This is a genomic window from Streptomyces sp. NPDC017529 (assembly GCF_044329785.1).
GTDB lineage: Bacteria > Actinomycetota > Actinomycetes > Streptomycetales > Streptomycetaceae > Streptomyces.
In genome coordinates, this window is sequence record NZ_JBIRJY010000026.1 from 1 (window position 1) to 57,671 (window position 57,671).

Annotated in this window: 41 protein-coding genes and 1 other RNA gene (1 of these 42 running past the window's edge); 21 read left to right on the forward strand and 21 right to left on the reverse strand. The window is 73.2% G+C overall.

The window, feature by feature from the left end:
• Positions 1 to 236: 236 nt before the first annotated feature.
• Genes ACH4K4_RS34785 through ACH4K4_RS34795 form a run of 3 tightly spaced genes read left to right on the forward strand, consistent with a single transcriptional unit; the run spans position 237 to position 2,784 of the window.
• The gene (locus ACH4K4_RS34785) at positions 237 to 2,114 is read left to right on the forward strand and encodes an asparagine synthase-related protein (protein WP_398173171.1); all 1,878 of its coding nucleotides are present in this window, start codon (positions 237 to 239) and stop codon (positions 2,112 to 2,114) included.
• Positions 2,115 to 2,119: 5 nt separating this feature from the next.
• Positions 2,120 to 2,377, forward strand: a complete 258-nt coding sequence (locus tag ACH4K4_RS34790) for a lasso peptide biosynthesis PqqD family chaperone (RefSeq protein ID WP_398173173.1) — start codon at positions 2,120 to 2,122, stop codon at positions 2,375 to 2,377.
• Positions 2,374 to 2,784 carry a lasso peptide biosynthesis B2 protein gene (locus tag ACH4K4_RS34795; protein ID WP_398173175.1) on the forward strand — a complete coding sequence of 137 codons (411 nt, stop codon included), beginning with the start codon at positions 2,374 to 2,376 and terminating at the stop codon, positions 2,782 to 2,784. The genes ACH4K4_RS34790 and ACH4K4_RS34795 overlap by 4 nt, the downstream gene beginning before the upstream one ends.
• Positions 2,785 to 2,812: 28 nt before the next feature.
• On the opposite strand, the gene ACH4K4_RS34800 is transcribed toward ACH4K4_RS34795, so the two are convergent.
• Entirely contained in the window at positions 2,813 to 3,343 is a 531-nt protein-coding gene (locus ACH4K4_RS34800; RefSeq protein WP_398173177.1) for a DUF4232 domain-containing protein, read from the reverse strand.
• An 89-nt stretch (positions 3,344 to 3,432) separates the two neighbouring features.
• Entirely contained in the window at positions 3,433 to 4,404 is a 972-nt protein-coding gene (locus tag ACH4K4_RS34805) for a LysR family transcriptional regulator (protein ID WP_398173179.1), read from the reverse strand.
• Positions 4,405 to 4,510: 106 nt separating this feature from the next.
• On the opposite strand from ACH4K4_RS34805, the gene ACH4K4_RS34810 reads away from it, so the two are divergent.
• Positions 4,511 to 5,818: an MFS transporter gene (locus tag ACH4K4_RS34810; RefSeq protein WP_398173181.1), complete on the forward strand. Its 1,308-nt coding sequence runs from the start codon at positions 4,511 to 4,513 to the stop codon at positions 5,816 to 5,818.
• Positions 5,819 to 5,914: 96 nt separating this feature from the next.
• On the opposite strand, the gene ssrA is transcribed toward ACH4K4_RS34810, so the two are convergent.
• From ssrA to ftsE, 5 genes are all read right to left on the reverse strand, one after another.
• Positions 5,915 to 6,284, reverse strand: a transfer-messenger RNA (tmRNA) gene (gene ssrA, locus ACH4K4_RS34815).
• 95 nt (positions 6,285 to 6,379) lie between these two features.
• A complete protein-coding gene (smpB, locus tag ACH4K4_RS34820; protein ID WP_125046675.1) occupies positions 6,380 to 6,889 on the reverse strand; it encodes an SsrA-binding protein SmpB in 510 nt (169 codons plus the stop codon).
• 18 nt (positions 6,890 to 6,907) lie between these two features.
• Entirely contained in the window at positions 6,908 to 8,038 is a 1,131-nt protein-coding gene (locus tag ACH4K4_RS34825; RefSeq protein WP_398173183.1) for a S41 family peptidase, read from the reverse strand.
• Between the two features lie 67 nt (positions 8,039 to 8,105).
• Entirely contained in the window at positions 8,106 to 9,017 is a 912-nt protein-coding gene (gene ftsX, locus ACH4K4_RS34830) for a permease-like cell division protein FtsX (RefSeq protein ID WP_360136292.1), read from the reverse strand.
• Positions 9,018 to 9,049: 32 nt separating this feature from the next.
• Complete coding sequence (ftsE, locus tag ACH4K4_RS34835) at positions 9,050 to 9,739, reverse strand: cell division ATP-binding protein FtsE (protein ID WP_360136294.1); 690 nt, start codon at positions 9,737 to 9,739, stop codon at positions 9,050 to 9,052.
• A gap of 295 nt (positions 9,740 to 10,034) precedes the next feature.
• On the opposite strand from ftsE, the gene ACH4K4_RS34840 reads away from it, so the two are divergent.
• On the forward strand, positions 10,035 to 10,223 hold the full coding sequence (locus ACH4K4_RS34840) for a hypothetical protein (protein ID WP_398173185.1): 189 nt from the start codon (positions 10,035 to 10,037) through the stop codon (positions 10,221 to 10,223).
• Positions 10,224 to 10,354: 131 nt separating this feature from the next.
• Here ACH4K4_RS34840 and ACH4K4_RS34845 read toward each other — a convergent pair whose 3' ends face one another.
• The 4 genes from ACH4K4_RS34845 to ACH4K4_RS34860 all read right to left on the reverse strand — a co-directional run bounded on the left by ACH4K4_RS34845 (position 10,355) and on the right by ACH4K4_RS34860 (position 15,999).
• Positions 10,355 to 11,248, reverse strand: coding sequence for a hypothetical protein (locus ACH4K4_RS34845; protein ID WP_398173187.1), 894 nt, complete (start codon positions 11,246 to 11,248; stop codon positions 10,355 to 10,357).
• A gap of 366 nt (positions 11,249 to 11,614) precedes the next feature.
• Positions 11,615 to 12,733 (reverse strand): peptide chain release factor 2, encoded by a 1,119-nt coding sequence (gene prfB, locus ACH4K4_RS34850; RefSeq protein WP_398173189.1) that lies wholly within the window; start codon positions 12,731 to 12,733, stop codon positions 11,615 to 11,617.
• A 71-nt stretch (positions 12,734 to 12,804) separates the two neighbouring features.
• Positions 12,805 to 14,112 (reverse strand): serine/threonine-protein kinase, encoded by a 1,308-nt coding sequence (locus ACH4K4_RS34855; protein WP_398173191.1) that lies wholly within the window; start codon positions 14,110 to 14,112, stop codon positions 12,805 to 12,807.
• 225 nt (positions 14,113 to 14,337) lie between these two features.
• Entirely contained in the window at positions 14,338 to 15,999 is a 1,662-nt protein-coding gene (locus ACH4K4_RS34860) for a serine/threonine-protein kinase (protein ID WP_398173193.1), read from the reverse strand.
• A 479-nt stretch (positions 16,000 to 16,478) separates the two neighbouring features.
• Here ACH4K4_RS34860 and ACH4K4_RS34865 point away from each other — a divergent pair, with 479 nt between their 5' ends.
• The 5 genes from ACH4K4_RS34865 (at position 16,479) to ACH4K4_RS34885 (ending at position 24,843) form a co-directional block, all read left to right on the forward strand.
• On the forward strand, positions 16,479 to 19,799 hold the full coding sequence (locus tag ACH4K4_RS34865) for an FtsK/SpoIIIE domain-containing protein (protein ID WP_398173195.1): 3,321 nt from the start codon (positions 16,479 to 16,481) through the stop codon (positions 19,797 to 19,799).
• Between the two features lie 202 nt (positions 19,800 to 20,001).
• Positions 20,002 to 21,393 carry an ABC transporter substrate-binding protein gene (locus tag ACH4K4_RS34870; RefSeq protein WP_398173197.1) on the forward strand — a complete coding sequence of 464 codons (1,392 nt, stop codon included), beginning with the start codon at positions 20,002 to 20,004 and terminating at the stop codon, positions 21,391 to 21,393.
• 110 nt (positions 21,394 to 21,503) lie between these two features.
• Positions 21,504 to 22,856, forward strand: coding sequence for an ABC transporter permease subunit (locus ACH4K4_RS34875; RefSeq protein ID WP_398173199.1), 1,353 nt, complete (start codon positions 21,504 to 21,506; stop codon positions 22,854 to 22,856).
• A complete protein-coding gene (locus tag ACH4K4_RS34880; protein ID WP_398173201.1) occupies positions 22,853 to 23,734 on the forward strand; it encodes a carbohydrate ABC transporter permease in 882 nt (293 codons plus the stop codon). The genes ACH4K4_RS34875 and ACH4K4_RS34880 overlap by 4 nt, the downstream gene beginning before the upstream one ends.
• Positions 23,735 to 23,886: 152 nt before the next feature.
• Positions 23,887 to 24,843 (forward strand): class I SAM-dependent methyltransferase, encoded by a 957-nt coding sequence (locus ACH4K4_RS34885; protein WP_398173203.1) that lies wholly within the window; start codon positions 23,887 to 23,889, stop codon positions 24,841 to 24,843.
• Between the two features lie 29 nt (positions 24,844 to 24,872).
• Here the strand turns inward: ACH4K4_RS34885 and ACH4K4_RS34890 are convergent, their stop codons facing one another.
• Complete coding sequence (locus ACH4K4_RS34890; protein ID WP_398173205.1) at positions 24,873 to 27,155, reverse strand: CDP-glycerol glycerophosphotransferase family protein; 2,283 nt, start codon at positions 27,153 to 27,155, stop codon at positions 24,873 to 24,875.
• A gap of 203 nt (positions 27,156 to 27,358) precedes the next feature.
• On the opposite strand from ACH4K4_RS34890, the gene ACH4K4_RS34895 reads away from it, so the two are divergent.
• Together ACH4K4_RS34895 and galE are read left to right on the forward strand one after the other, a co-directional pair.
• Positions 27,359 to 29,017: a glycosyltransferase family 2 protein gene (locus ACH4K4_RS34895; protein ID WP_398173207.1), complete on the forward strand. Its 1,659-nt coding sequence runs from the start codon at positions 27,359 to 27,361 to the stop codon at positions 29,015 to 29,017.
• A 61-nt stretch (positions 29,018 to 29,078) separates the two neighbouring features.
• On the forward strand, positions 29,079 to 30,056 hold the full coding sequence (galE, locus tag ACH4K4_RS34900) for a UDP-glucose 4-epimerase GalE (RefSeq protein WP_398173209.1): 978 nt from the start codon (positions 29,079 to 29,081) through the stop codon (positions 30,054 to 30,056).
• Positions 30,057 to 30,107: 51 nt separating this feature from the next.
• Here galE and ACH4K4_RS34905 read toward each other — a convergent pair whose 3' ends face one another.
• Genes ACH4K4_RS34905 through ACH4K4_RS34915 form a run of 3 tightly spaced genes read right to left on the reverse strand, consistent with a single transcriptional unit; the run spans position 30,108 to position 35,323 of the window.
• A complete protein-coding gene (locus ACH4K4_RS34905; RefSeq protein WP_398173211.1) occupies positions 30,108 to 31,160 on the reverse strand; it encodes a glycosyltransferase family 2 protein in 1,053 nt (350 codons plus the stop codon).
• A 58-nt stretch (positions 31,161 to 31,218) separates the two neighbouring features.
• On the reverse strand, positions 31,219 to 32,373 hold the full coding sequence (locus ACH4K4_RS34910; RefSeq protein WP_398173213.1) for a glycosyltransferase family 4 protein: 1,155 nt from the start codon (positions 32,371 to 32,373) through the stop codon (positions 31,219 to 31,221).
• The gene (locus tag ACH4K4_RS34915) at positions 32,360 to 35,323 is read right to left on the reverse strand and encodes a CDP-glycerol glycerophosphotransferase family protein (protein WP_398173215.1); all 2,964 of its coding nucleotides are present in this window, start codon (positions 35,321 to 35,323) and stop codon (positions 32,360 to 32,362) included. Before ACH4K4_RS34915 ends, ACH4K4_RS34910 begins: the two co-directional genes overlap by 14 nt.
• A gap of 285 nt (positions 35,324 to 35,608) precedes the next feature.
• Between ACH4K4_RS34915 and ACH4K4_RS34920 the strand changes: the two genes are divergently transcribed.
• The 3 genes from ACH4K4_RS34920 to ACH4K4_RS34930 all read left to right on the forward strand — a co-directional run bounded on the left by ACH4K4_RS34920 (position 35,609) and on the right by ACH4K4_RS34930 (position 39,732).
• Positions 35,609 to 38,230, forward strand: a complete 2,622-nt coding sequence (locus tag ACH4K4_RS34920) for a YfhO family protein (RefSeq protein WP_398173217.1) — start codon at positions 35,609 to 35,611, stop codon at positions 38,228 to 38,230.
• An 84-nt stretch (positions 38,231 to 38,314) separates the two neighbouring features.
• Positions 38,315 to 39,286, forward strand: coding sequence for a glycosyltransferase family 2 protein (locus ACH4K4_RS34925; protein ID WP_398173219.1), 972 nt, complete (start codon positions 38,315 to 38,317; stop codon positions 39,284 to 39,286).
• Positions 39,283 to 39,732 (forward strand): GtrA family protein, encoded by a 450-nt coding sequence (locus ACH4K4_RS34930; RefSeq protein ID WP_398173221.1) that lies wholly within the window; start codon positions 39,283 to 39,285, stop codon positions 39,730 to 39,732. The genes ACH4K4_RS34925 and ACH4K4_RS34930 overlap by 4 nt, the downstream gene beginning before the upstream one ends.
• Here the strand turns inward: ACH4K4_RS34930 and ACH4K4_RS34935 are convergent.
• Both ACH4K4_RS34935 and ACH4K4_RS34940 read right to left on the reverse strand, forming a co-directional pair.
• Positions 39,702 to 41,945 (reverse strand): PIG-L family deacetylase, encoded by a 2,244-nt coding sequence (locus tag ACH4K4_RS34935; RefSeq protein ID WP_398173223.1) that lies wholly within the window; start codon positions 41,943 to 41,945, stop codon positions 39,702 to 39,704. The genes ACH4K4_RS34930 and ACH4K4_RS34935 overlap by 31 nt on opposite strands.
• Before the next feature lie 104 nt (positions 41,946 to 42,049).
• A complete protein-coding gene (locus ACH4K4_RS34940) occupies positions 42,050 to 42,682 on the reverse strand; it encodes a TetR/AcrR family transcriptional regulator (protein ID WP_398173225.1) in 633 nt (210 codons plus the stop codon).
• Between the two features lie 171 nt (positions 42,683 to 42,853).
• On the opposite strand from ACH4K4_RS34940, the gene ACH4K4_RS34945 reads away from it, so the two are divergent.
• Both ACH4K4_RS34945 and ACH4K4_RS34950 read left to right on the forward strand, forming a co-directional pair.
• On the forward strand, positions 42,854 to 43,786 hold the full coding sequence (locus ACH4K4_RS34945; RefSeq protein ID WP_398173227.1) for an ABC transporter permease: 933 nt from the start codon (positions 42,854 to 42,856) through the stop codon (positions 43,784 to 43,786).
• Positions 43,787 to 43,808: 22 nt separating this feature from the next.
• The gene (locus ACH4K4_RS34950; RefSeq protein WP_398173265.1) at positions 43,809 to 44,510 is read left to right on the forward strand and encodes an ABC transporter ATP-binding protein; all 702 of its coding nucleotides are present in this window, start codon (positions 43,809 to 43,811) and stop codon (positions 44,508 to 44,510) included.
• 78 nt (positions 44,511 to 44,588) lie between these two features.
• Here ACH4K4_RS34950 and ACH4K4_RS34955 read toward each other — a convergent pair whose 3' ends face one another.
• Positions 44,589 to 49,559 (reverse strand): NAD-glutamate dehydrogenase, encoded by a 4,971-nt coding sequence (locus tag ACH4K4_RS34955; protein WP_398173229.1) that lies wholly within the window; start codon positions 49,557 to 49,559, stop codon positions 44,589 to 44,591.
• A gap of 543 nt (positions 49,560 to 50,102) precedes the next feature.
• Here ACH4K4_RS34955 and ACH4K4_RS34960 point away from each other — a divergent pair.
• The gene (locus ACH4K4_RS34960; RefSeq protein WP_398173231.1) at positions 50,103 to 50,669 is read left to right on the forward strand and encodes a DJ-1/PfpI family protein; all 567 of its coding nucleotides are present in this window, start codon (positions 50,103 to 50,105) and stop codon (positions 50,667 to 50,669) included.
• Between the two features lie 37 nt (positions 50,670 to 50,706).
• Here the strand turns inward: ACH4K4_RS34960 and ACH4K4_RS34965 are convergent, their stop codons facing one another.
• A complete protein-coding gene (locus ACH4K4_RS34965; protein WP_398173233.1) occupies positions 50,707 to 51,390 on the reverse strand; it encodes an HAD family hydrolase in 684 nt (227 codons plus the stop codon).
• Positions 51,391 to 51,458: 68 nt separating this feature from the next.
• The gene (locus tag ACH4K4_RS34970) at positions 51,459 to 51,965 is read right to left on the reverse strand and encodes a DUF6912 family protein (protein WP_398173235.1); all 507 of its coding nucleotides are present in this window, start codon (positions 51,963 to 51,965) and stop codon (positions 51,459 to 51,461) included.
• 286 nt (positions 51,966 to 52,251) lie between these two features.
• Here ACH4K4_RS34970 and ACH4K4_RS34975 point away from each other — a divergent pair, with 286 nt between their 5' ends.
• Positions 52,252 to 52,773: an Rv3235 family protein gene (locus tag ACH4K4_RS34975; protein ID WP_398173237.1), complete on the forward strand. Its 522-nt coding sequence runs from the start codon at positions 52,252 to 52,254 to the stop codon at positions 52,771 to 52,773.
• A 90-nt stretch (positions 52,774 to 52,863) separates the two neighbouring features.
• On the opposite strand, the gene secA is transcribed toward ACH4K4_RS34975, so the two are convergent.
• The gene (gene secA / locus ACH4K4_RS34980) at positions 52,864 to 55,698 is read right to left on the reverse strand and encodes a preprotein translocase subunit SecA (RefSeq protein WP_398173239.1); all 2,835 of its coding nucleotides are present in this window, start codon (positions 55,696 to 55,698) and stop codon (positions 52,864 to 52,866) included.
• 345 nt (positions 55,699 to 56,043) lie between these two features.
• Here secA and ACH4K4_RS34985 point away from each other — a divergent pair, with 345 nt between their 5' ends.
• Both ACH4K4_RS34985 and ACH4K4_RS34990 read left to right on the forward strand, forming a co-directional pair.
• Positions 56,044 to 56,628, forward strand: a complete 585-nt coding sequence (locus ACH4K4_RS34985; protein WP_398173241.1) for a GNAT family N-acetyltransferase — start codon at positions 56,044 to 56,046, stop codon at positions 56,626 to 56,628.
• A gap of 71 nt (positions 56,629 to 56,699) precedes the next feature.
• Positions 56,700 to 57,671: the 5' portion of a winged helix-turn-helix domain-containing protein gene (locus ACH4K4_RS34990; RefSeq protein ID WP_398173243.1), read on the forward strand. Its footprint extends 204 nt past the window's final position; only the first 972 of its 1,176 coding nucleotides appear in the window; its start codon is at positions 56,700 to 56,702; its stop codon lies beyond the right edge, outside the window.

Below are 57,671 nucleotides of genomic sequence, written 5' to 3' on the forward strand. Positions count from 1 at the left end.
CCCCGCGCGCCGGCGGCGGCGCCCCCCCCCCCGGGGGGGGGGGGGGGCGGTGCCGCCCCCCCGGGGGGGGGGGCCGGGGCGGGCGGCCCCCCCCCCCCCCCGGCCCGCCCCCGCCCCCACCACCGCACCCGACCCGAACCCGTTCCGCACCGACCCGCATCGCACCCGACCCGCATCGCACCCGACCCGACCATGCGCCGCACGCCCGCACCGCACGCCAGGGGTGGTAAGTCATCGTGGATTTCGTCGTTCTGCCCGACCATCCCGCGACCGACCCGCTGAGCCTGTGCCTGCGGCGCGACCCCACCGTGCGGACGGTGCGGCACCCCTCGGGCCGCCCCTGGATCATGGGGCACTGGGCCGACGACGAGGCCGTCGCGGCCGAAGCGGGCCCCGACCGGCTGCTGTTGCTCGGCACGACCTCGGCCGACCCCGCCACCCTGGCCAGACTGCTGCGCCGGCTGCGCGGCCTGGAGGACCTGGACAGCCGGGTCCGTGAGCTGTCCGGCAGCTTCTTCCTGCTGGCCGCGATGGGCTCCCGGGTCCGCTGCCAGGGCAGCCTGTCGACGATCCGGCAGGTGCACCACGCGGGCATCGGCGGAGTCACCGTCGCGGGCAACCGCCCGCAGGACCTCGCGGCGCTGGCCCGCGAGGCGGCCGCCGTCGGCCTGCCCACCGGCGCCCCCGGCCTCGGCTCCGTGGACGAGGAGAGCCTGGCCCTGCGGCTGCTCTCGCCGTTCGCGCCGTACCCGCTCGCCCAGCGCCCCGCATGGCGCGCGGTGCACGCCGTACCGCCAGGCCACTGCCTGACGCTGACCGCCGGCGGCCGGCACGCCACCACGCGCTGGTGGCGGCCCCCGCCGCCCGACCGCTGGCTGGAGGACGCCGCCGAGACCGTACGGGACGCCCTGACCGAGGCGGTCCGGGTGCGCACCCGCCGCCCCACGCTCAGCGCCGACCTGTCCGGCGGCATGGACTCCACCAGCCTGTGCTTCCTGGCCGCCCGCGACGACACCCGGCTGATCACCACGGCCTGGGTGTGCCGCGACGAGGCCAACGACGACAACGTGTGGAGCGAGCGCGGCGCGGCCCGGCTCCGGGCGGCCGAACACCTGGCGCTCCCCTACGCGGAGGCGCCCACCTGGTACACCCCGCCGCCGCCCGCGCACAGCGACCCGGCGGGCCCGCTCGTCCTCGTCAGGGAGTGCGCCCGGATCGCCCACCAGGCCGGGATCGTGGCCGCCCGCGGCTCCCGGCTCCACCTGGTCGGCGTCGGCGGCGACGAACTGTTCGCGCCCCGCCCCGCGGCGCTGAACTCGCTCGCCCGCATCGACTTCCGCACCGCGGCCCGGCGCGCCTGCGCGGCCCGCCGGCTCGGCCGCTGGACGCTGATGGACACCCTGCGCACGCTGTTCGGCGGCGCCACCTACCCCCAGTGGCTGGAGTCCTGCGCCGACCGGATCGTGCCCGGCGCCCGGTTCGGCGTGAACGGCGCCGACTGGGAGGTCGTGCCGTCCATGCCGACGTGGGCGCACCCCGACGCCGTGGCCACCGTCCGCCGCCTGGTGCGCGAGGCGGCCGGCGAAGAGCCCGAGCCCTTCGCGCCGTTGCGCTCCCAGCACGAGACCCTGCGGGCCGCCGCCCGCGGCGGGGAGATCGTGCGCGGCGCCGACGCGCTCACCTCGCATCTGGGCGTCGCCTTCGAGGCCCCCTTCCTCGACGACAACGTCATCGAGGCGGCGCTCACCGTCCGGCTCGTGGACCAGGCCGCGGTCGGCGCGTACAAGCCGCTGCTCAGCGCCGCCATGCGCGGCATCCTGCCGGACGCGCTCCGCGCCCGCGGCACCAAGGGCGAGCACAGCGCCGAGGTCTACGCGGGCCTGCGCCGCCACCGCAGGGCGCTGACCGCGCTCTGCGACGACTCACGCCTGGCCGGCCTGGGCCTGATCAGGCCCGAGGTGCTGCGCACGGCCCTCACCTCCCTCCAGCCCCACTCCCACGTCCTGCAGCCCCTCGACCCCACCCTGGCGGCCGAGTACTGGCTGCGCGCCCTGCGTCCGACGCAGGCCCCCGTCCCCGCCCGTCCCACCGTTCCCGCAGCGGAAGGAGCCTGAACCCGATGGCGTTCACCCTCGCCCCCCACGTCAGCAGCGTGCGCACCCCCGGAGGCATGGTGCTGCTCAACGCCCGTACGGGCCGCTACTGGCAGATGAACGCCACCGGCGCGTTCGTCCTGGAACACCTCCTGGCGGGCGGCACCTGCGCGTCGGCCGCCGACGAGCTGCGCAGCCGGCACCCCTCGGCGGCCGACCGGGTGGCCGCCGACGCCGTGGCCCTGCTGGAGTCGCTCAAGTCGGCGAAGCTGGTGACCTCGTGAGCTACTCCGTCGCCCTGGGCGAACGCGCGCGGCTCTCCTTCGCCGAGCGCTGCGCCGCCCGTGGCTGCGTCGCCGCGGCCCGCCTCCTGACGGCGTTCTCCCCGCGGGCGCTGTGCCGCGTCCTGGACACCGTACGGCGCGGCGCCCGCCCCGCCACCGAGCCCGAGGCCCTGCGCGCCCGGCACGCCGTCGTCACGGTCAGCGTGCGCTGCGCGGGCAACGGCTGCCTGCAGCGTTCCGTGGCCACCGCGCTGCTGTGCCGGGCGCGCGGCCGGTGGCCGCAGTGGTGCACGGGCGTGCGGACGGAACCGTTTCGCGCGCACGCGTGGGTCGCGGTGGACGGCCGTCCCGTCGGCGAGCCCGACGACACCCGGTTCTACCAGCCGCTGCTGCGCGTCCCCCGGTGAGCCGCCGGGCCCGCGGCGCGCGGGCAGCTCAGCCGGCCGCGGCCCTCGGCGGCCCCATGTGGACGACGTCGTCGCAGACGTCCATGTCGACCTCTTCGCCCTTCTCGTCCCGCACCGGCGCCGCCGTGCCGTGGTCGGCGTCGCGGGGCGCCGCCACCACGGCGTGGCCGCTGCTGACCAGGCAGTCGGCCGGGTAGGGCGCTCCCTTCTCGGCGTCCCGGTAGCGCAGGTCGACCACCACGCCCGCACCGCTGGCCAGGCTCACCGGGCGCCCCCGGCCGTGTCCCACCCCGTCCGCCTGGGGTCCCTTGCCGACGTGCACCCGGAATTCGGGGTAGCCGCGGAAGACGCACTCGTGGCCGCCGGTGTTGACGGCGGAGAGCCTGCCGTCCCTGTGCAGGCTGCCGCTCTTCTTCTCCAGCACCGTGACCTGCCACTTCAGGTCCTTGGTCGCACAGCTGGCCTGCAGTGCGTCGACACGCGGTTCGTCACACGCGACCAGGCCGCCGCTCACGAAGAGCGCGGCCAGGGCCGCCGCGATCAGCGGGCGCTTTCGCACGGAACCCCCAATAGTCCGGCATTGATCCTGTTGCCCGTAGGGATGGATTCCAGCGCTTATAGGTTGCTTATAGGGCAAAGGTTCGGCCATCAGGCGGGCCGCGCCATCACGGCCGCGTCCTCCTCGGGCAGCCACACGGGGCCGTCAGGCCGCCGCAGCCAGCCGCGCTCCGCCGCCAGTTCCCGGCAGGCCGTACGCAACGCGTCCAGGCCCGCGTGGCGCAGACCGCGCCGCCACACCAGGGACACCGGCGACAACGGCACGGGGTCGGTGACCGGCCGCAGCGCCATCCCCGGCACGTCGATGAACTCGACGCTGGCCAGCACCGACCAGCCCTGTTTGCGCACCACGCGCATGAACTCGGCGGAGCCCTCGATCTCCGGGAACGGCGCGGCCATCCGGATGTCCCGCCCGGCGAACAGGCGGGCGGCGAGGTCGGTCCACTCGGCGGTGTGCGGGTTGCCCGCCCCGGCGTAGAGGGTCTCGCCCCCGAGGGCGGCCAGGGGAACGGCCGGGCGGGCCGCCAGCGGATGGGCGGCGTCCAGCAGGACGGCCATCGGCTCGAACCGTACGGGCTGGTGGTCCAGCCGTGCCCGGACGGCCGGGGGCAGTCCGGCGAAGCGGCCGAAGGAGACGTCCAGCCGCCCGGCGGCGAGTTCGGCCGCGGCACCGGTCAGGCCGCTGTGGAAGCGGGCGACGAGTTCGCAGGCGGGGGCCCGGCGGCGGGCCTCCTCCAGGACGGTGTGCGCCGTGCCGACGGGCACGCTGACGTCGACCAGGAGGGGGCGGTCGTCGGGGGTGCGGAAGGCGGCGGTCAACTCGTCGTGGGCGGCCAGCACCCGGCGGGCGTACGGGACGAGCCGGGCGCCGTCCTCGGTGAGGGCGACCCGGCGCGTCGTACGGTCGAACAGGCCGGTGCCCAACTCCCCCTCCAGGCGGCGGATGTCGCGGCTCAGCGCTTGCTGGGCGACGTACAGCCGGGCCGCGGCACGGGTGAAGTGCAGTTCGTCGGCGACCGTGAGGAAGGCGCGGAGCAGGCGCGGGTCGAGGTCTCGGGGCACGCGCACATCGTGCCACCAGGGCGGCGAGCCATTGACAACGAGCGTGCGTGAATGGGCGCGGATCAGGTGTTGGACGGGTAACGGGCCGTGGCGCGACCGTTGTTGCGTGATCCTCTTCCTCGCCTCCCGGCCCGTGACCGCCCCGTCCGCCCCGTCCGTCCCGACCGCCCGGGGCACCCGCCGCCGGCGCCCGCCCGCCCCGCTCCGGCGCGCGCTCGGCCCGTACGGCCGGATCTTCGCCGTCCCCGGCGCCCGCGCCTTCACCGCCGCCAACCTCCTCGCGCGGCTGCCGATGGGCATGTTCAGCGTCAGCGCGATCCTGATGATCGCCGGGTCGCGCGGCTCGTACGCGCTGGCCGGGGCGGTCACCGCGACGGGGCTCGCGGCGACGGCGGTCGCCGGGCCGTGGACGGCGCGGCTGGTCGACCGGTACGGGCAGGCCAGGGTCGCCGTCCCCGCGACGGCGCTCGCCGTCCTCGGGTCGCTGGCCCTGGCGCTGTGCGTCCACCTCGGCGCGCCGTCCTGGACGCTGTTCGCCGCGTACGCCTGCACCGCGACCACGCCCAACACGGGCGGCATGGCACGTGCCCGCTGGGCCCACCTCCTGCGGGACGACCCGCGCGCGCTGCACACCGCCAACTCCTTCGAGCAGGCGGCCGACGAGGTGTGCTTCATGCTCGGACCGGTACTGGCGGCCTTCCTGTGCACCGGGCTCTTCCCGGAGGCGGGCACGCTGACCGGCGCGGTCCTGCTGTTGACCGGTGTGCTGCTGTTCGCCGCCCAGCGCCGTACGGAGCCGCCGGTCGCGCCCGCGTCCGCCCGCCACGGCGCCGGACGGCTGGTGACGTCGCTGCTGCCCCTCCTGCTGACCTTCCTCGCCACCGGCGCGGTCTTCGGCTCGCTGGAGGTCGTCACGATCGGCTTCACGGACGCGCACGGACAGCGCACCGCCGCGGGCGCGCTGCTCGCCCTCCAGGCGGCCGGGTCCTGCGCGGCGGGGCTGCTGTACGGGGTGCTGCGCCCGGCCGGGCCGGCGGGCCGCCGCTTCCTCAAGTGCGTCGCCGCCATGGCCGTGCTGATGTGGCTGCCCCTGGCCGCCGCGGGCGCGGGCGGCGGGGTGCTCCTCGCGGCGGCCCTCCTGTCCGCCGGGATGGCCACGGCGCCGACCATGGTCACCGGCATGGGCCTGATCCAGTCCCGGGTGCCGGCGGCGCGGCTGAACGAGGGCATGACACTGGCCGTCACCGCCCTGCTGACCGGCATCGCGGCGGGCTCGGCAACGGGCGGCTGGGCGGTGCAGCACCTGCCGGAGGGCACCGCGGCGGGCTATGCCGTGCCGGCCTGCGCCGCCGCCCTGGCCCTGGCGGCCGCCGCCACCGCGCGGGCCGTACGGGCCGCCCGGCGGCGGACCTGAGCGGCGGCACGACGAAGGCCCCGCTGCCTGGGCAGCGGGGCCTTCGCCTCACATGGGGTTGACGGGGTCGGTGGCCTGGGCCTCCGGTTCTCCGTCGAGTGGAGATGGCGGGAATCGAACCCGCGTCCAACGGTGCGGAAACAGGGCTTCTCCGAGCGCAGTCCGCTGCGATTTTCTCGGCCCCGGAGATCTCGCGGACAAGTCTCCGACGGGCTCAGTCACTGTTCGATTTCCTCCTAGGACCCGTGACCGGACCTAGAAGTTTAGTTCCCTAGCTGATGCCAGGATCCGGGTCGGGAACAGCCCCGGGCTGACACTTCGCAGGTCGCTACTTAGGCAGCGAGGGCGAAGGAATCGCGCTTGGTGTTGGCGATTATTTTTTGCGACATATGGTTTACGAGATCATTGCCGCTTCCTCGGCTCGCTTCCCCTGCTTCGACATCCGCTGTCGAAACCGATCATCCCCATGTTGTTTTTTCAAGGTGGTGCCTGCACCGGCGTGCGGTGCGTAGCCCATCGTACGTGACCAACGCGCGACGATGCCAGCGTATTCCTGCCCGGTCAGGCCCGCTCGCGCCGCTTGGCCGCCGAGATCGCCCGGTCCGCCTCGCGGCGGTCCTGCTGCTCGCGCAGCGTCTGCCGCTTGTCGTACTCCTTCTTGCCCTTCGCCAGCGCGATCTCGACCTTCGCCCGGCCGTTCTTGAAGTACAGCGACAGCGGCACGATCGTGTGGCTGGTCTCCTGCGACTTGGACTCCAGCTTGTCGATCTCCAGGCGGTGCAGCAGCAGCTTGCGCTTGCGGCGCGCGCTGTGGTTGGTCCACGTGCCCTGGGCGTACTCCGGGATGTGCACGTTGTGCAGCCACGCCTCGCCGCGGTCGATCTGGACGAAGCCGTCCACGAGCGACGCGCGGCCCTGCCGCAGCGACTTGACCTCCGTGCCGGTCAGCACCAGACCGCATTCGTAGGTGTCCAGGATGAGGTAGTCGTGCCGCGCCTTCTTGTGCTGCGCGATGAGCTTGCGGCCCGTCCCGTCGTCCTTCTTGTTGTTCTTCTTGTTCGCCTTAGCCATAGTGCCGCCATTTTCGCACTACGCCCCGCCCCCGAGGCCACTCAATACCGTGCGGGCACGAGCCTGCGCGTCGTCCTCGGCGACCAGGTCGGGCGCGATGCCCCGGTCGTCCACCTCGCGGCCCGACGGGGTGCGGTACCGGCCGACGGTCAGCTCGGCGACCGAGCCGTCCGGCAGCTCGCTGGGCAGCTGCACGGTGCCCTTGCCGAAGGTCGGGGTGCCGACGAGGACCGCGCGGGCGCGGTCCTGGAGCGCCCCCGCCAGCAGTTCACCGGCGCTCATCGTGCCGCCGTCCACGAGCACCACCAGCGGGATCCGCGTGTCGCCGTGGCCCTTCGCGTACAGGGCGCGCTGGCGGCCGCGGTTGTCGTACGTGGCGACCAGGCCGCCGTCCAGGAAGGCGGAGGCGGCGGTGACCGCCTCGCTCACCAGGCCGCCGGAGTTGCCGCGCAGGTCCAGCAGGACGCCGCCGTGCGGGTCGGCCGCGCGCACCGCCCGGCGGACCTCCTCACCCGTACCGGCGGTGAAGGCGCCGACCTTGATGCGGGTCGGCCCGTCCGGTCCCTCGGGGCGGTCGGTGACGACGTTCTGCGTCCGCAGGCGGGCCCGGCGCAAGGTCTCGGTCCACTGCCGGGCGCCGCGCCGCAGTTCCAGCGCGACGGTGCTGCCGGCGCCCGGCCGCCCGTCCGCCGCTGCCGGGGGCGCGCCGTCGTCGCCGCGCAGCCGTGCCACGACCTCGGTGACCGGGCTGCCGCGCGAGGGGCGGCCGTCCACCGCGCGCAGGTCGTCGCCGGCCCGGAGGCCGGCCGCCGCCGCGGGGCTGCCGGGCTGGACCCGGGAGACCAGGACGCGGCCGCCCGCCGCCTGCCGCAGCCACAGGCCGACGCCGACGTACTCGCCGCCCAGTTCCCGCTGGAAGTCCTCGTACTCGCGGGCCGAGAAGGCCGTCGACCAGCGGTCCCCGCTGCGGCTGACGACCTCGTCGGCGGTGGCCGTACGCCCGGGTATCCGCGGTTGTCCCGTCTGGTGTCCGCTCTCCTCCCAGGTACCCGCCGCTGCACCGGTGGCCAGCACACTGACGAAGACCAACGTCAGCGCCGCCCCGCGGCGGCTGCGGCGGGGCCGGGCGAACAAACACGGGCCCGTCATGCCGGTGAGTGTAGGCCAGAAAGAAGCGCCGTACGGGGAGTTGACCGTACGGCGCTCTTGGCATACGTCACACCTTGAGGTACTTGCGGAGCGCGAAGAACGCGGCGAGCGCCGGCATCAACAGGCCGATCAGCAGCACCAGCGGCAGCACCGCCACGACCGAATCCCAGCCAATGAACTTGATGACCAGGATCTTCGTGGCCAGCCAGTTGTTGATCAGGACGTACTTGCCGCCGACGATCAGCACACAGGCGAACACGGCGCCCAGCAGACCGGCGATGGCCGCCTCCAGGATGAACGGCATCTGGATGTAGAAGCTGGAGGCGCCCACCAGCCGCATGATCCCGGTTTCCCGGCGCCGGCTGAACGCCGACACCCGCACGGTGTTGACGATCAGCATCAGCGCCACCACGAGCATCAGCGCCATCACCACCAACGCGGCGATGTTCATGCCGTTGAGGAGGTTGAACAGCGGCTCGATGGTGTCCCGCTGGTCCTGCACCTCCTGCACGCCCGGCCGCTCGGAGAACGCCGATTTGATCACTTCGTACTTCGTCGGGTCCTTGAGCTTGACCCGGAAGGACTCCGGCAGCTGGTCGGGGGTGACCAGGCCCGCCACGGGCGTGTCGCCGAACTGCTCCTTGTAGTGCTTGTACGCCTGGTCGCTGGACTCGTACTGCACGTTCTGCACGATCGGCAGCCGGTCCAACTCGGCCTTTATGTCGTTCTTCTGCTGCTGGGTGGCCGCGCCCTTGGCGCAGTGGGAGCCGGTCTCGGCGTCGTTCTTGTTGCAGAAGAAAATGGAGACGTTGACCTTGTCGTACCAATAGCCCTTCATCGTGCTGACCTGGTCGCGCATCAGCAGCGAGGCGCCGAACAGGCCGAGCGAGAGGGCTACGGAGACGATGACCGCGAAGGTCATCGTGAGATTCCGGCGGAGACCGACGCCGATCTCCGACAGGACGAACTGGGCGCGCATGGCGTCCTTTCAGTGCTGGGGGCCGTACACGCTTAGTGCTGGTAGCCGTACACGCCGCGCGACTGGTCGCGCACGAGCCGGCCCTTTTCGAGTTCCATGACCCGCTTGCGCATCTGGTCGACGATCTGCTGGTCGTGGGTGGCCATGACCACCGTCGTACCGGTCCGGTTGATCCGGTCCAGCAGCTTCATGATGCCGACCGAGGTCTGCGGGTCGAGGTTGCCGGTGGGCTCGTCCGCGATGAGCAGCATCGGGCGGTTGACGAACGCTCGCGCGATGGCGACGCGCTGCTGCTCACCGCCGGACAGCTCGCCCGGCATCCGGTCGTCCTTGCCGCCGAGGCCGACGAGGTCGAGGACCTCGGGGACCGTCTTGCGGATCTGGCCGCGCGGCTTGCCGATGACTTCGAGGGCGAAGGCGACGTTCTGCCCCACGGTCTTGTTGGGGAGCAGCCGGAAATCCTGGAAGACGGTGCCCACCTGGCGCCGCATCTGCGGCACCTTCCAGTTGGACAGCTTCGCGAGATCCTTGCCCAGTACGTGCACGGCGCCATGGCTGGCGCGCTCCTCGCGCAGGAGCAGACGCAGGAAGGTGGACTTGCCGGAGCCCGAGGAGCCCACCAGGAAGACGAACTCGCCGCGCTCGATCTCCAGGGAGACATCCCTGAGGGCGGGGCGGTTCTGCTTCGGGTAGGTCTTGGAGACGTTGTCGAATCGGATCACTGATGCACCACGGTCGACCTGGGTAGCGGCACGGGATGCCCCTGTTGTGGCTCCCGTCGGTGAGCGTGACCCTACGCGAGTCTCGCGCGAAGGCGCAGTCGCCGTTCGGGGTTGGTGCGTTTATTCACGGCATCTACGGGGACAAAACGAGCACATTCCGGCCCAGGGGCGCGGGCAGGCCCGCGGAAAAGGCCGGAAGGCGACCGGGGCGCGCCGTTCCGACGGCGAGCTGGCAAAGTGGTAGGGGGAACCATCGTGGTCCCTTGCGCGTTGCAGCGGTTGAGAAGGAGGTCGCATGACGTACGACCGGCTGGTGTGCGCCAACTGCGCGGCCCCTGTGAACGAGGGCCGCTGCCCCGTGTGCCGCGCGAGCAGGGAACGCATGCAGGAGAACGGGCTGTTCGGCCAGCTGACGCCCGCCGCTCTGGTGGCACTGCTGGTGGCGCTGGTCGCACTGGCGATACTGGTGCACCAGGCCGCGTGAACCATCGGCCGGGTGACGGCGCGAACACGCAGCGTCGCCCCGGCGCGTGAACGAACGGAAGGGCCCGGAGCGCTGGTCGCGCTCCGGGCCCTTCGTCATGCGCCGCCCCGCGTGCGGGGCGGGGCCTGGTGTCAGGCCGCGGCCGCGCCGCCGCCGTTCTTGTTGATCAGGCGCGGCATCAGGCGGAAGCCGATGCCACCGGCGATCATCGTCGCCGCGCCGACGAGCAGGAAGGTGGTGCCGGACGCGCCGGTCTCCGCCAGCTCGCCGCCCTTGGCCTGCTGCTTCGGCTGGCCGGGCGTGTCGACGATCTGCTCGTTGCCCTCGCCCTGCTCGATCGGCTGGCTGCCGGCGTTGTCCGTGCCGGTGCCGGTGCCGTCGCCGCTGCCGCCGGTGGTGCTACCGCCGGTGCTGCCGCCACCCGTGCTGTCGTCGGAGCCGCCGGAGCCACCGGAGCCGCCGGAGCCGCCGCCGGTCTGGCCGCCCGACTGACCGCCGGTCTGGTTGCCACCGGTCTGGTTACCGCCGGTCTGGCTGCCACCAGTCTGGCTGCCACCGGTCTCGCTGCCGCCCGTCTGGCTGCCACCGGTCTGACTACCGCCGGTCTGGTTGCCACCAGTCTGGCTGCCACCGGTCTGGTTGCCACCGGTCTCGCTGCCACCGGTCTGGTTGCCACCGGTCTCGCTGCCACCGGTCTGGTTGCCACCGGTCTCGCTGCCACCGGTCTGGTTGCCACCGGTCTGGTTGCCGCCGGTCTCGCTGCCACCGGTCTCGGTGCCACCGGTCGGGCCGGAGATGGTGCCGCCGACGGTCGGGCCGGACGTGTCGCCACCGGACTCGCCGCCGGAGTCGCCGGTGCCGCCGCTCAAGAGCCCGATTCCGAGGATGCCACCCCCGCCCGAAGCGCCCGCCGTACCGTCCGCGCCGACCGCCGAAGCGGCGCCGGCGGCGGTGAGCGACGCACCGGCCGCGATCACCGCGCTCGCCGCAATGCGCGCCACGCGCAGCCGCGTCTTCTTCGTCATGTGCTGCTACCCCCAGTAGCTGTACTCGTCAATGGAGCATCGCTGTTCGGGGCCACGGCCGACGCGGGTACGCGAGTCACAGCACCGCCTGGCGGCCGTTCCACTCAGATCCCCGTTCACACGCACGCCCCAGACATACGCATGCCGCGTACCACCCTTCCCAGTTCTCACATCATCGTCAAGGTCAAATAAAGGCGCGATGACCGAATTGACGGCAATTGCGGGGTGCGTGAACGTATGACTGTGACCAAACCGCCACATCACCGAACGGCAGAAAAAAGCAACTGCCGCTCAAAAAGCGGCAGTTGCTTTCACTGTCTTTCTTTCCGGCCGTTTCGCCCCTGTCGTACGGCGGCCGCGCCGGTGTTACTTCTCCCGCCCCTGCTCCTGCTGCTTGCGCCAGCGAATACCGGCTTCCAGGAAGCCGTCGATGTCGCCGTCGAGCACGCCCTGCGGATTGCCGACCTCGAATTCGGTACGCAGGTCCTTGACCATCTGGTACGGGTGCAGAACGTACGAACGCATCTGATTGCCCCAGGAATTGCCGCCGTCGCCCTTGAGCGCGTCCATCTTGGCCTGCTCCTCCTGGCGGCGGCGTTCGAGCAGCTTCGCCTGGAGGACGTTCATCGCGGTCGCCTTGTTCTGGATCTGCGAACGCTCGTTCTGGCAGGAGACGACGATGCCGGTCGGGATGTGCGTCAGGCGCACCGCCGAGTCGGTCGTGTTGACGCCCTGGCCGCCGGGGCCCGAGGAGCGGTACACGTCGACACGCAGCTCGGACTCGTCGATCTCGATGTGGTCGGTCTGCTCGACCACCGGCAGCACCTCGACGCCCGCGAAGGACGTCTGGCGGCGGCCCTGGTTGTCGAAGGGCGAGATGCGCACGAGGCGGTGGGTGCCCTGCTCGACGGAGAGCGTGCCGTACGCGTACGGCACCTGGACCGCGAAGGTGGTCGACTTGATGCCGGCCTCTTCCGCGTAGGAGGTCTCGTACAGCTCGGTCTTGTAGCCGTGCCGCTCGGCCCAGCGCAGGTACATGCGCTGGAGCTTCTCGGCGAAGTCGGCCGCGTCCACGCCGCCGGCCTCGGCACGGATGTTGACGACGGCCTCGCGGGAGTCGTACTCGCCCGACAGGAGCGTGCGGACCTCCAGCTCGTCCACCGCCTTGCGGACGGCGGCCAGCTCGCCCTCGGCCTCGGCGCGGGCATCGTCGTCGCCCTCCGCCTCGGCCAGCTCGAAGAGCACCTCGACGTCGTCGACCCGGCCGCGCAGCTCCTCGGCCCGGCGCAGCTGGCCCTGGAGGTAGGACAGCCGGCTGGTGATCTTCTGCGCGCTCTCCGGGTCGTCCCAGAGGGACGGCGCCGCGGCCTGGTCCTCAAGCGCGGCGATATCGGCCCTCATCTTGTCGAGGTCCAGGACGGCCTCGATCGACCCCATGGTCGAGGAGAGGGACTTCAGCTCTTCGGAAACATCGACGACTGCCACGCACCCAGCCTAACGGCTGCCGCCGCATGTGTGTCCCGACCCTCTCGCCCCGGCCCGGCCCCGCCCTTCCCTCAGCGCGCCGGCCGCGGCTGCGTCGTCTCGGTCTGCCGGACGCCGGGCTTCGCGTCGTCGCCGTCCTGGTGCTGGGAGGCGAACCAGCCGCCGGCCCCGGCCGCGACCACGACGGCCGCGGCGGCGATGCCCAGCTTGATGCGGCGGCGGCGCACCGCCTCGCGGTGCCGGGCCGAGCCGGCGCGGCGCTCGCCCGCCGCGCGCGGGGCGCGGGCGGTGCCGTGGGCGCCGCCGGCCAGCTCGTCCGGGCCCGGGACGCGCATGCTCGTGTGGGTCTCGCGGTTCGCGTCGGTGGCGGCCGGGCCGTGGACCAGGGGCACGGCGCCGCGCCGGGAGCCGCCCGGGGCGACCGGCGGGTAGAGCGCTTCCTCGTACGGGCCCTGGCCGGTCCCGGTGCCTGTGGAGACGTACGGTCCGGTGGCGCTCTCCTCGGGCTCCTCGGGCTGTTCGCTGCCGGGCTCGTCGATGTCCAGCGGCGGCAGCCCCGCCAGGCCCGGCAGGATCTCGCGCAGCCGGGCGGCCAGTTCGGGGGCGCGCAGCCGGGAGGCGGGCGCCTTGGCCAGGCACTGCAGGAGCAGCTGCCACAGTTCGTCCGGGATGCCGGGCAGCGGGGCCACGGCCTCGGTGACGTGGCGGCGCAGCACCGCGCCGGGGTGGCCGCCGCCGAACGGCGTGAAGCCGGCGAGCAGCTCGTACAGGACCGTGGCGAGCGCGTAGACGTCGACGGACGCGCGCGGCGGCAGGCCCTCGATGATCTCGGGGGCGAGGTAGTCGGGGGTGCCGATCACCTTGGTGGCCCGGGTGTGCCGCGGCGTGTCGACGAGGCGGGCGATGCCGAAGTCGGTGAGCAGCGCGGGGTGCGCGCCGCCGGGGCCGAGCGGGCCCTGCATGTCCAGCAGGACGTTCTCGGGCTTGACGTCGCGGTGCACGATGCCCGCCTTGTGGGCGGCGGCGAGGCCGTCGGCGACGTCGGCGGCGATGGCGACGGCGGCCTCGGGGGCGAGCCGGCGCTCCCGCTCCAGGCGGGTGCGCAGGTCCGTGCCCCGTACGAGGTCCATGACGAGCGCGAGGTCGTTGCCGTCGACCACGAGGTCGCGCACGCCGACGACGTGCGGGTGGTCCAGGCCGAGCAGCGCCGCGCGCTCCTGGACGAAGCGGCCGACCAGCTCCTGGTCGGCGGCGAGGTCCTCGCGCAGCAGCTTGATGGCGACGGCCCCTTCGGGTCCGTCGCCGAGCCATACCGTGCCGGCGCTGCCGCGACCAAGGATCTGGTGGGTGGTGTACCGGCTGCCGATCTTCCGTGCCAAGACTGCTCCGACGTGTCGGGCCCGCTGAGCGTCCTCAGGGGGCTGAAGGTGGCGTCAAAGCTACGCGGGTGCCGGGGGGTTCCGTGCCCAGGATGGGCCCGTGCATCACTTCTGTGGGGGAAATCGCCCCCTGGAAGTCGACAAATCTCCTTGGTCGCACCGGTGTGCGCGGCGACGCGGGCGTACGGCGCGGCCGGGCCGTCACCCGGCCCGGCGCCCCCGCCGTCACTTGAACCAGTTGCCGGCGTCCCTGAAGAAGTCCCGGACGCCGCCGATGACGTCGCCGATCTGTTCGAAGTAGCCCTTGGTGGTGCCGATCCACTCCTGGAGCGGGGAGAACTCCCAGACGGCCCAGCCGCCGACGAACAGGATCAGCACGATGAACAGGCACCCCTTGAGGCAGCCCAGGCCCGGGATGCGCATCGGGTTGGCGCTGCGCTGCCGGGGCTCGCGGCGCGGCCTGGGCTCGCGCTCCGGCGGCCGCTCGGGCTCGTAGCGCCGGGGCGGCGGCTGCTGCCGGCGCGGTGCCTGCTGCGGCTGGTGCTGTGGCGGCTGGTACGGCGCGGGCGCCTGCTGCTGGTACTGCGGCGGCGCCTGCCGGGAGCGCTGCTGCGGCTGCGGCGGGCGCTGCTGCGGCTGCTGGGGCTGCACGGGCCGCCGCTGCGGGCGGCGGCGCAGCGGGTCCTCGCCGGGGTCCAGGTACTGCGTCTGCTCGTTGCGGTCCCGGGCGGCCCGCATCTGGGACTCCCACGGGTGCGGCCCGTCGGGCTGACCGCCGGGCGGGCCCGGCGGCACGGGGGGCATGGCGCGGGTCGGTGCGGCGTCCGCGCCGTCGCGGCCGTTGGTGGACGGCAGCACGCTGGTCGCCGCGGCCGGGTCGTACGTACCGGCGTTGGCCGGCAGCACCTGGGTGGGGTCGGCGTCACCCGAGCCGCCGGTGCCGGTGCCGGGCACGGAGGCGGGGGACGGGTCCGGCGCGAGCAGCGCGGCGACGCCGAGCGCGGCCTCGGCCTGCGCCGGGGTCGCGTGCACGCCGACGCCCGCGGCGACGGTGCGCAGGGCGCGGGCCAGGTTCTCGGCGCTGGGCCGCTCGCCCGGCTCCTTGCGCAGGCAGCGCTCTATGACCGTCCACAGCGGCTCGGGGACGGAACCGGGGCGCTGCGGCTCCTCGCTGAGATGGCGGTGGAGGACCTCCAGCGCGCTGGCGCCGCCGAACGGCGGACGGCCGGTGACCAGTTCGTACAGCAGGATGCCGGCGCCGTAGATGTCCACGGCGGAGGTCTGCGGGCGGCCCTCGGCGGACTCGGGCGCCACGTAGGCGGGGGTGCCGACGAACTCGTGGGTACGGGTCAGGCCGGGCGAGTCCGCGAGGCGCGCGATGCCGAAGTCGGTGAGCATCGGGTGCAGCTCGGCCGTGTCGTCGTCGCCGGACCCGGCGAGCAGCACGTTGGCGGGCTTCAGGTCGCGGTGTACGACACCGTCGGCGTGGCTGGCGGCGAGCGCGTCGGCGATCTGGGCGGTGAGCAGGGCCGCCGCCACGGGGCTGAACGGGCCGTTGTCGCGCAGGTAGCGGTGCAGGTCGGGGCCGTCGACGAGGTCCATGACCAGGGCGAGCAGATCGCCCTCGACGACCAGGTCGCGGGTGCGGACGATGTTCGGGTGGGTCAGCCGCAGCAGGACGGAGCGCTCCCGCAGGAAGCGCATCACCACGTCCGCGTCGTGCGCCAGCTCCTCCTTGAGGACCTTGATCGCGACGGTTTCGCCCGGCTCGCCGGCCACCGCGGCCTCGGCGCCCGCCGTCTCCCTCTGACGGGCACGCCAGACGGTGCCCGTGGCGCCGCGTCCCAGCGGCTCCTCAAGCAGGTACTTGCTGCCTACCGGCCGCACGTGCGCTCCCTGGTCGTGATCGATCCTTGCCCGGGCCGGTGGGTCGCAGCGGCCCGTCGCCCCACTGTAGTGCCGCGGTGCCCGCCGTACGGCGGCCCGGCCGGGCGGGGCTTGGGGGAAAGACGCGCATTCGGGACGGAAGGTTGCGGGAGGCGCCGGATCGGTGTCCACGTCAGGCCGAACAGCGAGCGATGATGATCGAAAATCGGCCGTTCATCTTGCGCAATCAGGCGGTTTCCCGTCCAGGGCCGACCGATCAAGATCACTGATCGGCGGTCGGCGGGCGTGTTGTCAGTGGCAGGTGCGAGGATGCACCCAGCACGGAAGCGATCGGGGGTGCGGGGGCTCCGCCGCCTGCGTGCGGCGCGCGACGCGAGACGTGCGCGCCGGGACTTGTACGTGCCGAAGTGCCCGGGCGCGGTGGGGGAGGTCACGGGGCCCCCGCCGAACGGTCCGGGCGGAAGGGACCGTTGACGGCGATGCAGATCCGGCTGACTGTCCTCGGGCCGCGCAGCGGCCACCCCACGCGGGCCTGCGACGTGCTCGTCACCGCCCCCGCCGGGACGGCGCTCGCCGCGGTCGCGAGCGGCCTCGCGGCGGCCGTCGCCGGGTCCGGCGCCGACCTCGGCGGGAGCGGCAGCGGCAGCGTGGGCAGCGGCAGGAGCGGCTCGGCAGCGGGCGGCTCCGGCGGCGGCCCCGTCGTGCTGTACGCGGGCGGCGAGCGGCTGGACCCGCAGCGCGCGGCCGTCGGCGAACCGCCGCTGATCGACGGCGCGGTGCTCTCCCTCGGCGCCCCGGGGCCCGCCCCCGCGCACGGCCTGCCGCACGGCACGCCCCGGCTGCGCGTCGTCTCCGGGCCCGACGCCGGGGGCGTCCACCTCCTGCACGGCGGCCACACCGGCGGCATCCGTGTCGGCCGCTCCGGCGACGCCGACGTGCCCCTCGACGACCCCGACGTCTCCCGGCTGCACTGCGCGGTGACCGTCGAGCCGGACGGCTCGGTGCTCGTCGCCGACCTCCGCTCGACCAACGGCACGGCCGTCGGGGGCGCCGAGGTCGGCGAGCGCCCGGTGCCGCTGCCGCCCGGCGCCCTGCTGCGCATCGGCGAGTCCGCGCTGCGCCTCCAGGCCGCGCCGCCCGTGCCCGACCCGGCCCTGGCCTGCGCGCCCGACGGCGAGGGGCACCTGCGCGTGTCCCAGGAGGACGCCGAGGCCCCCCAGGCCGCCGCGGCCGTTCCCGGCGCCCGGTCCGCCGCCCACGACCAGGACGCCCCCTCGGGCCCGTACGGCGGCCCCCGCCGGCAGGAGCCGCCCGCCTCGTACGACAGCCCGGGGCGCCGCGGCACACCGCTGCGCGGCACCCCGTTCCCCGGCAGCCCGCAGGAGCGCTTCGAACAGCACGCGCGGCACGACCCGTACGGCGGCCCCCGCGACCCGTTCGGCCCGCCCGTCCCCCAGGACGCCGGCGGCCCGGAGCAGACCCACGGCGGCCGGCACGGCCTCGCCCCTTCCGGCGACCCGGACGAGGCGGCGGACCGCAAGGCCGCGCGCCGGGGCGGCCTCGGCGCCTGGGCCCGCAGGCTGACCGGCGCCCGGCCCGCCGCCGGGCAGCCAGGGTCCACGGCGGCGCCCGCGCCGACCGTCTGGCAGGAGCAGCAGCGCCAGTCGCAGCGGGAGGCGTCCGGTGAGCGGCCGTACGAGCCCGCGGGCCCGGCGGGCGAGCCGCTGAGCCCCGAGGCGGCGGACGAGCGCTGGCCCGACCCCGCGACGGTCCTGCTGACCGCGCTCGGTCCCGGCCCCCGGCTCTGGGAGCGCGGCCCCGACCACCCGGACGCGCTCACCGTCCGGCTCGGCACGGTCGCGCAGGACGGTGCCCGTGCCGCCGTGCCGGTGACCGTGGCGCTGCGCAAGGCGGGCGCCCTGGGGCTCGCCGGGCCGCGCGGCCGGCTCGGCGGCCTGGCCCGCTCCGCCGTCGCCCAGCTCGCCGCCCTGCACTCCCCCGCCACCCTCGAAATCGTGCTGATCAGCGCGGACCGCGCGCGCTCCCTCGACGACCGGCTGGCCGACTGGTCCTGGCTCGGCTGGCTCCCCCAGGTGCGCCCGGCGCACGCGCAGGACTGCCGGCTGCTGCTGGCGTACGACAAGGAGCAGGCCGCGGCCCGCGCCGCCGAGCTGGCACGGCGGCTCGACGACGGCCCGCTGGGCCCCCACTGGGCCGGCGCCGACCGGCCCGCCGTCGCCTCCGCCGCCGCGCGCTACAGCGGCCCGTACAGCCTCCTGATCGTGGACGGCGACCCCGGCTCCTCCGGGCTGCGCGAGACGACGGCCCGGCTCGCCGCGAACGGCCCCGCGGCCGGCATCCACGTGCTCTGCCTGGCCGAGACGCCCGCCGCCACCCCCGCCTTCCCGCTCGCCGCGACGTACGACGCGGCCCGCACGGCCTCGCCCGCCTTCGGCGAGTGCGGCGCGGTCGCCGTGCTGAGCGGCGACGTCGCCACGGCGCTGCGCGTCGTCCAGCCCGGCACGGGCCCGAACGGCACGGTCGCCGCGGTCGACGCGGTCTCCGGCGCCTGGGCCGAGCGGTTCGCGCGCGCCCTCGCGCCGCTGCGGGAGGCCGACACGGGCAGCGGCCTGGGCGGCCGTCCGGCGCACAGCGCGGCCGTACCGCTGCCGGACACCTCCCGGCTGCTGGACGAGCTGGGCCTCGCGCGCGCCACCCCGGCCTCGCTGATGGCCCGGTGGGCCGCCGCCTCGGACACCGACCGGGCGGGCGCCGCCGCCGTGCTGGGCGCGGGCCCGCACGGGCCGCTCTGCGCCGACCTGGCCGCCGACGGCTGCCACCTGCTGGTCTCGGGCGGCCAGGGCAGCGGCAAGACGGAGCTGCTGCGTTCGCTGGCCGCCTCGCTGGCCGCCGCCGACCGCCCCGACCTGCTCTCCCTGGTCCTGGTGGACGGCGCGGGCCCGGAGCGCGGCGAGGGCCTGCGGCTGTGCACGGACCTGCCGCACGTGACCACCCACCTGACGGCCTCCGACCCGGTCCGGATGCGGCAGTTCGCACAGGCGCTCAGCTCCGAGCTGAAGCGCCGCGCCGGGATACTCGGCGGTGCGGGCTTCGCCGAGTGGCGGGCCAAGCACCTCCCGGCGCCGCGCGTAGTGGCTCCCCGGCGCTCCGCCGAGGGCTCGTCCGGCTCCCCCGCCGACGGGCCGGACGCCGCCTTGGAGGGGACGCTGCGGCTGCGGGCGCGCAGTGCGTCCGGGCCCGCCGCCGAGGCGCCGCGGGCCGCGCCGATGTCCCGGCTGTTCGTGCTGGTCGACGACTTCGACGCGCTGGTCGCCCCGGCGCTCGGCAGTACGGGCCGGCCCGCGGCCGGTTCGGTGGTGCGAGCGCTGGAGGCGGTGGCCCGGGAGGGCGCGGCGCTCGGCGTGCACCTGATAGCGGCCACCGGCCACCCGGACCGTACGGCGGAGACCGCGACGGACCGGCTGGCCGGGCTGCGCGTGGAACTGGGCCCCGCGGCGGACGGGGCCGAGCCGGTGCCGCCGGGGCGCGGGCGGCTGCACCGCGCGGCGGACTCCTCCGCGACGCCGTTCCAGGCGGGCCGGGTGACCGGGCGGATACCCCGGACGTCCACGCTCCGCCCCACGGTCGTACCGCTGGAGTGGGAGCGCATGGGCGATCCGCCGGCCCGCCGCCCGCTGCGCGAGCTGGGCAACGGCCCCACCGACCTGGCCCTGCTGGCCAGCGCGCTCCAGCGGGCCGCCCAGTCCTCCGGCGCGGCCGCCGCCCCGCCGCTGCTCTGAGAGCCGGCACCCGGCCGCCGCGCGAAACCCGCCCGCGAGGTGTACGCGAGGGGTAACGGGCCGGTCACGAAAGGCCAGTTGACGCGGGAGGCGGTATTGCGGGGCCGGTAATCCGGGCGTAGGACTGTCCGCGGCGGGACCGTCGCACCGCGCGGGACCGCCCGACGGCGCTCAGTGCACCGCACGGGAGGGGCTTACGGGGATGGGCACTTCACGCAGACGGCGCGCCGGAGCGCGCACCGCGACCACCGGCGGCACCACGACCGCCCGCGCCGCCCTGGCTCTGGCCGTGGCGGGCGCGCTGGCACTGACCGCCTGCGGAGGCGGCGACGGCGGCAAGAACGAGGGCGGCGGCAAGAGCAGCGGCGGCGTCTCCGTCCAGCTGCCGAAGCTGACCGGGCAGAAGCTCCAGGTGGCGGCCGTGTGGACCGGCCCGGAGCGGGCGAGCTTCCTGAAGGTGCTGGAGGAGTTCGAGAGGCGCACCGGCGCCACGGTCTCCTACGTTCCCAGCGGCGACGACATGGCCGGTTTCATCGGCTCCAAGGTGGCCGGCGGCGGCCAGCCGGACGTGGCGTTCCCGCCGCAGGTCGGCGTGTTGCGCGAGTTCGCACGCAAGGGCTGGCTCAAACCGCTGGGCACCGCCGCCAAGGAGCAGCTCGCCAAGAACTTCTCCAAGGGCTGGCGGGAGCTGGGCTCGTACGACGGCACCGAGTACGGCGTGTATTACAAGGCCAGCAACAAGTCGCTGATCTGGTACAACACCAAGGCGTTCGAGAACGCGGGAGTGGCCGAGCCGAAGGACTGGGCGGAGTTCCTCAAGACGGCGCAGACCATCGCCGACTCGGGTGTGCCGCCGGTCTCGGTGGGCGGCGCGGACGGCTGGACGCTGACCGACTGGTTCGAGAACGTCTACCTCTCCCAGGCGGGGCCCGAGAAGTACGACCTGCTGGCACAGCACAAGATCAAGTGGACGGACCCGTCCGTCACCCAGGCGCTGACGGCGCTCGGCCGGCTCTTCGGCACGCCCGGCCTGCTGGCCGGCGGCAACAGCGGCGCGCTGCAGACGCAGTTCCCCACCTCGGTGACCCAGACCTTCAGCGGCGACCAGCCGAAGGCCGCCATGGTCTCCTCCGCCGACTACGCCGCCACCAACATCGCGCAGACCAAGGCCAAGGTCGGCACGGACGCCAAGGTCTTCCCGTTCCCCGCGGTGGGCTCCAGGTCCCCCGTGGTGACCGGCGGCGACGCGGCGGTGGCCCTGAAGGACACCAAGGGCGCGCAGGCGCTGCTCACCTTCCTCGCCTCCACGGACGCCGCGAAGATCTGGGCGCAGGCGGGCGGCTTCGTCTCCCCCAACAAGGAGCTGGACCGGGCCGCGTACGTCAACGACACCATGCGCGAGATCGCCGAGGCGCTGATCAAGGCGGGCGACGCCTTCCGCTTCGACATGTCCGACCAGGCGCCGGCTGCGTTCGGCGGCAAGCCCGGCCAGGGCGAGTGGAAGGACCTCCAGGACTTCCTGAAGAACCCGAAGGACATCGCGGGCACCCAGAAGAAGCTGGAACAGGACGCCGCCAAGGCGTACGGCCGCTGACCCGGCGCGCACGTACGACCGCGGGCCGCGCGGGCCCGCGGCCGCGCACCGGGCGGCACCAGGATGCGCACCGCCGCTGACCGCATCGACCGGGACCGGGGGACATCACCATGAACGCTGCGACCGCGGGCGGGCCGGCCGGGCCGGTCCGCCGGGGTACCGGCACGCTGCGCCGGGTCAGGAGAGTGGCGGGCACCCGCCCCTGGGTCGCCGCCGTCTTCCTGCTGCCCGCCTTCGTCCTGCTCGGCGCGCTGGTCGTCTACCCGATCGGCTTCTCGATCTACCGGAGCCTGTTCGACGCGTCGGGCGACGGCTTCGTGGGCCTGGGCAACTACGGCGAGCTGTTCACCGACGAGCGGATCCGCATCGCCCTGAAGAACAACGTCATCTGGGTCGTGGTGGCCCCCACCGTCGCCACCGCGCTCGGCCTGATCTTCGCGGTGCTCACCGAGCGGGTCCGCTGGGGCACCGCCTTCAAGCTGGTCGTCTTCATGCCGATGGCGATCTCCATGCTCGCCGCCGGCATCATCTTCCGGCTGGTGTACGACCAGGACCCGGAGCGCGGCGTGGCCAACGCCGTGTGGGTGGGCGTCCACGACACCTTCGCCGAGCCCGCGCCGTACCCCGGCGCCAAGCCGCGGCCCAACGCCGGACTGACGACGTCCGGCGGCTCGTACACCACCGCGAAGCCGGTGCGCGCGGGGGCCCCGGCGCAGCTTCCGCTCGTCGCGGTGCAGCCGGGCGACCTGGGCGGCGCGCGCCCGGCGACCGCGGCGCGCCCGGAGCCGGGCAAGGTCACCGGCACCGTCTGGCTGGACTTCACCCGCGGTGGCGGCGGCTCCCCGAACATCGTGGACCGGTCCGAGAAGGGGCTGCCCGGTGTGACGGTCGAGGCGGTCAAGGGCGGCAAGACCGTGGCCAGTACGACCACCGGGCCCGACGGGCGGTTCGCGCTGCCCGACCGGGCCGACGGCGCGCTGCTGCGGTTGCCCGCGTCGAACTTCGCCGCCGCGTACAACGGCGTGAACTGGCTCGGCCCGGCCCTGGTCACCCCGGCGATCATCGGCGCGTACGTGTGGATGTGGGCCGGGTTCGCGATGGTGCTGATCGCGGCGGGGCTGGCGGGCATGCCCAGGGAACTGCTGGAGGCGGCGCGGGTGGACGGCGCGAACGAGTGGCAGGTCTTCCGCCGGGTGACGGTGCCGCTGCTGGCGCCCGTCCTGATCGTCGTGCTGGTCACGCTCATGATCAACGTGCTGAAGATCTTCGACCTCGTCTACATCATCGCGCCGGGGTCCAGTCTCAAGGACGCCAATGTGCTCGCGCTCCAGCTCTTCCAGTCCTCCTTCGGCACGGACGTGGACCAGGGCATCGGCAGCGCCATCGCGGTGTTCCTGCTGCTGCTCGTGCTGCCGGTGATGTACGTCAACCTGCGGCGCCTACGGAAGGAGCGGAGCCGATGACGACCGCCGACGGCGTCGTACGGGCCAAGCAGTCGCTGCCCGCCCGGATCGCGGCCCGCACGGGCGGCGGCGTCCTGCGGGTCGCGCTGATCCTGGTCGGGCTGTTCTGGCTGATGCCGACGGCCGGCCTGCTGGTGTCCTCGCTGCGCTCGCCGCAGGACATCGCCGAGTCCGGCTGGTGGCGGGTGTTCGCCGAGCCCGCCCAGCTCACCTGGTCCAGCTACAGCCGGCTGCTGGAGAACGACAAGGTGATGGACTCGCTGCTGACCACCGCGCTGATCACCGTCCCCGCGACGGTGCTGGTGGTCGCCATCGGCGCGCTGGCCGGCTACGCGTTCGCCTGGATGGACTTCCCCGGCCGCGACACGTGGTTCATGGTCGTGGTCGGCCTGCTGGTCGTGCCCGTGCAGGTCGCGCTCATCCCCGTCGCCGAGCTGTTCGGCGCGGTCGGCCTGTTCGAGACGACGCCCGGCGTGATCCTCTTCCACACCGCCTTCGGCCTGCCCTTCGCGGTGTTCCTGCTGCGCAACTTCTTCGCCGAGATCCCCCGCGAGCTGCTGGAGGCGGCCCGGCTGGACGGCGCGAACGAACTGCGGCTGTTCACCCGGGTGGTGCTGCCGCTGGGCGGGCCCGCCATCGCCTCGCTGGGCATCTTCCAGTTCCTGTGGGTGTGGAACGACCTGCTGGTCGCGCTGATCTTCGCGGACAGCGGCGACCCGCCGATCACCGTGGCGCTCCAGCAGGAGGTACGGCAGTTCGGCAACAACATCGACGTACTGGCACCCGGCGCGTTCCTGTCGATGGTGGTCCCCCTGGCCGTCTTCTTCGCCTTCCAGCGGCAGTTCGTCTCCGGCGTGATGGCGGGCGCGGTGAAGTGACCGCTCCCGGCGGTGCGGGGAGGGGTACGGCAACAGGCGCGGCACCGTAAGGGAACGCTGTGCCGTACGCCACTTGCCGTTCACGTTGCTGCCCCACGATGACGGCCACGCCGACGACGCCCCCACCCCGACCGTCTGGAGACGGACCGCACATGACTGCACCCTCCGCAGACCTCAGTGCCGAGCAGCTCCCGCGCCCCGCCCGGCTGGCCGACGTGAAGGGCTGGTTCTTCACCGCCGACCAGCTGCTCTTCGACTGGTTCCTGGCCCGCCAGAAGGACCGGTCCGAACCGGGCGACCTGCTCGAACTCGGCGCCTACCTGGGCAAGAGCGCCATCTTCATGGGCGCGCGGCTGCGCCCCGGCGACCGGTTCACGGTCTGCGACCTGTTCGACTCGCCCGCCGAGGACGCCTCCAACGTCAAGGAGATGGCGAAGTCCTACGCCACCTTGACCCGGCGCGCCTTCGAGGCCAACTACCTGTCCTTCCACGACGAGCTGCCGGAGATCGTGCAGGGGCTCAGCTCGGTCGTGGCCGACCACGTCGAGCCGGGCAGCTGCCGCTTCGCGCACATCGACGCCTCGCACCTGTACGAGCACGTGCACGGCGACATCGTCACGGTCCGCGACCTGCTCACCCCCCAGGGCATCGTCGTCCTCGACGACTTCCGCGCCGAGCACTGCCCCGGGGTGGCCGCCGCCACCTGGCAGGCGGTCACCGGCCTGGCGCTGCGACCGATCTGCATCACGCCGACCAAGTTCTACGGCACGTGGGGCGACCCCGCGCCCGTACAGGCCGCGCTGCTGGCCTGGCTGACCGGCCGCGAGGGGGTGTGGCACGAGGTGCAGGAGGTCAACGGCGCGCCGCTGATCCGGCTGAGCGCGAAGAGCGCCAAGGAACCGGCACACCCGGTCTCCCGCCACCGGAAGCCGGCGCAGCAGAGCGGTACGGGGGCGGCCGCCGCCCCTCGGGCAGCCGCCCCTGCCGCCGCGCCCCGCCCCGCCGTCCGCGCGCGCCGCAGCCCGGCCCGCCGCATCGCCGTCAACGTCCTGCCGCCGTTCATCACCAAGGCCGTCGTCGCCGCCCGGCGCCGCTCGGCATCCCGCTGACCGGCCGTCGGCCGGCCGCGGACGAGCCGTCAGACGACGACGGCGCCGGGGCCCGTGAGGGTGAGTCCGGCGCCGTCCTGCTGGGCCGCGGCCCGTTCGGCGGCGCGGGGCGAAGGAGCCGGGCGGCGTTCGGCGGGCGGCAGCGCGGGCAGGAGCTCGTCCTCGCCGAGCAGGACCCGGCGCACCACCCGCTCGGCGGCCAGCCCGTCGTCGTACTGGCAGAAGCGGCTGCGGAAAGCGGACCGCAGCGACGCCGCCGCCGGGCCGTCCCAGCGCCCGGAGTGGAAGGCCCCGGCGATGGCCGCCTCGTCCTGCGCGGTCACGCCGGGGGTGTCACCGGGCAGCCCGGACGGCAGGTCGAAGTAGACGCCGCGGGTGAGCCGGACGGCGTCCCAACCCGCGGTGTGCACGACAATCGGCCGGTCCAGGACCGCGTAGTCGAACAGCACCGGGGAGAAGTCCGTCAGCAGCGCGTCGGCGGCCAGGCACAGGTCCTCGAAGCACGGGTGCCCCGAGACGTCCAGCAGCGCGCCCTCCTCCCGGAGGGCGGCCGTCCGGGGGTCCGGCACGCCGCGGTGCGGGTGGGCGCGGACCAGGAGCTGGAAGCGCGGGCCGAGCGCCCCGGCGAGGCGGACGAGGTCCAGCGGCGGGGCGGTGGTGGCCGGGTCGGTGCGGGCGGGCGCGTACAGGACGGCGGTGGCGCCGGGCCGGACGCCGAGCGCGGCCCGCGCCGCGCGCACGTCGTCCGCCGTGGCGGTGAAGTACCGGTCGTTGCGCGGGAACCCGGCGGCCAGCGTCTCGTACGAGCTGGGGTAGGCGCGCTCCCAGATCTCGCTGGAGTGCTGGTTGGCGGAGAGGCAGAAGTCCCACTGGTCGGCGTGCTCCAGCAGCCGGCTCAGGCTCGGGCCGGGTGCGGCGGCATGGCGGCGGGCGTCCAGGCCCACCGTCTGGAGCGGGGTGCCGTGGTGGGTCTGGAGGCAGGTCTGCCCCGGCCGCCCGGTCGCGCCGGGGAAGTCCCCGTCGGTGACCAGGTACCTGGCGCGGGCCAGCGCCTCCCAGTAGCGGCGCGAGCCGACGGTGACGCGGTCGGCCCCCTCCGGTACGGCGTACCCCGCCCCCTCCGCTGCCCCCGCGCCCTCGCGGACGGCCCATACGCCGCGCAGCTGGGGCGCGATCTCGCGGGCCTTGCGCTCGACGGCGGCCGGGTTGCAGCCGGCCGCGGGGCTGCCGTAGGCGCCGTAGAGCACGAGGTCGTCGTCCAGCGGGGCGTGCAGCCGCAGGCCGTAGTAGCGCCGCCGGGCCGTGCGGGCCGCGGCCTCGCCGCGGTCGCGCAGCTCCTTGGCCAGGTCGCGGCGGAGCCCCCGCGCGCCGTGCAGCGACCGGTAGGCGCGGTACGAGCGCAGCGCGGCGGGCAGCGGCGCGCCGGCCGGGCGGTGCCGCCGGATGCAGTCGCTCGCGGCGCGGAAGAAGGCGGCGCGGTCGGCGGGCGGGATGCGGTCGGTGTCGTCGAGGACGGCCAGCAGCCGGTCGGTCATGCGGGCGTGCAGCACGGTCAGCAGCGGCAGCGGGACGGCGGACGCGGCCGGCCCGTCGCCCAGCCGGGCGAACAGCTCGTCGTAGCGCTCGACGACCACGAAGTGATGGCGCCCCGGCGTGGTCGCGGCGCTGCCGCGCCGCCGCTCGCGCCAGGTGACGCAGACCCGGTCCAGCGCCGCGATCCGCCCGGCGGTCAGCAGGCTCTCGTACGCGTACGGGACGTCCTCGTACGGGCCGTCGGCGAAGGACAGCCCGCGGCCCGTCCAGTGGTCGCGGCGTACCGCGCGGTTCCACGCGGCGGGCGCCACGCCGAGCACGCCGGGGCGCTGCGCGGCCCGGAACACCCCGTCGCGCGCCGCCTCCAGGAGCGGGCCGTCGCCGCTGGGGCTGCGCCGCTCCCACACGTCCATCCGTTCGTGGTCGAAGAGCAGGACGTCCGGGTCGCTGCACTCCCGCAGCCGTGCGTCGGCGGCGGCCAGCGCGCCGGGGGCCAGGATGTCGTCCCCGTCGAGGAAGAGCAGGTAGTCGCCGCTGGCCAGGGCGGCGCCGGCGGTGCGGGACGGGCCGGCGCCGGACGGGCGGCGCAGGTGCAGGGGGACCACTCTCGGGTCGCGGCGGGCGTACTCGTCGATGATGGCGCCGCCGGCGTCGGGCGAGCAGTCGTCGACGGCGATCAGCTCCACGTCCCGGTGGGACTCGTCCAGTACGGAGTCCAGGCAGTCGCGCAGGAAGCCCTGCACGCCGCGGGCGGGGACGATGACGCTGAACCGGGGCATGGCCATCCCAAGGTCGGGGCTCGCGGACGAGCGCACGGCGGGTGAACGCAGAGCGTAATCATTCTGCTACCCACTGTCGATTGCGCCCGTCACCCGTTCAGCGCAGGGCCGGGGGGCCGCTGCGGGCCGCGGGCCGCGGCGCGGGAGGATGGCCGGAAGCCCTCCGGCGCCAAGTGATCACAACGACTCGAAATGTGGATTCAGTGACTGCGAATGAAGCCCTTGAGCCGCGTCCGGGGCCTGCCACCGCACGCTCCGCGCAGGTCAGCGTCGTCGTCATCGCCTACAACGACGCCGCGCTGGTCGGCGAGGCGGTGCGCTCGGCGCTGGCGCAGGGGGACGCGATCGCCGAGGTGATCGCGGTCGACGACGCCTCCACCGACCGTACGGGCCAGGTCCTGGACGACCTCGCCCGCGAGCACGAGCGGCTGCGGGTCGTCCACCGAGCGGACAACAGCGGCGGCTGCGGCACGCCGCGCAACGACGGCCTGCGGGCGGCCACCGGCCGGTTCGTGATGTTCCTGGACAGCGACGACGTGTTGCCCGGCGGCGCCGTGGACGCGCTGCTGGACGCCGCGCTGCGCCACGAGGCCCCGGTGGCGGCCGGCGCGTGCGTGCGCCGCGAGCTGCCGGGACCGCGCGAGGTGCCGTGGCAGCCCGCCCTCTACCGCGAGCCCGCCGTGCACGCCTCGCCCGACGACCACCCGAAGCTGGTGCACGACACCCTGTGCGTCAACAAGCTCTACGAGCGGTCGTTCCTCCTCGGCAACGGCATCCTCTTCCCCGACGGCCGCTTCACCTACGAGGACTTCGTCTTCACCGCCCGGGTGCTGGCCGCCGCCCCGCGCATCGCGACCGTCACCGACCGGGTCTACATCTGGCACGTACGGCGCTCGGCCGCCAAGCAGTCGATCTCGCTGGACCGCCGCGACGTCACCAACTGGCAGGCCCGCATCGAGGCGCACCGCACCAGCGTGCGGATCCTGGCCGACGCCGGGCACAAGGGGCTGGCGCACGCGGCGCGCAGCAAGTTCCTCGACCACGACCTGCGGATGTACGTCCGCGAACTGCACACCCGCGGCGCGGACTACCGGCAGGAGTGGTGGCGGCTGACCCGCGACTACCTGGCCGGCTTCGAGGAGAGCGAGCTGCTCGCCGCCCGCGCCCCGGCCCGCTGGCTCGCCCGCGTGCTGCTCGCCTCCGAGACGCCCGTCGACCTGGACCGGCTGACCCAGCTCGCGGCCCGCCCCGGCCGGCTGCTGCCGCCGTACGCGCGCGACGGCGAGCGGCCCGTGTGGTCCCTGGACCTGCCCGGCGTCGAGCTGGACGGCCTGGACGCCGGCTCCGGCACCCGGCTGCCCGTCACCATCGACGCCGAGCCGGTCCTCGGCAGCCGCTGCCTGCTGCGCCTGCGCGTGCACGAGCTGTACGGGCGGGTGGCCGCGGCGGAACCGGTCGGCATCGACGTGGAGCTGCGCCGCCGGGCGGACGGCCGCGGCGGGCCCGTGCACACCGCGACGCTCACCGCCGACCCCTCGGGCACCGGCTGGACGGCGGAGACGACGCTCGACCTCGGCGCCCTGCTCGCCCGCGGCGACCGGGGCTCCTCCGGCACCCCCGACCCGTGGGACCTGACCGCCCGGGTGCGCTGCGCGGACGGCTCCGTCCTGTGCGCCGGGCTGCGGGCCACCGGCCCCGGGCTGCGCCGCCACGCGCTGCCCAGCGGGCGGCACGGCCTGCTGCTGGTGCAGCCGTACGCGACCACCGGGGGCGCGCTGGCGCTGCGCGTGGCGTCCGGGGTGCGCGCGGCGTGGCACATCGCGGCCCGCAAGGTGCGCCGCAGGACCGCGGGCGGCCGTTAGTCACATCACAGCGGCCCGGCCTCCCACGGCCGGGCCCGACCGACCACCTTAGGATGGCGAGATGTCTTACTTGATCACGGGCGGTGCCGGCTACATCGGCGCCCACGTCGTACGGGCCATGACACAGGCGGGCGAGCGGGTCGTGGTGCTCGACGACCTCTCCACGGGCGTGGCCGCCCGGGTCCCCGAGGGCGTCCCGCTGGTGGAGGGCTCCACGCTGGACCGCGCGCTGCTGGACCGGACCATCTCCGAGCACGGCGTCACCGGTGTCGTGCACCTCGCCGCGAAGAAGCAGGTCGGCGAGTCCGTCGAGATGCCGCTGCACTACTACCGCGAGAACGTGCACGGCCTCCAGACGCTGCTGGAGGCCATGGCGGCGGGCGGCGTCGGCCGGTTCGTGTTCTCCTCCTCCGCCGCCGTCTACGGCATGCCGGACGTGGACCTGGTCACCGAGGACACCCCCTGCGCGCCGATCAACCCGTACGGCGAGACCAAGCTGGTCGGCGAGTGGATGGCGCGCGCCGCGGGCAAGGCGCACGGCATCAACACCGCGTGCCTGCGCTACTTCAACGTGGCCGGCACCGCCACTCCCGAGCTGGCCGACACCGGCGTCTTCAACATCGTCCCGATGGTGTTCGAGAAGCTCACCGACGGCGAGTCCCCGCGGATCTTCGGCGACGACTACCCGACCCCGGACGGCACCTGCATCCGCGACTACATCCACGTCGCGGACCTGGCCGACGCCCACCTGGCCGCCGCCCGCAAGCTGGCCGAGCCGGGCCCGGTGCGCGACCTGACCCTGAACATCGGCCGCGGCGAGGGCGTCTCCGTACGGGAGATGATCGACCTGATCACCGAGATCACCGGGCACACCGACGCCACCGCCGAGGTCACCCCGCGCCGTCCCGGCGACCCGGCCCGGGTCGTCGCGGCCGCCGACCGGATCGCCGGCGAGCTGGGCTGGAAGGCCCGCCACGACGTGCGCGACATGATCACTTCGGCCTGGCAGGGCTGGCAGCACCACCGCCCGAGCGCCTGATCAGGAGCACTCTTTCGCACGCCCCCGGTTCCGCCGGGGGCGTGCGGCGTTTCAGGGCCGGTCGTCCGCGCCGGCCGGCGGGCCCGGCCCGCGCCCGGTGTCCGCCCGTACGACGTCGGTCAGTTCGTCCACCGCGCCCCGGTGCAGACACTGCGCGCGCAGGCGCAGCCGGGGCGGGAGGGCGGCCAGCACCCGGTCGGTGAGGTAGGCGTCGACGAGGGGGCGGGCGGCCGCCGCCATCGCCCGGCGGCCCGCGGCGTCGCGGGCCAGGTAGGGCGCGGCGAACTGGGCGAGGATCTCGCCGTGGAAGTGGCGGACCATGAGCGTGTCGCGGTCGGGGCCCGGCGGCACCAGTTCCGCGACCTCGGCGAGCACCGTGCCGATGTAGCCGAGGTGCTCGACCCAGTCGCGGTCCTGACGGCTGGCGTTGCTGTCGTCGTCGCGGCCCTGGAGGTAGTAGCAGTCGTAGTCGCCGAGGACGGAGACGGTGCCGGCGCCGAGCAGGGCCCGGATGCCGAAGGGCAGGTCCTCCGCGAGCAGCCGGCCCTCGACGAAGCGCAGGCCGCGCTCTTGGACGTAGGAGCGGCGGAAGAGCTTGTAGGCGGCCAGCGTCCAGTAGACGGGCGAGTCGAAGGCCGTCACGCGGGGGCTGTTGGTGTGCAGGTCGACGGGGGCGCCGCGCCCGCCGACGCCGACTATCCGCCCGTAGACGAGGTCCGAGCCGTGGGTGTCGGCCATCGCGGTGAGCCGTTCCAGCGCCTCGGTGCCGAGGTGGTCGTCGGAGTCGAGGAAGAAGAGGTAGCGGCCGCGGGCGCGGTCCATGCCGGCGTTGCGCGGCTTGCCGGGGCCGCCGGAGGCCGGCTGGTGGAGCACCGTCAGGTTGGGGTGGGCGCGGGCCTGTCCGTCCAGCCAGGCGCCGCTGCCGTCGGTCGACCCGTCGTCCACGGCGATCACCTCGACCGCGTCGGGGCCGAGGCTCTGGGCGAAGACGGAGCCCAGGCAGCGTGCCAGGTAGCGCCGGGTGTCGTGCACCGGTATGACGACCGAGACGGCCGGTTCGCGGGCTTCCCGGCCGTCGGGCGCGGGCTGACGGTGTGGTGCCACGGCATGCTTCTTCCGTCGTCCGTCGCGGACCGGCCCCGGGGGGCCGGTCCGCCGGTTCTCAGCGCTCCATCAGGGCGAAGAGGTCCTCCCAGCGCTTGGTGATCCGGTCGGTCGAGTAGCGCTGCACGTTCTCCCGTGCCGCCGTGCCGAGCCGGTCCCGCAGCTCCTTGTCGGAGATCAGCGCGTCGATGTGCCGGGCCAGTTCGGTGGTGTTGCCGACCACCGCCAGCAGGCCGTCCTCGCCGTCCCGGATGATCTCGTGGACGCCGGGCGCGCAGTCGAACGCCGCGCACGGCACGCCGCTGGCCATCGCCTCCATGAGCGAGAGCGGGAATCCCTCGGCCCGGGAGGACTGGGCGAAGACGGAGGCGCCGCGCAGCGCGCCGGCCACGTCGTCGGTCCGCCCCATGAACGCGACCGAGTCGTCCAGCCCCAGCGTGGCGGCCTGCTTCTTGAGGATGTCCTCGTCCTCGCCGGAGCCGTAGATCCGCAGCGTCCAGTCCGGGTGCTTCGGCGCGACCGCGGCCCAGGTGTCGATGAGCAGGTCGACGCCCTTCTCGTCGGAGAGCCGGCCGATGCTGGCGACGACCTTGGCGGTGCGGTCCGAGGGCACCTCGGGCGTCACCGGCAGCGGGTTGGGCATGAAGTCCGCGTTGTCCATGCCCTGCCGGATCCACAGGTCGGCGTCCTCGCGGGTGAGGGCGAGCAGCCGGTCCACCTCCGCGTAGTACTTCTTGACCCGGTTGAAGCGGGAGGACTTGCGGCAGGCCTCGAACGACTCGTGGGTCATGCCGATCACCGGCAGGCCCGCGGTGTCGGCGAGCGCCACCCACTCCATCGCCCACACCTGCGTGACGATGACCACGGCACCCGGCCGCGCGGACCGGAACAGGGCGCTGAGCCTGTCCGCCTGTTCCTGCATGCCGGCCTGGCGGGCGGCGCGGCGGCGCTGCTCGGCGATGTTCAGGCGCCCCTTGATGCCGCGGGCGGCCGGCACGGCCTTGGGCGGGTGCACGTCGTACAGGGTCGTCGTCTCGTACGGGAGGTCGTCGCCGAGGTCGGCGCGCAGGTCCTCGGGGGCCGGTACGACGCCGATGACGTGCACGCGGTGGCCGCGGCCGGCGAAGAGCCGGGCCATCTGGTGCGACCAGGTGGTCACCCCGCCCGTCTCGTCGACGTTGTTGGAGACGAAGAAGATGTCACGCCCGGTCATGGGCTTCCCCCTTCACGGAAGAACCGCTGTGCTCGGAGTCGCCGGCGGCGGGGGCGGGCAGCGCGCCGCCCGTGCCCGGGCCGCCGGCGGTGGCGGCGGCGCCGCCGAAGAACTTCTCGACGATCGCGCGGGCCGCGTCGCCCCGGTCGTGCTCGCCGAACGCGGCGGTGAAGCGCTGCCGGGCCTCGCGGTACCCGTCGCCCGCCGTCTTGAAGGCGTCGATCGCCTCGAAGAGCTCGTCGGCCGTGCCGAGCACCGGCCCCGGCGCCTTCTCCTTGAGGTCGAAGTAGGTGCCGCGCGCCTCGTTGGCGTACTCGTCGTAGTCGTACGCGAAGAACAGCATCGGCCGGTCGAGCAGGGCGTAGTCGAACATCACGGAGGAGTAGTCCGTGATCATGCCGTCGGCCAGCTGGAGCAGCGGGGTGATGTCGTGGTACGCGGTGACGTCGATGACCTTGCCGCGGACGGACGGCGGCAGCACCACGTTGTTGAGGTAGTGCGAGCGCATCAGCAGCACGAAGCGGTCGCCGAAGCGCTCGGCGAACTCGTCCACGTCGAAAGGCGGCTCGAAGCCGCGGACCGAGCCGTTGGGGTTGGCGCGGAAGGTCGGCGCGTACAGCAGCACCGTCTTGTCCGCGGGGATGCCCAGTTCCTCGGCGAGCGGGCCGCGCTCGCGCACGCCGCCGGCCTCCTCGGCGCGGCGGGCCGCCACCAGCGCGTCGTTGCGCGGGTAGCCGGTGCGCAGCAGCACCTCGTCGCGCAGCCTGAAGGCGCGCGCCAGGGTCCGTACGTCGTGCTCGGAGCGGACCAGGAAGTGGTCGAAGCGCTCCAGGACCTTCTGGAACTCCGCCTTCGCGGCCCGCGACTGGAGCTTCAGGCGCGGCTCGTCGAAGCCCATGCGCTTGAGCGCGGAGCCGTGCCAGGTCTGGATGTAGGTGGTCTCCGGGCGCTTGTTCAGGCGCAGCGGGAAGCCCTGGTTGTCGATCCAGAACTCGGCCTGGGCGAGCGCGCGCAGGTACTGCCAGCTCCACCGCTTGACGAGGGTGGCGTCCTTGGGGAAGCCGTCGGGCTTCTTGCCGTCGTAGGCCCACACCGCTTCGAACTCGACGCCCTGGCGGCGCATCTCCTCGTAGATGGCGCGCGGGCTGTCGCTGTACTGCTTGCCGAGGTGGCTCTCGAAGACGACGAGTCCCTTGTGGACCGGCAGCTTGCTGAACACCTCGTGGTAGACGCGCAGCTTGGTCTCGCCGGAGTTCAGGTCGCGCTTGGCCTTGCGGGCCTTGCGCACACCGCTCTTGGCGAGGTCGGCGGCGGGGCTGCGCAGCGCTTGGCGCAGGGCCTCGTTGGTGCGCTGGGCCGCCTTGCCCTGGGCGTCCAGGACGAAGGTGAGGTGGCCGCGCTTGGAGGCGGCGGGCTCGACGCGGTCGGAGACCAGCCGGGTCAGCCGGGGGCGGACCCGCAGCGCGTGGGCGCTGTCCAGGTCGACGCCGCCGACGGTCAGGCGGGTTCGGGTGGTGGCGCCGTCCGCGTCCAGGATCAGCCGGACGTCCCAGACCGCGTCGATGACGCCGAGCGGGCGCAGCCGGCGGGCCAGGTCCAGTTCGGCGTCCCAGTGCAGGCCGTCTTCGGCGATGCGCAGCGAGGTCAGCGGGAAGGAGAACGTCTGGAGGCTCTTGCGGCGGGCCTTGAGCTCCAGCCGGCCGCGCAGCGGCGTGCCGGGGGCGACCTTGCCGAGCGGGTTGACGACCGTGCCGGCCAGCCTGACCGTGCCGCGCCCGTCGTCCTCGTAGGAGGTGAGCTGGTTGCGCAGGAACAGCTGGCCGACGGTGCGGGTGTGGTACCCGGCGTCGGTGACGTCCAGCACCCGGCGGCCCTCGGGGTCGTCGAGGTGTTCGGCGCACCAGTAGACGCGGCCGTCGCGCTCGGCGAGCGGCGAGGAGAGCTTGTCGCGGTTGATGAGGCTGTCCACCGCGGGCATCAGGTTGTGCCAGTCCTCCCGGGCCAGGAGGTAGGCGCAGATGGCCTGGATGGGCTGGACGCGCTCGTACGCCTCGGGGGCGATGCCGGCGAGGTAGCCGTTGGCCATCACGGCGAACTCGCGGCGGTAGTCCTCGTCCAGCAGCGGAAGATCACGCAGATGCAGCACGAGGTCGTGCTTGAGGAACTTGACGTCCTTGTGGAACTTCAGCTCGGTCAGGCCCTCGCGCTCCAGCAGTTCGTCCACCCGGCGGTGGATCTCCATGCGGTGCGCGAAGTTGGCGATCTCGTGGCGCCGGTTGCTGATCGACTTCGTCGCGGCCTTCTCGAAGACGTTCCAGAAATAGACGTGGTTGGGGATCAGCGTGATGCGCTTGGCCGCCACGTACGCCTGGGCCGAGAAGAGCAGGTCCTCGTAGTGGATGCCGACGGGGAAGACCAGCCCCGCCTCCAGGAGGAACTCGCGCCGGTAGCACTTGTTGGTCGACAGGGTGTCGAAGACCAGCAGGTCGGGCAGCTCGGAGATGGAGTCGATGGTGCGGGTCCTGGCGTACAGCCAGGGGTACCACTCGGTCTGCTTCTTGTTGCGGGAGTCGACGTTGACCCGGACGCACATGCCGGACACCAGGTCGGCACCGGTGCGCTCGGCGGCCTCCAGCATGTTGCGGCAGGCGTTGGGCTCCAGCACGTCGTCGCTGTCCAGGAACATGACGTAGGAGCCGGTGGCGTGCTGGACGCCGTGGTTACGGGGGGCTCCGCAGCCCCCGCTGTTCTCGGGCAGCTGGAGCGCCCTGACCCGGTCCGGGTGGGCCGCGGCGAGCTGCTGGGCCACCGCGAAGGATCTGTCCGTGCTGCAGTCGTCGACGATCAGAACTTCGACACCATGGAGCGTCTGGTCCAGTACGGACCGGACGGCCGTCGGTAGCCGGTCGGCGTCGTTGTAGACGATCACGACTACGGAGACGTCAGGCACGGGCACCCCAATCCTCTTTTCATAGCGCTGCGGGACCCCAAAACTACCTTGGTCCGCGACCGGCCCGGCACGCCGCCGACCGGCGCACGAGCGCACGTTCGCCGTCGGGCCTTCCTCTTGTCAAACCGCATTATTGCGGACATTTAGCCTACGGTAGGACTCTCACCCCCGGGACGATCACCCGTAACGGGAACCAGGACACGACATTACGGACATGCGGCACACGTAGCCGTAAAGCGGCATCTACTCGTTCAAGACGCAGGTGAGCAGGGAAGCGCGGCGCCGGTGAAAGAGATCGTCAAGATGCTGACCGCGCCCGCGAAACGACTGGCCGCGCCGCGGTGTGCGCCACCGTTCGCGGCATTGCTGGCCATGGGCTCCTATTGCCTCGGTATGACGATGCTCGGGAGTTATCCGTTCGGTACCCGCTCCCGCGCCGTCAACGACCTCGGAAATCAGTTCGTACCGTTCCACGCCCGTCTGTGGGACCTGCTTCACGGCGGCACCACCGGCGACCTGGCCTTCAACTGGAACAGCGGCTACGGCGTGCCCTTTCTCGCCGACTTCCTCACCTATCTGATGAATCCGTTCTCCTGGCTTGTCGGGCTCTTCCCGCGCGAGCTGGCCGAGCTGCCCGTGTTCCTCGTCACGCTGTGCTGCATCGGCCTCGGCACGGCGCTGATGACCGTCTTCCTGGGGCGGGTGCGGCCCGGCCCGGCCTGGCTGCGCGCCCTGCTCTCGGTGGGCTACGGCACCTGCGCGTGGGTCGTGAGCGACGGCACCGCCGACCCCATGTGGATGTGGGGCCTGGTCTCGCTGCCGCTGACCGGCATCGCCGCCGACTGGTGCCTGCGCCGGCGCCGCTGGGTGGCCGGCACCCTGCTCGTCGGCGTCTCCTGGGCCGGGAACTTCTACACCGCCGCCATGGCCACCCTCGCCATGGCGCTGGCGCTGGCCGTACGCCTGCTGCTCGCCACCAACGTGCCCGTGCGGGACCGGCTGCGCTCCCTGGCCCGCGCCGCGGCCATGGCGCCGGCCGGCATCCTGCTGGCGGCCCCCGCGCTCACCGTCACGGTCAAGGCCAGCAAGGCGTCACGGCCCGCCCCGGAGGCCCTCTACCGGGGCCGCCCGCCGACGCTGGACTTCCTCGCCGAGCTGCTGCCCGGCGGGCGCGGAACCGTGCCCTCGCCACACCTGTTCATCGGGGTGCTGGGGCTGCTGCTGGCCGCCGCCTTCCCGTTCGTCCGCGCGATCCCGCCGCGTACCCGTATCGCCTGGTACGCGCTGGCTGCCTGCGTCGCGGTCTCCTTCGTGTGGAAGCCGACCCTGCTGGTCTGGCACGGCCTGGCGGTCCCCAACGGCAGCCCCTACCGCGCCTCCTTCGTCCTCAGCGCGCTCCTGGTGATCATCGCCTGGCTGGCACTGGCGCACCGCCCGCGCCCCCGCGAGCTGGCGGCGGGGGCCGCGCTGGTCGTCCTGCTCGCCGTGGTCTGCCACGGCCGCAGCGCGGTCGTCGGCGCCACCTGGGTCCTCGTCCTGGGAGGCGGCGCGGTGGTGCTGGCGAGCCTGGTGGCGCTGCGCCGCCACCCCGCGCGCCGGAACGTACGCATCGGCGTCGCCACCGCGCTGACCTGCGCGGTCTTCTTCGGCTCGGCCTACGCGGCGTACTCGGTGACCGCCGCGAGGGACCGGCTCGCATGGTGGGGGCCGAAGATCACGTTCGACGACCGGACACTCGCCGTACGCGAGGGCCTCCGGCAGCGCGCGGACTGGCCCCGGTCCCGCACCGACCCGGGGCCGCACGAGTTCGCCAACAACGATCCGCTGCTGCTGGGCGGCGAGGGCGGCGCGTACTACAGCAGCTACGTACCGGAGCGGACCGCGCGCACGCTGCGCGAGATGGGCGGCGGCTGGTACATCCACGGCCGCCACCTGCGCAGCGCCGAAGACCCCGTGAGCCGCGCGATCATGGGCGTGAGCAGCTTCGTGACCGGGCCGCAGGCCGGACCGGTCGACGTGGGACGGTCCGCCGCCGCCCCCCTGCTGACCGTACGGCCGGGCCTGACGGCGGACGGCCTCGACCAGCCGCGCCGGGGGGCCGCCGCCCGGGGCATCGACGTGCGCGCCGACCCGCGGGTCGGCGGCGGCTCGGTCTTCGCGCGCCAGGAGCGGCTGCTCGGCGCGCGCGTGTACGAGGTGCCGGAGCTACGCCCGGCGGGGGACGGCGGCCCCGCGCACGCGTCCGTACGCCCGGTGCCGCGGCCGGCCGACGGCTCGTGGCGGCTGCCGGCCACCCGCAAGGGCGCCGCCGTCGTCTTCACCGCCCGGTGCGCACCGCGCTCCGTCGCCTACTGGTACGCGCCCTGGTACGACGGCAAGGTCCGCGCCATCGGCCATACCTCCCCCGGGTTCGGCGTCCGGGAGACGACCGCGAACCCGGTCAGGAACCTGGGCACGGTCCCGGCCGACGGGCGGCTGACGGTGTCCTTCAGCCAGCCGAAGCCGCAGCGCGTCCCGGAGCACGTCCTCGGCTGCCTGGCACCGGGCAAGCTCGCCGCCGCCGTGGCCGGCCTGCGCACACAGGCCCCGGTACGGCTCTCGGCGGGCGGTCACGGGATCTCCGCCGAGCTGCCGGCGCGCAGCAGGGGCACGGCCGTCCTCGCGGTCCCCTCCCTCACCGGCTGGAGCTGCCGGGTGGACGGCGGCGCCGCCCGCGCCCCGCACTCGTTCGGCGGCCTGATCGCCGTCCCCCTCGGCTCCGGGGCCTCGCGGCTGTCCTGTTCGTACGGCACGCCGGGGCTGGTGCCCGGCCTGGCGGCGAGCGGCGCCGCGCTGGTGACGCTGGCCGCCGTGGCCGTCACCTGCGGGGTGCGGCGCCGGCGTCCCGCCCACTCTCCCAAATCGTGACATCTCATCTGATTAGTAGAATTACGACTTGGGGCGTGGTGGCCCACGCCGCGCTCCGCCCCGCCCCGGCGGAAGGGCCCCTACATGAAGCTCTCAGTCGTCGTTCCCTGTTACAACGAAGAGGACGTCATCGGCCGCTTCGACACCACGATCCGCGCGGTGCTCGGCAGACTCGCCGTCGAGTACGAGCTGTGCTATGTGGACGACGGCAGCGCCGACGGAACGCTGCACCGGATACGCACCCTCGCCCAGCAGCACGGCACGACCACCCGCTACCTCTCCTTCAGCCGCAACTTCGGCAAGGAGGCGGCGATGCTCGCGGGCCTGAAGGAGGCCACCGGCGACGCCGTGATCCTCATGGACGCCGACCTCCAGCACCCGCCGCAGCTCATCGAGAAGATGCTCGACCTCTACCAGCTCGGCCACGACCAGGTCGTCGCCAGGCGCAGCCGGGACGGCGACCGGCCGCTGCGCAGCGTGTGCAGCCGGCTGTACTACCGCGCGGTCAACAAGTGGGTGGACGTGGAAATCGCCGACGGGGTCGGCGACTTCCGGCTGCTGTCGCGCACCGCCGTGGACGCGCTGGTCTCGCTGCCCGAATACAACCGCTTCTCCAAGGGCCTGTTCTCCTGGATCGGCTTCGACACGGTCACCTTCGACTACCGCAACGCCCGGCGCGAGGGCGGCGAGAGCAAGTGGTGCTTCGGCTCGCTGGTCAACTACGGCATCGACGGCATGATCTCCTTCAACTGCCGCCCGCTGCGGGCGGCGATCTACGCGGGCCTGAGCCTGGCCGCGCTGGCCGCCGCGTACGCCCTGTGGATCGTCGGCGCCGCGGTCGCCGGCGGCATCACCGCGCCCGGCTATGTGACGCTGGTGGCGATCATCGTGGGCCTGGGCGGCCTCCAGATGGTGATGCTCGGCCTGATCGGCGAGTACATCGGCCGCATCTACTACGAGACCAAGCGGCGCCCGCACTTCCTGGTCAAGGAGACCAACGGGACGGTGCCGGCGAACACCCCGACGGCCCGGGTCGCCGGCCGGGCGCGCCGGTGACGCGTCGGCCGTACCGCCGGCTGCCGCGGGGCCGGTTCCCGTTCGGCCGGCTGCTGCGCTTCGCCGCCGTCGGCGGCGTCAACACGCTCACCTTCTACGGGTGTTACCTGGCCCTGCACCCCTGGATGCCGTACTTCGCCGCCTACACGATCGCGTTCCTGTTCAGCATGGCGGGTTCGTTCTTCCTGAACACCTACTTCACCTACCGCACCCGCCCCAGCTGGAAGAAGTTCCTGCTCTTCCCGCTGACCCAGGTCACCAACTACGTGGTGCAGAGCGCCGGGCTCGTCGTGCTGGTCACCTGGTGCGGGCTCGGCACCCGCATCGCTCCGCTGGCCGCGGCGGTGCTCGCGATCCCGTTCACCTATCTGGTGTCCACCCGCATCCTCCTCCCGCGCCACGGTGACGGCGAGGCTCAGCCCGTACGGTCCAGCGAGCCCGTCTGACCCGTGCGGCCCGGCTGCCCCCGCCGCGCCTGCACCGTCCACTCCTGGAACGGGCCGTCCGCCCCGGCGTGCCGCTGCCGCACCGTGTGCAGCCGCCCGTCGTTGCCGAGGACGGCCAGCACCGCGCGCCCGTCGGTGTCCTGCCCGATCGCCGCCGCGCCCGAGTGCGGCACCTGCCCGGTCAGCCAGCGCCCGGGAGCGTCCTGGTCCGCCTCGCCGAGCGCGTACCGCAGCAGGCCCGCGCCGTCCAGCGCCGCGAGCACCAGCGTGCGCGCCGGCTTGCCGACCGCCGCCGCGGCCACCCGCCCGTACCCGCCGACCGGCTCGCACCGCGCCGCCAGCCGCCAGGTGCCGGCCGCCGGCTGCCGCTCGGCGAGCAGCACCCGGGCCGTGGCGCTCTGCCGGTAGGCCAGGCGCACCGCACCGCCGCCCAGCGGCGCCAGGCTGACGGGCCCCGCGGGCCCGGGGAGGCCGGTGCCCCCGGCGAGCACCGGTGTCTCCCCCGGCTCCTTGGACACCCAGTGGTGCACCGCCCGGTCGCTCGGCGCGGCCACGTGGACCAGCCCGTCGGAGTCCGCGCACGCGTCCAGCCCGTCCACGACGCCCGTCACCCGGGCGGGTGTACCGTCGTCCACCGGCGGCTCCAGGCGCCGCCACAGCGACCAGTCCCTGCCGTGCGCGCCGCTGCGGTAGCCGATGCCGCCCTGCCAGTCGCGGACGAAGACGTGCACCGTGCCCTCCTGGTCGACGGCCGCGGCGGGGAAGCCCGTCTCCAGGGACTTGACCGGGTCGGCGTCCGGGGAACCGAGCGACTCCCAGGCCCCGAAGACCGGTACACCGTTGCGGGCGGTGCCGGTCTGCACCGCGGTCAGCAGCTCGCGGCGGTGCGCCTGGTTGCGGGCGGGCAGCACCGTACGGGTGGCGAAGAGCCGGAGGGCGCCACCGGGGTGGCTCACGGCGTGGATCTGGCCCTGGAGCATACGGCCGCCGAGCACGTGCGGGCCGCTGAAGGTGCCGTTGCCGGTCGCGGTCTCCGCCCAGCACACGGCGGTGCCGTCCAGGACGGCGAAGGCGGCGAGCCGGCCGTCCTTCAGGGGCCGCAGCCAGCTGTTCGAACCGGGGGCGCGCAGCCGGGTGCTGCGGGTCCAGTCGCGGGACCAGCCGTCGAACGCCGAGCCGCCGACCTTGCGGTCGCCGCAGCCCGCCCGGTCGCCGCAGTCGCGGCCGTCGGCCCAGCCGTAGACGGACAGCAGCTCGCCCTTGCGCCGGGCGGTCTCCCGGTCGACGTTGTTGGGCAGTACGGCCGCCTCGTAGCCGAGGTAGTTCTCCACGACGGCGGGCCGGCCGTGCCCGCGGCCCCAGTAGTCCGCCAGCGCCGCCTGCGCGAAGTACGCCGAGGCGATGTGGTCCTGGTGGTCGTAGTAGGACAGCCCGCGCAGCTTCGGGTCGCCGGTGTGCGGCGGCTCGTGGGGGGCGTGCACCGCGTTCGGGTCGAGGGTGCGCACGACGGTCGGGCGGACCCGTTCCAGCAGCGCGGTCAGCGACTCGGTGACCTGCTCGCGGGTGTACTCGAAGACGCGCTGTACGGGGGTGCCCTCCGGGCGCAGGGTCGCCAGCACGTCCGTGGCGCCCAGCCACAGGCCGCGCAGGCTCCTCGCGCGCGGCTCGGAGACGGTCCGCGCCTCCATCAGCTCCATGAAGACGAGCTGGTTGTGCGGGGCGGCGCGCAGCGTCTGGATCTCGACCTGGAAGCCGGGCAGCAGGGAGACGGCCTCCACGTCCCAGGGACTGAGCGGGTCGCCGGTGGCCATCACCGCGTGCGCGGCCCGCAGCCCGTTGGTACGGGCCCGCGCGAAGGCCGGGCGGTCGCGCGGCCAGAGGCGGGCCCCGCGGCCGTGCTCCGCGGTGTTGCGGCCGTCGGACTCGCCGCCGGTCAGGCATACCGTCACCGAGCGGGCGCCGCCGCGCACCGACTGCTCCAGGGCCGGGTTCATGAAGTAGAGGGAGTCGTCGGCGTGCGCGATGACGTGCAGGAACGCCTGTTCCGCGCCGGACTCGGCGGCCTCCCGCTCCAGCGCGGTGCCGGTCGCCCCGGACAGCGGTGCCGGCGGGCCCAGCCAGGCCAGCACCCCTGCGCCGGCCGTGACCGCGGCCGCACCGCCGGCGGCCTGGAGCAGCCGGCGGCGGGACATCCGGGGCGGGTGCGTCGGCACCACCTCAGTATTCGGTTGCGCGCCGCACGCCGCTCGCTCGACTAGTCCATATTCCTCGCGGCAGAAGAGGCGGGAGAGCGGCCGGGCGGGGGCACCGGCTCGCGCTACGCCTCCAGGGCCGACGCCACCGCGAGCGCCAGCTCGTCCAGGTACCCCTTGGGCAGCTCGTCCCGTACGACCAGCAGCCGCCAGTACAGCGGGCCGGTCATCAGGTCCAGCGCCAGGCGCGCGTCCACGCCCGGCCGCAGCTCGCCGCGCTCGACCGCGCGGGCCACCATCGCCGCCGCGACGCCCTCCTGGCTGTCGTGCAGGGCGGTCCGCAGCGCGTCGGCGATCTCCGGGTTGCGCGCCGCCTCGGCCAGCAGGTCGGGGATGATCTGCGACGCCATCGGGTGCCGCAACGCGCGCGCCGCGACCTCCAGCAGCATCCGCACGTCACCGCGCAGCGACCCGGTGTCCGGCGCCGGCAGCCCCTCGGCGGCCACCGCGGAGACCACGTCCAGCACCAGGTGCAGTTTGGAGCGCCACCGGCGGTAGACAGCGGTCTTGCCGACGCCGGCCCGCCGGGCGATGCCCTCGATGGACATCCGCGCGAACCCCACCGCCGCCAGCTCCTCGAAGACCGCGGAACGGATCGCCGCGGTCTTGTCCTCGCGCAGCACGGCGGCTCCGGCCGGCGCCCGCCGCCCGCCCACCGCCGCCGGTTCCCCGGCCTCTTCCCTGCCGTCCTTTGCCATGCCGTGATCCTAGCGTCACGACGCAACGGTTGCGTTTCGACGTCGAACGGTTCTACGCTCGGCCCCATCACGACGATACGGTGCCGTATCGACGATACGGGCTCGTTCTGTCGCTTCGGTCGTGGCGCCCGGCCACCCCGCCGCACCCCACCTCGGAAGGGGACCGCTTCCATGTCCCAGACCCTCGCCCCACCGGGCCCCGGCCCCGCGGCGCCCTCCGCGGTGCCGTCCACCGCCCCGGACCCGGACCTGCGCGCCCTCGCCGAGCGGCACGGCCTGACCGTCAGCGGCGCCCGCCCCCCGCTCGGCACCTACACCCGCCGCCTGTGGGCGCGCCGCCACTTCATCGCGTCGTTCGCCACCGCCCGGCTGACCGCCACGTACACCACGGCGCGCCTGGGCCAGCTCTGGCAGGTCGTGACCCCGCTGCTGAACGCGGGCGTCTACTACTTGATCTTCGGCGTGCTGCTGCACACCAGCCACGGCATCCCGAACTTCATCCCGTTCCTGTGCACCGGCATCTTCGTCTTCACGTTCACCCAGTCCACGGTCCTGGCCGGCACCCGCGCCGTCTCCGGCAACCTCGGCCTGGTCCGCGCCCTGCACTTCCCGCGCGCCGCGCTGCCCGTCGCGCACACCCTCGTCCAGCTCCAGCAGCTCGTCTTCTCCATGGGCGTGCTGGCGGTCATCGTGCTGGCCTGCGGCGTACCGCTGACGTGGCACTGGCTGCTGATGCTCCCCGCCCTGCTGCTCCAGTCGGTCTTCAACACCGGCCTCGCCCTGGTCATGGCCCGCATCGGCGCGAAGACCACCGACACCGCGCAGCTGATGCCGTTCGTGCTGCGCACCTGGATGTACGCGTCCGGCGTCTTCTACGACCTCTCCACGTTCACGCGCGACGCACCCCACCTGGTCTCGGTGGTCCTGAACTGCAACCCCGCCCTGATCTACGTCGACCTGATGCGCTACGCCCTGATCGACACGGTGCGCGCCCAGGCCCTGCCGCCGCACGTGTGGCCGCTGGCCCTGGGGTGGGCGCTGCTGGCCGGCGTCGCCGGATACGTCTTCTTCTGGCAGGCGGAGGAGGAGTACGGCCGTGGCTGACACCGACCGCGTCCCCACCGTCATCGCCGACAACGTCCACATCGTCTACAAGGTGCACGGCACCGACCGCGAGGTGCACGCCGTCAAGGGCGTCACCTTCGTCGCCCACAAGGGTGAGGCGATCGGCCTGATCGGCTCCAACGGATCGGGCAAGTCCACGCTGCTGCGCGCCGTCGCCGGACTCCTGCCGCCCGCCGCCGGACGCGTCTACACGCACGGCCAACCGTCACTCCTGGGCGTGAACGCGGCCCTGATGAACGACCTGACCGGCGAGCGCAACGTCGTCCTCGGCGGACTCGCCATGGGCATGTCCCGCGCGGAGGTCCGCGACCGCTACCCGGGCATCGTCGGCTTCTCCGGCATCAACGAGAAGGGCGACTTCGTCTCACTGCCGATGCGCACGTACTCCTCCGGCATGGCGGCCCGGCTGCGCTTCTCCATCGCCGCCGCCAAGAGCCACGACGTCCTGATGATCGACGAGGCGCTGGCCACCGGCGACCGCGCCTTCCAGAAGCGCTCCGAGGCCCGCATCCGCGAACTCCGCGTAGAAGCCGGCACCGTCTTCCTCGTCAGCCACAACAACAAGGCCGTCCGCGACACCTGCGACCGGGTCCTGTGGCTGGAGAAGGGCGAGCTGGTCATGGACGGCCCTACGGAGGAGGTCGTGACGGCGTACGAGCGGCATGCTCTGCCGAGCCCGTCTGGGGGCGCCTCCCAGCGGTAGCCGGGGGGCGAGGCGAGCGAAGCGACAAAACGGGTGGCGGGGGCCCCGAAACCGGAGCCCCCGCCACCCAGCCGCGTCTCAGCTATGCGTACGCAGCAGCGTCCGCATGGTCCGCATGGCCACCGACAGGTTCGCCAGGTCGAAGCCCTCCGACCCGTGGATCTCCTCCAGCGTGGTGCGCGCGCGCCCGAGGATCGCCGCGTTCTTCTCCTCCCAGGCCTTGAACCGCTCCTCCGGCGTCGCGGAGTCGCTGCCCACCGACAGCACGTCGCTGGTCAGCGCCGCGTGCGCGGCGAACAGGTCCTCGCGGATGGAGGCGCGGGCCATCGACTGCCAGCGGTCGTTGCGCGGCAGCTCCAGGATGCGGTCCAGGAGCTGGTTGATCCGCAGCCGGTCGCCCAGGTCGTAGTAGACCTCGGCGACGTCCAGCGGCTCCTTGCCGGTGCGGTCCGCGATGGCCACGATGTCCAGCGCGGGGAAGACGGACGAGAACCCGGCCACCCGCGTGGCCAGCTCCGCCGGCACCCCGGCCTCGGTCAGCTCGTCCAGGATGCGCTGGTGCCACTCCAGGTCGCTGCCGCACAGCAGCTTGGGCAGTTGGGCCCAGACGCCGGCGACCCGGTCCGCGAAGAAGTCGATGGTCTCCGACAGTTCCAGCGGCTGCGGGCGGTTGTTGAGGAGCCAGCGGGTGCCGCGCTCCACCAGCCGCCGGGTGTGCAGCCGGATGCGGGTCTGCACGTCGGCGGCGACGACGTTGTCGAGGGCCTCGACGTCGTCCCAGACACTGTTCAGCCCGAAGATCGCGCGGGCGGCGGTGTGCGCCCGTACGACCTCTTCGAGCGCGGCGCCGGTCTCCTCCCGCATGCGGTGCAGGAAGCTGGTACCGCCGGAGTTGACCGTGTCGTTGACCATGACGGTCGTGACGATCTCGCGGCGCAGCGCGTGCGCGTCGATCTGCTCGCCGAACTTCTCGCGCAGGGCGCTGGGGAAGTACGCGTGCAGCAGGTGCTGGAGGTACGGGTCGTCCGGCAGCCCGGTCTGGATCAGCGCGTCGGCGACCGTGATCTTCGTGTAGGCGAGGAGCACGGCGGTCTCGGGCTGGGTCAGGCCGCGCCCGGCGTTCAGCCGCTCGCGGATCTGCCGGTCGGTGGGCAGGAACTCCAGGGCCCGGTCCAGGTCCCCGTCGCGCACCAGGCGGCGCATGAAGCGCTGCTGGGCGTGGAGCATGCTGGAGGACTGGGCCTGGGCCAGCGCGAGCGCGGTGTTCTGCGCGTAGTTGTTGCGCAGGACGAGCGCGCCGACCTCGTCGGTCATCTCGGCCAGCAGCTTGTTGCGCTGCTTGACCGTCATGTCGCCGTCGGCCACGACCGCGTTGAGCAGGATCTTGATGTTCACCTCGTGGTCGGAGGTGTCCACGCCGGCGCTGTTGTCGATCGCGTCGGTGTTGATCTTGCCGCCGTTCACGGCGAACTCGATCCGGCCGAGCTGGGTCAGGCCCAGGTTGCCGCCCTCGCCGACGACCTTGACCCGCAGGTCCTCGCCGTTGACGCGGATCGCGTCGTTGGACTTGTCGCCCACGTCCGCGTGCGACTCGGCCGCCGCCTTCACGTACGTACCGATGCCGCCGTTCCACAGCAGGTCCACCGGCGCCTTGAGGATGGCCTGCATCAGGTCGGCGGGGGTCATCTTCTTGACGCCCTGCTCGATGCCGAGCGCCGCCCGCACCTGCGCGTTGATCGGGATGGACTTGGCCGTACGGGGGTGGATGCCGCCGCCCTGGGACAGCAGTCCGGTGTCGTACTCCGCCCACGAGGAGCGCGGCAGCTCGAACAGGCGGCGGCGCTCGGCGTACGAGGTGGCCGCGTCCGGGTTCGGGTCGAGGAAGATGTGCCGGTGGTCGAAGGCGGCGACCAGCCGGATGTGCTCGCTGAGCAGCATGCCGTTGCCGAACACGTCACCCGACATGTCGCCGACACCCACCACGGTGAAGTCCTCGGTCTGGGTGTTGACGCCCAGCTCGCGGAAGTGCCGCTTGACCGACTCCCAGGCGCCGCGGGCGGTGATGCCCATGCCCTTGTGGTCGTAGCCGGCGCTGCCGCCGGACGCGAACGCGTCGCCGAGCCAGAAGCCGTACGACTCGGCCACCTCGTTGGCGATGTCGGAGAACGTCGCGGTGCCCTTGTCGGCGGCGACGACGAGGTACGTGTCGTCCTCGTCGTGCCGGACGACGTCCGCGGGGTGCACGACCTCGCCGCCGACGAGGTTGTCGGTGATGTCCAGCAGGCCCGAGATGAACGTCTTGTAGCAGGCGATGCCCTCGGCCAGCCACGCGTCGCGGTCCACCGACGGGTCCGGCAGCCGCTTGCCCACGAAGCCGCCCTTGGCGCCGACCGGCACGATGACGGTGTTCTTCACCATCTGCGCCTTGACCAGGCCGAGCACCTCCGTACGGAAGTCCTCACGCCGGTCGGACCAGCGCAGACCGCCGCGGGCGACCTTGCCGAAGCGCAGGTGGACGCCCTCGACGCGCGGCGAGTACACCCAGATCTCGTACGCCGGACGCGGCGCCGGCAGGTCCGGGATCGCCTGCGGGTCGAGCTTCATCGACAGGTAGGAGTGCGGCTGCCCGCCGTCGTTCTTCTGGTAGTGGTTCGTGCGCAGCGTCGCCTTGATGACGGTGAGGAAGGCCCGCAGGATGCGGTCCTCGTCCAGGCTCGCGACCTGGTCGAGCGCGCCGTCCAGCTCCTCCAGCAGCCCGTCGGTCAGCTCGGTGCCGGCCCGCTGCCGCTCCGGGGACATCCGCGCCTCGAAGAGGCTGACCAGCAGCCGCGTGGTGTGGACGTTGTTGGAGAGGGTGTCCTCCATGTACGTCTGGCTGAACGTCGAACCGGCCTGCCGCAGGTACTTGGCGTACGCCCGCAGCACCATCGCCTGGCGCCAGTTCAGGCCGGCCCGCAGCACCAGCTTGTTGAAGTTGTCGCTCTCCGCCTGGCCGGTCCACACCGCCGTGAAGGCGTCCTGGAACCGCTCGCGGGCGTCGTCGCCGTTCATCCGCTCGGGAATGCGCAGCCCGAAGTCGTAGATCCAGGCGGTGGCGCCGTCGGTGCAGCGCAGCTCGTGCGGGCGCTCGTCGACGACCTCGACGCCGAGCCGGTTGAGCACCGGCAGGACCTTGGACAGGGAGACCGGCTCACCGGTCCGGTAGATCTTGAAGCGTCGCTCGTCGGGGCCCGCGCCGACCGGCTCGTACAGGCTGACCTCGAAGTCCTTGCCGCCGGCCGGCGTCAGCTGCTCCAGGTGCTGGAGGTCGGCGACCGCGCTGCGCGGCGGGTTGTCGGCCTTGTAGCCCTCGGGGAAGGCGTGGTTGTAGCGGCGCAGCAGCTCGGCGGCGCGCTCCTCGCCGACCTCGGCGGTCAGCGCCTCGGCGAAGCCGTCGGCCCAGGAGCGGGCGGCCTCGACCAGGCGAGCCTCGATGCGCTCGGCGTCGGCGTCGGTGAGGTCCGGCAGCGTCGCGCCGGGCTCGACCCGGACGACGAAGTGCAGCCGGGAGAGGATCGACTCGGTGTTCCAGGCGGTGAAGTCGACGCTGGTGCCGCCCAGTTCCTCCTTGAGGATGTCGATCAGGCGCAGCCGTACGCCGGTGGTGTAGCGGTCGCGCGGCAGGTAGATCAGCGCCGAGTAGTAGCGCCCGTACTCGTCCTGGCGCAGGTACAGCCGCAGCCGGCGGCGCTCCTGGAGGTACAGCACGCTGGTGACGATGGACTCCAGCTGGTCCACGCGCGTCTGGAACAGCTCGTCGCGCGGGTAGGTCTCCAGGATCTGGAGCAGGTCGCGGCCGTCGTGGCTGTTGGCGGTGAAGCCCGCCGCGTCCAGGACCTCGGCGACCTTGCGGCGGATGACCGGCACGCGGCGTACGGACTCGGTGTACGCGGCCGAGGAGAACAGGCCGAGGAACCGGCGCTCGCCGACGACGTTGCCCTGGGCGTCGAACTTCTTGACGCCCACGTAGTCGAGGTACGAGGGGCGGTGCACGGTGGAGCGGCTGTTGGCCTTGGTAAGGATCAGCAGCCGGTGCTCGCGGGCCTTGGCTCGGGCGTCCTTGGGGAGCCGGTTGAACGACGGCGAGACGGGGTGGCCGTCGTCGCCGTGCGCCGGGTCGGAGCGCAGGATGCCGAGCCCGGTGCCGGGCACGGCGGTCAGCACGTCCTCCTCGGCGCCGGACTCGCCGGGCACCGAGGTCAGCTCGTACTCGCGGTAGCCGAGGAAGGTGAAGTGGTCGGCGGCCAGCCAGCGCAGCAGCTCGCGGGCCTCCTCGACCTCCTGGTCGCGCAGGTCGTCGGCGGTCGGCTCGGCGGGCAGCTCGTCGGCGATGCGCAGCGCGGCGTCGCGCATCTTCTCCCAGTCCTCGACGGCCTCCCGCACGTCCGACAGGACGCGCAGCAGATCGTTGGTGATCTGCTTGAGGTCGGCGCGGTCGGTCTCCCGGTCGGTCTCGACGTGGATCCAGGACTCGACGAGCGCGTCGTGCGGCAGGTCCCGGCCCTTGCCGCGGCCGTTCTTGTCCTTGCCGGTGCGGCCGTGCGCGTCGCAGTTGTTGTCGAGGACCTCGATGAGCTTGCCGGTGACGTCACGGCGCACGATGACCTGCGGGTGGATCACGACATGGATGCCGCGGGCCTGGCGCGAGAGCTCGTTGGTGACGGAGTCCACGAGGAAGGGCATGTCGTCGGTGACGACCTCGACGACGGAGTGGCTGCAAGTCCAGCCGTTCTCCTCGACCGTCGGGGTGTGCACCCGGACGTTCGCGGTGCCCTGCGGGCGCGTCTCGGCCAGGCGGTAGTGGGACAGCGCGGCCCCGAACACGTCGACCGGGTCGCGTCCGCTCAGGTCTTCCGGCGCGGTGTGCAGGTAGTAGCGCTGGAGGTATCCCAGGAGGGTGTCCGGGTCGAGACCCTGTACCGGTGCCTGTCCCCCGGCCGGGCTGCTTTCAGCGACCCGGGCTGCCCGCGCGAGCAGCTCGGTCTTGGCTTCGTCCAGCTTGGTCTGCATGTCCTCTGGCTCCTGTCGCGCGCCGTTGCGTGACGTTGTGGATGAACTCCGTGGAAGCTGCACAACACCGACACGACGCATGGAGGGTCCCCCGCAGCAGCGCGGGGAAGTGTCCGGTCGGATTCGACGCCGTGCCGCGATGAGCGGTGACCGGGTCGCGATGAGCCGATTTCGACAAAACCGGCGAGCGGTCCCGGTCGCACCGACCAGCGATCGCCCGGCGGCCGTACCGCTCCGGGCGCACAGCGAGGGCCTCGACGCCCCCGCGGGTTATCGCGCTGATCACGATGTAAGGCTATCGCTCCCGGCACGGGTGCCGTCATGGTCCAGCTGTGTACAAAACCACTCGTCGAAATTTGACGATCCGGACAGCGACGAAACGGCTCGGCGCCGCCCCTGGAATCCCACGGTATCCCGCGGGGGCTTGGCAAGCGCGGCGATCCGGAGGACGTTGTGCGGGACACCGAGGAGCGGACCGGCCCACGCGGGTGTGACCAACAGCACGTCCGTGCGTGCCCCGCAACCCGAGCGGAGGTGGACGGCATGGCCGCCAAGATCCTGATCGTGACCGGCGACGCGGCGGAGTCCCTGGAGGTCCTCTACCCCTACCAGCGGCTGCGCGAGGAGGGCTACGACGTCCACATCGCCGCCCCCGCCCGCAAGACGCTGCGCCTGGTCGTGCACGACTTCGAGCCGGGCTTCGACACCTACACCGAGAAGCCCGGCTACACCTGGCCCGCCGACCTGGCGTTCTCCGAGGTCGACCCCGGGCAGTACGCCGCCCTGGTGGTCCCCGGCGGCCGGGCGCCGGAGTACCTGCGCAACGACCCCGAGCTGCGCAAGCTGGTCAAGTCCTTCTTCGACTCCGACAAGCCCGTCGCCCAGATCTGCCACGGCCCCCTGCTGACCGCGGCCATGGGCGGCCTCAACGGCCGCCGCGTCACCGCCTACCCCGCCATCGAAATGGACATGCAGGCCGCCGGCGCCACCTACCGCGACGCCGAAGTGGTCGTCGACGGCACCCTCGTCTCCGCCCGCTCCTGGACCGACCACTCCGCATGGATGCGCGAATTCATCGCGGTACTGAGGTCGAAGGCACCGGTCACCTAGGGCCTGCCCCGCTCGGACCGGCCCCGGCCCGCGCCGGCTACGCGGCCATCCCCTCGGCCATCTCCACCGCCTCCGCCAGCGTGTCCACCACCGGCACCCCCGCGGCCGCCAGGCTGGCCCGGCTGTGCGACCCGCCGGTGTAGAGCACCGCGCGGGCCCCCGCGTGCCGTGCGGCCACCGCGTCGTCGACCGCGTCACCGATCACGACGGTACGCCGCGGATCCACCCGGCCCGCGCCGGCCGGCCCGTCGGCCAGCGCGGCGAGGTGCCGCACCATGTGCTCGCTCTTGCTCCCGCCGGACGGCCCCGTACGGCCCTCCACGCGCAGGAAACGCGACTCGATGCCGAAGCCCCGCACCAGCGGCATCAGCTCGTCGTGCCCGTACAGGCTCAGGATCGACTGGCTGCGGCCCGCCCGCTGCCAGCCCTCCAGCAGCCCCTCGGCGCCTTCGGCGAGCCCGCACCTGGGCCGGTGGGCGGCGTAGTGCCGGTGGAACGCCTCGTCCATGACCAGCCACTCCGCCTCCGTCGGCAGCCGCCCCAGGAGCCGCTCGTAGAACCGCGGTACGGGTACGCAGTACAGCTCGCGGTAACGCTCCAGGGTTATCGGCGGCAGGCCCAGCTCGGCGAAGGCGGCGTTGGTCGCGCCCATCACGGCGTCGGTGTCGTGAAAGAGCGTGCCGTTCCAGTCCCAGACGATGTGCGTCGTGTGCGTCCCCATGCCAAGACGGTACCCATGACCACTGACAGCCCAGTCGCGGGCCGCGGCACCACGGGGCGCACGGGCCGTCAGGCGATCAGGTTCGGGATCTCCTGCACGCCGAACCACATCAGGTCGTGGTCCTCGGCCCCGTCGACCGTGAAGCGCGCGTCGGCGTCGCCGAGGTCCGCCGCACCCAGCGCGTCGGCGGCCGCCGCGACGTCCCCGGCCGCGTCGTCGGAGTCGACGTGCACCGCCGCGGCCTTCGACATCGGCACCGGGCCCGCGATCCGCACCTCGCCCAGCGCCGCCTGGTCCAGGCTCCGGTCGGGGTCGGCGACGGCCGCGCCGTCCGGTACGTCCACGGCCACCACGACGCGGCGGCGCGGGGCGTCCGGGTCGGCGGCGATCCGGCGCAGGGAGCCCTGCGCGGCCCGGTTCAGCGCCGCGTACTCCAGTTCCTCGATGTCGTCGGAGACGTACCACTCGCGCAGCGCGGGCGTGACGGCATAGGCGTCCAGCGGACCGGGGCCCAACTCGCCGGCCTTGTGTGCCGCCGCGAGTCCGGGCAGGGTCAGGGGGACATACACGCGCATGGCTGCCGCTTCCGCTCACATCGCTGGGACCTGGGAATTCTGCTCTGCGGCCAGCATACGGGCGCGTGTCCCCCTTCGTGCCCCGGCTCCGCCGCCCCGGCGCCGCCCCCACCGGACCCGCGCCGCCGCGCGCCCCGCACCGCCCGCCTTCCCCCGGATAGGTGAACCTCCGGCCGTCCGCCCGGCCCGGCCGGCGTCCCTTGCCGCCGCCGGACGCCCGCCGGTAGAAGAACCCCACCGAAGCTACTCCCCGGTATCCACCGGACCGGCCGAACGGGGGCCCACCATGATCACCACCCAGGTCCACACCCACCCGCCCGCCCGCACCCACACCTCCGGAGGCACGTCCGCGACCGGCCCGGGCCGGCCCCGCCCCGGTCCCCCGGGCCGCCGCGACACCAGGCGCCCGGCCGGTCCCCGTACCGCTCCCGCCCCCGGCGTCCGGCGCCGCGCCACCCGCCTCCAGCCGCACGAGTGGTTCGCCGAGCAACTGCTGCTCACCCTGAGCGGCCGCCGCCCCGTACACGTCCTCCTGGGCCACACGCGGTCCACCGCGTACGACCGCCTCGTGGAACTGGCCCCGCGAGCGCCCCTACGGCCCACGGGCACCGGCGCCGGCCGACCCGCACCGGCCCCCACGGTCCGCCACTGCGGCCTGTGCCGGCCACGCCGCGACGTCATCGAGGCGTTCGCCCGCATCGCCTCCGGCGACCGGCTGCGTGCCCTCGCCTTCCGGCTGGAGCTGGGCGCCGACATCCGGTGGCGCTGCACCGCACTGGACATCGGCCCGTCCACCACCATCTGGTGACGGCCCCCGCCCCTCGTACACGCAAAAGCCGGGGTGCCGCAGCATCGAGCTGCGGCACCCCGGCTCACGCGCCCCTTCGGGCGCCCTGCGTCACTTCTTGCGGCGGCGGCCCGCGCTCTTCTGGGCCTTGCGGCGCTCCGCACGCGTCAGGCCGTCCGACTCGGAACGGGCCGGCACCGCGTCCTCGCTGGTGAAGTCGCCCTCGACGACACCGCCCTCACCGTCCACCGTCGGCGCGGAGAAGTGCAGCCGGTCCGGGCGCTGCGGCGCCTCCAGGCCCTTCGCGTGGATCTCGGGACGCCCGGCGCCGGCCCCGGCGGGCACGGCGTCCTGCACGTCCTTGTCCAGCGAGGTCCGCTCCCCGGCGTCCGCCACCGGAACCTCCTCGACCTGCTGCTCGACCTGGACCTCCAGGTTGAACAGGTAGCCGACGGACTCCTCCTTGATGCCCTCCATCATCGCGGTGAACATGTCGAAGCCCTCGCGCTGATACTCGACCAGCGGGTCCTTCTGGGCCATCGCCCGCAGGCCGATGCCCTCCTGGAGGTAGTCCATCTCGTAGAGGTGCTCGCGCCACTTGCGGTCCAGGACGGACAGCACCACACGGCGCTCCAGCTCACGCATGATGTCGGAGCCGAGCTGCTCCTCGCGGGCCGTGTACTGCTGGTGGATGTCCTCCTTGACGGCCTCGGCGATGAAGTCGGAGGTGATGCCGGCGCGGTCGCCGGCCTCCTCCTCCAGCTCCTCGATCGTCACCTTGACCGGGTAGAGCTGCTTGAACGCGCCCCACAGGCGGTCCAGGTCCCACTCCTCCGCGAAGCCCTCGACCGTCTCCGCCTGGATGTAGGCGTCGATGGTGTCGTCCATGAAGTGCTTGACCTGCTCCTGGAGGTCCTCGCCCTCCAGGACGCGGCGGCGCTCGCCGTAGATGACCTCGCGCTGGCGGTTGAGGACCTCGTCGTACTTCAGGACGTTCTTACGCGTCTCGAAGTTCTGCTGCTCGACCTGCGACTGCGCGGACGCGATGGCGCGCGTCACCATCTTGTTCTCGATCGGCACGTCGTCGGGGACGTTGGCCATCGCCATGACCCGCTCGACCATCTGGGCCTTGAACAGGCGCATCAGGTCGTCGCCGAGGGAGAGGTAGAAGCGGGACTCGCCGGGGTCGCCCTGGCGGCCGGAACGGCCGCGCAGCTGGTTGTCGATACGGCGCGACTCGTGCCGCTCGGTCCCGAGGACGTACAGCCCGCCGAGGCTCTTGACCTCCTCGAACTCCGCCTCGACCGCGGCCTCGGCCTTCTCCAGGGCGGCGGGCAGCGCGGCCGCCCACTCCTCGGCGTGCTCGACCGGGTCCAGACCCTGGTTGCGCAGCTCGGCCTCGGCGAGGTCGTCCGGGTTGCCGCCCAGCTTGATGTCCGTGCCGCGGCCGGCCATGTTCGTGGCGACCGTGACGGAGCCCTTGCGGCCGGCCTGCGCGACGATCGACGCCTCACGGTCGTGCTGCTTGGCGTTGAGCACCTCGTGGCGCACCCCGCGCTTGTTCAGCTGCTGGGAGAGGTACTCCGACTTCTCCACGGAGGTCGTGCCGACCAGGATCGGCTGGCCCTTCTCGTGCTTCTCGACGATGTCCTCGACGACCGCGGCGAACTTGGCGACCTCGGTGCGGTAGATCAGGTCCGCCTGGTCCTTGCGGACCATCGGGCGGTTCGTCGGGATCGGGACGACGCCCAGCTTGTAGATCTGGTGGAACTCGGCGGCCTCGGTCATGGCCGTACCGGTCATTCCGGAGAGCTTGTCGTAGAGGCGGAAGAAGTTCTGGAGGGTGATCGTGGCGAGCGTCTGGTTCTCGTCCTTGATCTCCACCCCCTCCTTCGCCTCGATGGCCTGGTGCATGCCCTCGTTGTAGCGGCGGCCGGCGAGGATACGGCCGGTGTGCTCGTCGACGATCATGACCTCGCCGTCGATGACGACGTAGTCCTTGTCGAGCTTGAACAGCTCCTTGGCCTTGATCGCGTTGTTCAGGTAACCGACGAGCGGCGTGTTCACCGACTCGTACAGGTTGTCGATACCGAGCCAGTCCTCGACCTTGCTGACGCCGGACTCGTGGATGCCGACCGTGCGCTTCTTCTCGTCGATGTCGTAGTCGCCGGTCTCCTCGATACCGCGCTGCGGGTTGGCGGGCTCGCCCTTCTTCAGGCGCTTGACCAACTTCGCGAAGTCGCCGTACCACTTGGTGGCCGAGTCGGCCGGGCCCGAGATGATCAGCGGCGTACGGGCCTCGTCGACCAGGATCGAGTCGACCTCGTCGACGATCGCGAAGTTGTGGCCGCGCTGGACCAGCTCGTCCTTCGACCAGGCCATGTTGTCGCGCAGGTAGTCGAAGCCGAACTCGTTGTTCGTGCCGTACGTGATGTCGCGGTTGTACTGGTCGCGGCGCTCGGCGGGCGTCATGTTGGCCAGAATGCAACCGACGCTCAGGCCCAGGAACTTGTGGACCCGGCCCATCATCTCGGAGTCGCGCTCGGCCAGGTAGTCGTTCACCGTGATCAGGTGGACGCCCTTGCCGGACAGCGCGTTCAGATACGCGGGGAGGGTACCCACCAGGGTCTTGCCCTCACCGGTCTTCATCTCGGCCACGTACCCCAGGTGAAGCGCCGCGCCACCCATCAGCTGGACGTCGTAGTGACGCTGGCCGAGCACGCGCTTGGCTGCCTCGCGGACCGTCGCGAACGCCTCGGGCAGCAGGTCGTCCAGCGTTTCGCCGTCCGCGAACCGCTGCTTGTACTCGTCGGTGAGCGCCCGCAGCTCTGCGTCGGAGAGGGCCGCGAAGTCCTCCTCGATGGAGTTGACCTGACCCGCGATGCGGTGCAATTTGCGCAGGATCTTTCCTTCGCCTGCACGCATGAGCTTGTTGAAGACGGACACTTGGGCTGGTCTCCTTGCCGGTCGGGCCTGGCACGGTCAGGTGCGCGGGCGCGGCATTTTTCCAAGGGGCAGGCCCCGCCGCAACGGCCATCGTAAAGGAGGACCCCTTCCGGCCGGGAGGTCCACCGCCGCGAAGCCACCTGCGCTCCCCTGTGCACACCTTTCCCTACGTGAACGCGCGAGCCCGGAAGAAGGTGCCGGGCCCGGTCCGGAAAGGTGCCGGGCGGGCGCGGGCCGTGCACCGGGGAAGAGGCCGGGCGGGCGCGGGCCGGGGCACCCGAAGGGGTCCGGGCAGGCCGCCGAAATCCGCTGGCCACCGGCCCGCCGCAGCCGCACACTCCCCGTATGGAGCCCGTCACACTGACCACCGAGCGCCTCGTCCTGCGCCCCTTCGTCCCCGCCGACGCCCCGGCGGTGCACGCCGCCTGCCAGGACCCCGACATCCCCCGCTGGACCCCGGTGCCCTCTCCGTACGACTTCTCACACGCGCAGGACTTCGTCGCCCGCACCTGCCCGGAAGGCTGGCGCACGGACACCGCGTACAACTTCGCGGTGACCGCCAAGGCCGACGGCACGCTGGTCGGGGCGATGGGCCTGGTCCACCTGGCGCTGCACACCGCCGAGCGGCAGGCCGAGATCGGCTACTGGACGGCCGAGGAACGGCGCGGCCGGGGATACACCGTCGAGGCCGTACGGGAAGTCGCGCGCTGGGCCTTCACCTGCCTGCGGGTCGAGCGGCTGGAATGGCTCGCGCAGGCCGGCAACACCGGCTCCCGCGCGGTGGCGCTGAAGGCCGGCTTCCGCATGGAAGGCACACTGCGCGCCAAGATCGCCCACCGGGCCACCCGCCGGGACGCCTGGATCGGCGCGCTGCTCCCCGCCGACCTGGGCCTGGCCTCCGAAGCGCCCCATCTCCCGTTCCCCGGCTGACAAGTTCGGACGGAAGGGACGCGGCCGGGGCGTCCCCGCCGTTGTCAGTGGTCACTCCTACGCTGTGCTCCATGACAGCTGCGACGCCCGCGAAGCCCGTGACCTCCCTGTCCGCCGACGACGCCCGGCGCATCGCCCTGCGCGCGCAGGGCTTCCTCGGCGCGCCGGACCGCCGCGCGGGCGTCCGGGGCGTCCTGCGCCGCCTGGGTGCGGTGCAGCTCGACACCATCTCGGTCCTGGCCCGCTCCCACGAGCTGATCCCGTACGCCCGCCTCGGCGCGGTCGGCCGCCCGGACATCGAGTCCGCCTACTGGTCCGGCGGCCACAGCTTCGAATACTGGTCGCACGCCGCCTGCATCCTGCCCATCGAGGAGTGGCCGCACTTCGCCTTCCGGCGCCGCGCGATGCGCGCCAAGGGCCACCGCTGGCACCTGATGGAGGACCGCGACCGTTCCTGCGCCGCCGTACTGGACCGCCTGAAGGCCGACGGCCCGCTGACCACCTCCGACCTGGGCGGCGGCAGGAAGGGCGGCGAATGGTGGGACTGGTCCGAGACGAAGATCGCGGTGGAGTGGCTGCTGGACACCGGCGAGGTGGTCTGTACGGAGCGCCGCGGCTGGAAGCGGGTGTACGACCTCGCCGAGCGCGCCGTCCCCGACCACCTGCTGCACGACGACCTGGACGACGAGGAGTGCGTGCGCCGCCTGGTCGCCCAGGCGGGCGCGGCGATGGGCGTCGCCACCCGCGCGGACCTCGCCGACTACCACCGCCTCAAGAAAGACCAGGTCGACGCCGTCATAGACGCGTCGGGGCTGGTCCCGGTCGAGGTCGAGGGCTGGGGCAGGCCCGCCTGGGCCGATCCGACCGCCTTGGCCGCGACGCCGCGCGGCCGGCACCGTACGACCCTGCTGTCGCCCTTCGACTCCCTCATCTGGGACCGCCCGCGCACGGCCCGGATCTTCGACTTCACCCACCGCCTGGAGGCATACGTCCCGCGCCCCAAGCGGATACACGGCTATTTCGCGATGCCGCTGCTGACCGGC

Excerpts from the sequence above, each read along its gene's own strand:
- ACH4K4_RS34790 (WP_398173173.1), top strand. The coding sequence starts at position 2,120 with ATGGCGTTCACCCTCGCCCCCCACGTCAGCAGCGTGCGCACCCCCGGA.
- smpB (WP_125046675.1), bottom strand. The coding sequence starts at position 6,889 with ATGGCTAAGGCGAACAAGAAGAACAACAAGAAGGACGACGGGACGGGC.
- ACH4K4_RS34825 (WP_398173183.1), bottom strand. The coding sequence starts at position 8,038 with ATGACGGGCCCGTGTTTGTTCGCCCGGCCCCGCCGCAGCCGCCGCGGG.
- ftsX (WP_360136292.1), bottom strand. The coding sequence starts at position 9,017 with ATGCGCGCCCAGTTCGTCCTGTCGGAGATCGGCGTCGGTCTCCGCCGG.
- ACH4K4_RS34840 (WP_398173185.1), top strand. The coding sequence starts at position 10,035 with ATGACGTACGACCGGCTGGTGTGCGCCAACTGCGCGGCCCCTGTGAAC.
- ACH4K4_RS34845 (WP_398173187.1), bottom strand. The coding sequence starts at position 11,248 with ATGACGAAGAAGACGCGGCTGCGCGTGGCGCGCATTGCGGCGAGCGCG.
- ACH4K4_RS34865 (WP_398173195.1), top strand. The coding sequence starts at position 16,479 with ATGCAGATCCGGCTGACTGTCCTCGGGCCGCGCAGCGGCCACCCCACG.
- ACH4K4_RS34870 (WP_398173197.1), top strand. The coding sequence starts at position 20,002 with ATGGGCACTTCACGCAGACGGCGCGCCGGAGCGCGCACCGCGACCACC.
- ACH4K4_RS34875 (WP_398173199.1), top strand. The coding sequence starts at position 21,504 with ATGAACGCTGCGACCGCGGGCGGGCCGGCCGGGCCGGTCCGCCGGGGT.
- ACH4K4_RS34880 (WP_398173201.1), top strand. The coding sequence starts at position 22,853 with ATGACGACCGCCGACGGCGTCGTACGGGCCAAGCAGTCGCTGCCCGCC.
- ACH4K4_RS34885 (WP_398173203.1), top strand. The coding sequence starts at position 23,887 with ATGACTGCACCCTCCGCAGACCTCAGTGCCGAGCAGCTCCCGCGCCCC.
- ACH4K4_RS34890 (WP_398173205.1), bottom strand. The coding sequence starts at position 27,155 with ATGCCCCGGTTCAGCGTCATCGTCCCCGCCCGCGGCGTGCAGGGCTTC.
- galE (WP_398173209.1), top strand. The coding sequence starts at position 29,079 with ATGTCTTACTTGATCACGGGCGGTGCCGGCTACATCGGCGCCCACGTC.
- ACH4K4_RS34910 (WP_398173213.1), bottom strand. The coding sequence starts at position 32,373 with ATGACCGGGCGTGACATCTTCTTCGTCTCCAACAACGTCGACGAGACG.
- ACH4K4_RS34925 (WP_398173219.1), top strand. The coding sequence starts at position 38,315 with ATGAAGCTCTCAGTCGTCGTTCCCTGTTACAACGAAGAGGACGTCATC.
- ACH4K4_RS34940 (WP_398173225.1), bottom strand. The coding sequence starts at position 42,682 with ATGGCAAAGGACGGCAGGGAAGAGGCCGGGGAACCGGCGGCGGTGGGC.
- ACH4K4_RS34945 (WP_398173227.1), top strand. The coding sequence starts at position 42,854 with ATGTCCCAGACCCTCGCCCCACCGGGCCCCGGCCCCGCGGCGCCCTCC.
- ACH4K4_RS34955 (WP_398173229.1), bottom strand. The coding sequence starts at position 49,559 with ATGCAGACCAAGCTGGACGAAGCCAAGACCGAGCTGCTCGCGCGGGCA.
- ACH4K4_RS34960 (WP_398173231.1), top strand. The coding sequence starts at position 50,103 with ATGGCCGCCAAGATCCTGATCGTGACCGGCGACGCGGCGGAGTCCCTG.
- ACH4K4_RS34965 (WP_398173233.1), bottom strand. The coding sequence starts at position 51,390 with ATGGGGACGCACACGACGCACATCGTCTGGGACTGGAACGGCACGCTC.
- ACH4K4_RS34970 (WP_398173235.1), bottom strand. The coding sequence starts at position 51,965 with ATGCGCGTGTATGTCCCCCTGACCCTGCCCGGACTCGCGGCGGCACAC.
- ACH4K4_RS34975 (WP_398173237.1), top strand. The coding sequence starts at position 52,252 with ATGATCACCACCCAGGTCCACACCCACCCGCCCGCCCGCACCCACACC.
- ACH4K4_RS34985 (WP_398173241.1), top strand. The coding sequence starts at position 56,044 with ATGGAGCCCGTCACACTGACCACCGAGCGCCTCGTCCTGCGCCCCTTC.